Source organism: Desulforhopalus vacuolatus (assembly GCF_016918505.1).
In the GTDB taxonomy this organism is placed as follows: domain Bacteria; phylum Desulfobacterota; class Desulfobulbia; order Desulfobulbales; family Desulfocapsaceae; genus Desulforhopalus; species Desulforhopalus vacuolatus.
This window is the reverse complement of record NZ_JAFFPZ010000005.1, coordinates 115343-173013: the sequence shown is the minus strand read 5'-3', so window position 1 is coordinate 173013 and position 57671 is coordinate 115343. Positions and strand designations below refer to the sequence as shown.

The 57671-nt window shown below is 49.2% G+C and carries 46 protein-coding genes and 1 CRISPR repeat array (1 of these 47 cut by a window edge); of the genes, 28 read left to right on the top strand and 18 right to left on the bottom strand.

Features of this window, described 5'->3' with window-relative positions; genetic code table 11:
• Positions 1–339: 339 nt before the first annotated feature.
• Positions 340–1164: a formylglycine-generating enzyme family protein gene (locus tag JWG39_RS05255; RefSeq protein WP_205218329.1), complete on the bottom strand. Its 825-nt coding sequence runs from the start codon at positions 1162–1164 to the stop codon at positions 340–342.
• A gap of 1153 nt (positions 1165–2317) precedes the next feature.
• On the opposite strand from JWG39_RS05255, the gene JWG39_RS05250 reads away from it, so the two are divergent.
• The 9 genes from JWG39_RS05250 to rlmF all read left to right on the top strand — a co-directional run bounded on the left by JWG39_RS05250 (position 2318) and on the right by rlmF (position 13647).
• Positions 2318–3757, top strand: a complete 1440-nt coding sequence (locus tag JWG39_RS05250) for a catalase (protein WP_205218328.1) — start codon at positions 2318–2320, stop codon at positions 3755–3757.
• A gap of 256 nt (positions 3758–4013) precedes the next feature.
• Positions 4014–4964, top strand: a complete 951-nt coding sequence (gshB, locus tag JWG39_RS05245; protein WP_205218327.1) for a glutathione synthase — start codon at positions 4014–4016, stop codon at positions 4962–4964.
• Positions 4965–5432: 468 nt separating this feature from the next.
• On the top strand, positions 5433–5651 hold the full coding sequence (locus JWG39_RS05240) for a 4Fe-4S dicluster domain-containing protein (RefSeq protein ID WP_205218326.1): 219 nt from the start codon (positions 5433–5435) through the stop codon (positions 5649–5651).
• Positions 5648–6796, top strand: a complete 1149-nt coding sequence (locus JWG39_RS05235) for a 2-oxoacid:acceptor oxidoreductase subunit alpha (RefSeq protein ID WP_205218325.1) — start codon at positions 5648–5650, stop codon at positions 6794–6796. The genes JWG39_RS05240 and JWG39_RS05235 overlap by 4 nt, the downstream gene beginning before the upstream one ends.
• A gap of 3 nt (positions 6797–6799) precedes the next feature.
• On the top strand, positions 6800–7600 hold the full coding sequence (locus tag JWG39_RS05230) for a 2-oxoacid:ferredoxin oxidoreductase subunit beta (RefSeq protein ID WP_205218324.1): 801 nt from the start codon (positions 6800–6802) through the stop codon (positions 7598–7600).
• Between the two features lie 5 nt (positions 7601–7605).
• A complete protein-coding gene (locus tag JWG39_RS05225; RefSeq protein ID WP_205218323.1) occupies positions 7606–8157 on the top strand; it encodes a 2-oxoacid:acceptor oxidoreductase family protein in 552 nt (183 codons plus the stop codon).
• A gap of 178 nt (positions 8158–8335) precedes the next feature.
• Positions 8336–11473: an NAD-glutamate dehydrogenase domain-containing protein gene (locus JWG39_RS05220; protein ID WP_205218322.1), complete on the top strand. Its 3138-nt coding sequence runs from the start codon at positions 8336–8338 to the stop codon at positions 11471–11473.
• Between the two features lie 101 nt (positions 11474–11574).
• Positions 11575–11940, top strand: coding sequence for a DUF1294 domain-containing protein (locus tag JWG39_RS05215; RefSeq protein ID WP_205218321.1), 366 nt, complete (start codon positions 11575–11577; stop codon positions 11938–11940).
• Positions 11941–12654: 714 nt separating this feature from the next.
• Positions 12655–13647 carry a 23S rRNA (adenine(1618)-N(6))-methyltransferase RlmF gene (rlmF, locus tag JWG39_RS05210; protein WP_369130573.1) on the top strand — a complete coding sequence of 331 codons (993 nt, stop codon included), beginning with the start codon at positions 12655–12657 and terminating at the stop codon, positions 13645–13647.
• Between the two features lie 21 nt (positions 13648–13668).
• On the opposite strand, the gene JWG39_RS05205 is transcribed toward rlmF, so the two are convergent.
• The 5 genes from JWG39_RS05205 to JWG39_RS16720 all read right to left on the bottom strand — a co-directional run bounded on the left by JWG39_RS05205 (position 13669) and on the right by JWG39_RS16720 (position 19582).
• Complete coding sequence (locus JWG39_RS05205; RefSeq protein WP_205218319.1) at positions 13669–13893, bottom strand: hypothetical protein; 225 nt, start codon at positions 13891–13893, stop codon at positions 13669–13671.
• 692 nt (positions 13894–14585) lie between these two features.
• On the bottom strand, positions 14586–15065 hold the full coding sequence (locus tag JWG39_RS05200) for a YehS family protein (RefSeq protein ID WP_205218318.1): 480 nt from the start codon (positions 15063–15065) through the stop codon (positions 14586–14588).
• Positions 15066–15418: 353 nt separating this feature from the next.
• Positions 15419–17065, bottom strand: a complete 1647-nt coding sequence (locus JWG39_RS05195) for a hypothetical protein (RefSeq protein ID WP_205218317.1) — start codon at positions 17063–17065, stop codon at positions 15419–15421.
• Complete coding sequence (locus JWG39_RS05190; RefSeq protein WP_205218316.1) at positions 17052–19433, bottom strand: hypothetical protein; 2382 nt, start codon at positions 19431–19433, stop codon at positions 17052–17054. The genes JWG39_RS05195 and JWG39_RS05190 overlap by 14 nt, the downstream gene beginning before the upstream one ends.
• A gap of 23 nt (positions 19434–19456) precedes the next feature.
• Positions 19457–19582 (bottom strand): hypothetical protein, encoded by a 126-nt coding sequence (locus JWG39_RS16720; RefSeq protein WP_275888959.1) that lies wholly within the window; start codon positions 19580–19582, stop codon positions 19457–19459.
• A gap of 188 nt (positions 19583–19770) precedes the next feature.
• On the opposite strand from JWG39_RS16720, the gene JWG39_RS05185 reads away from it, so the two are divergent.
• The 5 genes from JWG39_RS05185 (at position 19771) to JWG39_RS05165 (ending at position 23553) form a co-directional block, all read left to right on the top strand.
• Positions 19771–20052 (top strand): hypothetical protein, encoded by a 282-nt coding sequence (locus tag JWG39_RS05185; RefSeq protein WP_205218315.1) that lies wholly within the window; start codon positions 19771–19773, stop codon positions 20050–20052.
• A 113-nt stretch (positions 20053–20165) separates the two neighbouring features.
• Positions 20166–20378 (top strand): 4Fe-4S dicluster domain-containing protein, encoded by a 213-nt coding sequence (locus JWG39_RS05180; protein ID WP_205218314.1) that lies wholly within the window; start codon positions 20166–20168, stop codon positions 20376–20378.
• 1 nt (position 20379) lies between these two features.
• Positions 20380–21138 carry a ferric reductase-like transmembrane domain-containing protein gene (locus JWG39_RS05175; RefSeq protein ID WP_205218313.1) on the top strand — a complete coding sequence of 253 codons (759 nt, stop codon included), beginning with the start codon at positions 20380–20382 and terminating at the stop codon, positions 21136–21138.
• On the top strand, positions 21128–22873 hold the full coding sequence (locus tag JWG39_RS05170) for an FAD-dependent oxidoreductase (protein WP_205218312.1): 1746 nt from the start codon (positions 21128–21130) through the stop codon (positions 22871–22873). Before JWG39_RS05175 ends, JWG39_RS05170 begins: the two co-directional genes overlap by 11 nt.
• Positions 22874–22887: 14 nt before the next feature.
• Positions 22888–23553, top strand: coding sequence for a lactate utilization protein (locus JWG39_RS05165; protein WP_205218311.1), 666 nt, complete (start codon positions 22888–22890; stop codon positions 23551–23553).
• Positions 23554–23574: 21 nt separating this feature from the next.
• Here JWG39_RS05165 and JWG39_RS05160 read toward each other — a convergent pair whose 3' ends face one another.
• Positions 23575–24942 carry a sigma 54-interacting transcriptional regulator gene (locus JWG39_RS05160; protein ID WP_205218310.1) on the bottom strand — a complete coding sequence of 456 codons (1368 nt, stop codon included), beginning with the start codon at positions 24940–24942 and terminating at the stop codon, positions 23575–23577.
• On the bottom strand, positions 24939–26201 hold the full coding sequence (locus tag JWG39_RS05155; RefSeq protein ID WP_205218309.1) for a sensor histidine kinase: 1263 nt from the start codon (positions 26199–26201) through the stop codon (positions 24939–24941). Before JWG39_RS05155 ends, JWG39_RS05160 begins: the two co-directional genes overlap by 4 nt.
• 284 nt (positions 26202–26485) lie before the next feature.
• Here JWG39_RS05155 and JWG39_RS05150 point away from each other — a divergent pair, with 284 nt between their 5' ends.
• The 7 genes from JWG39_RS05150 (at position 26486) to JWG39_RS05120 (ending at position 34450) form a co-directional block, all read left to right on the top strand.
• On the top strand, positions 26486–27136 hold the full coding sequence (locus tag JWG39_RS05150; RefSeq protein WP_205218308.1) for a hypothetical protein: 651 nt from the start codon (positions 26486–26488) through the stop codon (positions 27134–27136).
• A gap of 15 nt (positions 27137–27151) precedes the next feature.
• Entirely contained in the window at positions 27152–28810 is a 1659-nt protein-coding gene (locus JWG39_RS05145; RefSeq protein ID WP_205218307.1) for a sensor histidine kinase, read from the top strand.
• Positions 28811–28896: 86 nt separating this feature from the next.
• Complete coding sequence (locus JWG39_RS05140; RefSeq protein ID WP_240191996.1) at positions 28897–29334, top strand: response regulator; 438 nt, start codon at positions 28897–28899, stop codon at positions 29332–29334.
• A gap of 83 nt (positions 29335–29417) precedes the next feature.
• Entirely contained in the window at positions 29418–30683 is a 1266-nt protein-coding gene (locus JWG39_RS05135; RefSeq protein ID WP_205218306.1) for a sulfite exporter TauE/SafE family protein, read from the top strand.
• 2 nt (positions 30684–30685) lie between these two features.
• A complete protein-coding gene (locus JWG39_RS05130) occupies positions 30686–31384 on the top strand; it encodes a hypothetical protein (protein ID WP_205218305.1) in 699 nt (232 codons plus the stop codon).
• A 133-nt stretch (positions 31385–31517) separates the two neighbouring features.
• Entirely contained in the window at positions 31518–34070 is a 2553-nt protein-coding gene (locus tag JWG39_RS05125) for a PEP/pyruvate-binding domain-containing protein (protein WP_205218304.1), read from the top strand.
• Positions 34070–34450, top strand: a complete 381-nt coding sequence (locus JWG39_RS05120) for a response regulator (protein ID WP_205218303.1) — start codon at positions 34070–34072, stop codon at positions 34448–34450. Before JWG39_RS05125 ends, JWG39_RS05120 begins: the two co-directional genes overlap by 1 nt.
• A 421-nt stretch (positions 34451–34871) precedes the next feature.
• On the opposite strand, the gene JWG39_RS05115 is transcribed toward JWG39_RS05120, so the two are convergent.
• From JWG39_RS05115 to JWG39_RS05100, 4 genes are all read right to left on the bottom strand, one after another.
• Positions 34872–35621, bottom strand: coding sequence for a sulfite exporter TauE/SafE family protein (locus JWG39_RS05115; protein ID WP_205218302.1), 750 nt, complete (start codon positions 35619–35621; stop codon positions 34872–34874).
• Between the two features lie 134 nt (positions 35622–35755).
• The gene (locus JWG39_RS05110; protein WP_205218301.1) at positions 35756–36136 is read right to left on the bottom strand and encodes a rhodanese-like domain-containing protein; all 381 of its coding nucleotides are present in this window, start codon (positions 36134–36136) and stop codon (positions 35756–35758) included.
• A 282-nt stretch (positions 36137–36418) separates the two neighbouring features.
• On the bottom strand, positions 36419–36736 hold the full coding sequence (locus JWG39_RS05105; protein ID WP_205218300.1) for a metalloregulator ArsR/SmtB family transcription factor: 318 nt from the start codon (positions 36734–36736) through the stop codon (positions 36419–36421).
• A gap of 155 nt (positions 36737–36891) precedes the next feature.
• A complete protein-coding gene (locus tag JWG39_RS05100; RefSeq protein WP_205218299.1) occupies positions 36892–38814 on the bottom strand; it encodes a methyltransferase domain-containing protein in 1923 nt (640 codons plus the stop codon).
• A 769-nt stretch (positions 38815–39583) separates the two neighbouring features.
• Here JWG39_RS05100 and cas3 point away from each other — a divergent pair.
• From cas3 to cas2, 7 genes are all read left to right on the top strand, one after another.
• Positions 39584–41794, top strand: a complete 2211-nt coding sequence (gene cas3, locus JWG39_RS05095; RefSeq protein ID WP_205218298.1) for a CRISPR-associated helicase Cas3' — start codon at positions 39584–39586, stop codon at positions 41792–41794.
• 85 nt (positions 41795–41879) lie between these two features.
• Positions 41880–42545 carry a type I-C CRISPR-associated protein Cas5c gene (gene cas5c, locus JWG39_RS05090; protein ID WP_205218297.1) on the top strand — a complete coding sequence of 222 codons (666 nt, stop codon included), beginning with the start codon at positions 41880–41882 and terminating at the stop codon, positions 42543–42545.
• Positions 42542–44290 (top strand): type I-C CRISPR-associated protein Cas8c/Csd1, encoded by a 1749-nt coding sequence (cas8c, locus tag JWG39_RS05085; protein ID WP_205218296.1) that lies wholly within the window; start codon positions 42542–42544, stop codon positions 44288–44290. Before cas5c ends, cas8c begins: the two co-directional genes overlap by 4 nt.
• A gap of 2 nt (positions 44291–44292) precedes the next feature.
• Entirely contained in the window at positions 44293–45156 is an 864-nt protein-coding gene (gene cas7c, locus JWG39_RS05080; RefSeq protein ID WP_205218295.1) for a type I-C CRISPR-associated protein Cas7/Csd2, read from the top strand.
• 3 nt (positions 45157–45159) lie between these two features.
• Positions 45160–45789, top strand: a complete 630-nt coding sequence (gene cas4, locus JWG39_RS05075; RefSeq protein WP_205218294.1) for a CRISPR-associated protein Cas4 — start codon at positions 45160–45162, stop codon at positions 45787–45789.
• The gene (gene cas1c / locus JWG39_RS05070; RefSeq protein ID WP_205218293.1) at positions 45786–46814 is read left to right on the top strand and encodes a type I-C CRISPR-associated endonuclease Cas1c; all 1029 of its coding nucleotides are present in this window, start codon (positions 45786–45788) and stop codon (positions 46812–46814) included. Before cas4 ends, cas1c begins: the two co-directional genes overlap by 4 nt.
• A gap of 3 nt (positions 46815–46817) precedes the next feature.
• Entirely contained in the window at positions 46818–47108 is a 291-nt protein-coding gene (cas2, locus tag JWG39_RS05065) for a CRISPR-associated endonuclease Cas2 (protein ID WP_205218292.1), read from the top strand.
• Between the two features lie 180 nt (positions 47109–47288).
• A CRISPR array of direct repeats spans positions 47289–50395; the repeat unit is 32 nt; unit sequence GTCGCTCCCCATGCGGGAGCGTGGATTGAAAC.
• Positions 50396–50542: 147 nt separating this feature from the next.
• Here cas2 and pntB read toward each other — a convergent pair.
• From pntB to rarD, 6 genes are all read right to left on the bottom strand, one after another.
• Positions 50543–51946, bottom strand: a complete 1404-nt coding sequence (pntB, locus tag JWG39_RS05060) for a Re/Si-specific NAD(P)(+) transhydrogenase subunit beta (RefSeq protein ID WP_205218291.1) — start codon at positions 51944–51946, stop codon at positions 50543–50545.
• Positions 51947–51948: 2 nt separating this feature from the next.
• On the bottom strand, positions 51949–53496 hold the full coding sequence (locus JWG39_RS05055) for a Re/Si-specific NAD(P)(+) transhydrogenase subunit alpha (protein ID WP_205218290.1): 1548 nt from the start codon (positions 53494–53496) through the stop codon (positions 51949–51951).
• 303 nt (positions 53497–53799) lie between these two features.
• Entirely contained in the window at positions 53800–54477 is a 678-nt protein-coding gene (locus tag JWG39_RS05050; protein WP_205218289.1) for a response regulator, read from the bottom strand.
• 88 nt (positions 54478–54565) lie between these two features.
• On the bottom strand, positions 54566–56167 hold the full coding sequence (locus JWG39_RS05045) for an ATP-binding protein (protein ID WP_205218288.1): 1602 nt from the start codon (positions 56165–56167) through the stop codon (positions 54566–54568).
• A gap of 561 nt (positions 56168–56728) precedes the next feature.
• Entirely contained in the window at positions 56729–57520 is a 792-nt protein-coding gene (locus JWG39_RS05040) for a nitroreductase family protein (RefSeq protein ID WP_205218287.1), read from the bottom strand.
• Between the two features lie 125 nt (positions 57521–57645).
• Positions 57646–57671, bottom strand: partial view of an EamA family transporter RarD gene (gene rarD / locus JWG39_RS05035; protein ID WP_205218286.1) — the 3' end only. 901 nt of this gene lie beyond the right edge of the window; 26 of the gene's 927 nt are visible here — the last part of the coding sequence; its start codon lies off the right edge, out of view; it ends in the stop codon at positions 57646–57648.

Here is a 57671-nt window from a genome sequence, read left to right as displayed (position 1 = left end):
TATTTCCCTCTCGGGGAAACCTGCTTTTGAAGCTTTTACGTAAAGGCCATCAGTTATATTCGGTGTTCCGTATTCGGTTACGGTTGTACCGTACCTTTACGTTTACCGTCATCGTGTAGACAAGGCACGCCTTGTCTCTACAAAAAACATCACCATTGTGGGAGGAAAAGCCTGTCGTGCTCAGGCCCCAATCAGGTGGCTCTACAAAGACCTTTTTATTGCAGTGGAATTTTCTTTCGGCGGATTTGGGGCCGCACATCTCCGGGCTATGCGGGTTCGTCCCTCACACCCGCAATCCCTCCGATGGACAGCCCCAACTCCGCTTCCCAAACCAGCCCGTTAATGAACTGGGAAGACAAGCCGGAAGCCAAGGTTGCTGTAAGAGAAGTCTGGCGAGGAGCAGTAGCGAAGCGCCGCCCGCACGTACCCCGGGGAATTGAACCAGCCGCCGCCGCGAAACACGCGGAATGAACCTGAACCATTCCCCCAGGAAGAACCATATCTCGGTGCCCCATTATAACTATTATGCCAATCATCCTGACACCATTCCCAAACGTTGCCGGACATATCATAAAGTCCCAGACGGTTGGGGGCAAAGCTGCCCACCTTCGTTGTCTTCTCTCGAGACACTCCTGTGCGGCTGTAAGACTCTTTCCCCCATGCCCTCCCATCAAAATTTATCTCACGGGGATCGGCAATATCTTTACCATTGCCAAAACGCACCTTCTTTCCCCTTTCACGGGCGGCATACTCCCACTCCGCTTCTGTGGGCAGGCGATAGCGTTTCCCACTGCTCCTGTTTAATTTAGGAAGGAAATTTTCGGTGATATCGTCCCAGCTCACGTTCTCCACAGGATAATGATCACCATTTTTAAAGGAACTCGGATTACTCCCCATAATCTTTTGCCATTCCCCCTGGGTCACCTCATATTTCTCCATATAGAAATCATCGACACAGACTTCATGTACCGGCTTTTCATCAGAGTCTCCCTCTCCAAAGGTATCACCCATCTGGTAACATCCACCTTTCACCAGCACAAACTCCATGCCGGTAGTGGGATCAATCCACGTCGCGGAAATCTGAGCGGACACAGGTGAAATCAGCAAGAGTTGCATAAAGGCTGCAAGAGCCGTAACGGAAAAGAAGATGGATGAACGCGACATTTTTCTACTCCTGTAAAATTTAAAAAAATATTTCCCTCTCGGGGAAACCTGCTTTTGAAGCTTTTACGTAAAGGCCATCAGTTATATTCGGTGTTCCGTATTCGGTTACGGTTGCACCGTACCTTTACGTTTACCGTCATCGTGTAGACAAGGCATGCCTTGTCTCTACAAAAACATTACTGAAAGCACTGTTGTACCGATTTTCTACCGATAGTGATGGGTACCTTGAAACAGCTTGTATTTCGTTTATATTCGAGGCACAGGAGGAAATTTACCGCAGGCATACGAAAATCATAACAATCACATTTTTTACTGACCAGATAACGCGACTGCGTGGACATCTTTTTTGGCGATTACGAATAGATAAACAGGATGTAAGATTGATCTCATTGTAGAAATATCCGTTGTGCTGGAGACGCCCAAATTGGTCGTCTCTACAAAGACCTTTTGCTTTTTCCTGCCTCCCGTCTCCCGTCTCCACTTTTAATCTTTATTCTCAAAAGCTTTTCGCCCTTCTTCGCCTTTCTTCGCGTTCTTCGCGGTAAAAGAACTGTTTTACCGTCTTTCGCTTTTCCCTTTCTCCCGTCTCCCATCTCTTGCCTCCTGCCTTTGAATCCGCCAATACAAAATGTAAATGGTATTACATAGACCAAAGCTGCCCACTTCCTCCAAAAGGAAGTACCGTACCAACGGTAAGCCCCCCCGGTGCTCCCCGGTAGAACAATTCCTCATTAACAATGATTATTTTTTTAATAATCGTTATCATGTATATTCTATAATGGAAAGAGGCAGGGATAACACTCTGCCGCGACCATTCGTGCATCTCTTCATGGGCGAAATATAAATATTCGCAACTGAATGATTACCGTAATACCCAACCCTGAGTCTTGCCACCGCCTGCAGGACTCTTCATCTACTCACATCAGAACAGGAGGTCCCGAAGCTGGAATTCAAGAAGAGGGGAATCGTTACGACGGGCGCACGCCCTGGCCACACCCTCATGGCATCTGCACCAGATGTAGAAAAATCATTGCTTCACCAATGCTGAACAAAGCTGCAATCATTGAAGAAGTTTCTCAAGGGAACCTTGAAACAGTAACAGTCCGAAGATTTTAAGTATCCCAAACACGGTACAATCAAAGACGAGGACAAGATGACACAAAAGAAACGGCTTACAACAAACGCAGGGGCACCGGTAGTTGAGAATCAAAATGCACTTACTGCCGGACCACGGGGACCAATGATGCTGCAGGATCCCTGGTATCTTGAAAAGCTGGCTCACTTTGATCGTGAGGTTATTCCTGAGCGAAGAATGCACGCCAAAGGCTGGGGAGCCTATGGAACCTTTACAGTCACCCACGATATCACAAAATACAGCAGGGCAGATATCTTTTCAGAAGTTGGAAAAAAGACAGAACTTTTTGCCCGCTTTTCAACTGTTGCCGGTGAGCGGGGAGCCGCCGATGCAGAACGTGATATTCGAGGATTTGCCCTCAAATTTTACACGGGCCAGGGAAACTGGGACCTTGTGGGGAATAATACGCCCGTCTTTTTTCTGCGTGATCCCATGAAATTCCCGGACTTGAATCACGTTGTCAAACGTGATCCCCGTACCAATCTGCGCAGTGCGAAAAATAACTGGGATTACTGGACACTTCTTCCCGAGGCACTGCATCAGATAACAATCACTATGAGTGATCGGGGAATCCCGGCTTCATTTCGGCACATGGACGGCTTCGGCAGCCATACATTCAGCCTGATCAATGTGAAAAACGAGCGTTTCTGGGTGAAATTCCACTTCAAAACCTGCCAGGGAATCAAAAACCTGACGGACCAGGAGGCGGAAATGTTAGTTGGTAAAGATCGGGAGAGCCATGGGAGGGATCTTCTTGAAGCCATTGAGAAGAAGAACTTTCCAAAATGGATTATGCACATCCAGGTCGTTCCCGAAAAAGAAGCAGAGAATTTCCCTTTCAATCCCTTTGACCTGACAAAAGTATGGCCCCATGGCAAATATCCTCTTCTTGAGGTGGGTGAACTGGAGTTGAACCGTAACCCAGACAACTATTTTGCCGAGGTTGAGCAGGCCGCATTCAATCCGTCAAATATCGTTCCGGGGATTGGCTACTCACCGGACAAAATGCTCCAGGGACGACTCTTTTCCTACGGGGATGCACAACGCTATCGCCTTGGGGTCAACCACCACATCATACCGGTGAATACAGCACGCTGCCCCTTCCACTCTTACCACCGTGACGGTGCCATGCGGGTTGATGGCAATCATGGCTCGACACTTGGCTATGAACCAAACAGTGAGGGTGAATGGCAGCAACAGCCGGAGTTCAAAGAGCCCCCGCTGGATATCAAAGGCGCTATGGATTACTGGGATGCCCGAGAAGATAATGACGATTATTACAGTCAGCCGAGAATGCTTTTCCGCCTGATGAAGCCGGATCAGCAACAGGTCTTATTCGAAAATACCGCACGGGCGCTGGGCGATGCACCTGATGCGATCAAAAAACGCCATATCGAAAACTGCCGCAAGGCCGACCCTGCGTATGGAGAGGGTGTGGCAAAAGCTCTTGGCATGTAAAGACTCTCACGGGAAGCCTGCAAAAAGATACAGCCTTCCTGAAAATTGCTGTAAAACCATCAGAGAAATTTTGCGGTGGTTTTACAGCAGCAAGATATGAAATTCACCTCTGCGGAGAGATATCCTCTTCCGCAGCCCCGCCTTTCACAGTTTCGCAGCTGTACAACATATTTTCCCCTCCCCCCTTGCAGAAGTACAAGGCAATAAATATTACATTTAAAAACATTTATTAAAATACAATACAGGGAGAAAAAGCATGCAGCTTTCTATTGGTATTCTGATGGACGACATTACCACCCTCAAGACCTGGAAGGATTCGACCTTTGCCATGATGCTCGCCGCTCAGATGCACGGTCACCGCATCTTCTATTTTCAGCAGGGTGACCTCTTTGTTGAAGAGGGAGAGGCGCAGGTGACAGCACAACAGGTTACGGTGATTGACCAGCGCGAAGACTATGCCACCCTCAAGAGAAAAGAGACCTTCCCCCTCACCAATTTCCATGTCATCCTGATGCGCAAAGATCCGCCCTTTGACATGGAGTATATCTACAGCACCTATATCCTGGAGATGGCAGAACGCAAAGGAACCCTCGTTGTCAATCCACCGGAGAGTCTCAGACGGGTCAATGAAAAGTTTTTTATCAGCTACTTCCCCGAACTGACACCGAAGACTCTCATCACCCGAGATATGTCGAGAATACGAGCCTTTATCGATGCTGAAAAGCGGGCAGTGATCAAACCAATGGACGGCATGGGCGGCATGGGAATCTTCAAAATGGAAAAGGGGGGCAGCAACACTGGAGCAATCCTCGAATCCCTTGGCAACGGCAACCGGACCCTGATGGTGCAGGCCTTTCTGCCCAAAGTAAAACAGGGTGACAAACGCATTCTGCTGGTAGACGGAGAGGCACCGGCTCACGGCCTTGCGCGGATTCCTCAGGGTGGAGAGTTCCGCGCCAACCTCGCAGCTGGCGGCAAGGGCGTCACCCAGGCGCTGACTCGACGGGAGAAAGAGATCTGCGCGAAGGTAAAACCGATGATTCAGCAGCTCGGTCTGCTGCTGGTCGGTCTCGATGTTATTGACGGTCACATCACTGAGATCAACGTCACCAGCCCCACCTGCATGCGGGAAATTGCCGCCGACAGCGGCGAGGATATCGCCAACAGAGTGATTGAAGCGGTGGAACGCAAGGTAGCGGCCCGCTGAATATTTTGCAGCCAAAAAGGGAAGCCGTTTTGATTATTTGCTCATTGCAAACGTAACCTTTTGATATAATATCATATTTTCAGGAATCTCCATGTGCAGAAGAAAAGAATTTTGAGCATTTCATCAATGAATCTGCTTTTCCTCCGCCAGACACACTCCACCTGACTGCCTCACTTCTGAAAAATTTTTATCGTAAGAACAAAACGATGCCTGTACAAAGATTCAGGGGAGACAACAGCGCCCGTTTCGGCACGATAGTTGCTTACCCTGAGAACAGCAGTGATTTCACAGCTGCGCATTCCAGGAAGTTTCCCCACAAAGTCAGGCGAAAAGGTATTCGTCGGCCGGGAAACAAAAAAACAGGTTCATAACAAACCGCCCTCCGTCGGCTTCATTTCAGGGTGAAAAACTGACGACACAGCGGTTTCAAACGATCCTTTTGATGATTTGCACAAGAGGTTGCAAGGTATGGCGAAGAAAAAGCTCAAAGAGATTGCCATCAACCAGAACTGGTGCAAAGGCTGCGGTATTTGTGTGGCCTTCTGCCCGAAAAATGTTCTGGAACTTGATGAAGGGGGACACTCGACGGTCGTCCGGCCTGAGGACTGTATTCTCTGCAGGTTATGTGAAATGCGGTGCCCAGATCTGGCAATCAGGGTTATCGAAGAGGAGGAGGATGCACAATGACTAAAGAAATCAGATTTGTTCAAGGGAACGAGGCGTGTGTCGAGGGTGCCCTCTACGCCGGTTGCAGTTTCTTCGCCGGCTATCCCATTACCCCTTCTACTGAAATTGCCGAACTGCTCGCAGCACGTCTGCCGCAACACGGCGGTACATTCATTCAGATGGAAGATGAGATTGCCGCCATGAGTGCCATAATCGGAGCATCTCTTACGGGCAACAAAGTACTTACGGCCACCTCCGGCCCGGGCTTTTCACTGAAACAGGAAGCCATCGGCTACGCCTGTATGGCTGAAGTTCCATGCGTGGTCGCCAACGTACAGCGCGGCGGCCCGTCTACCGGAAACCCCACCCACGTTGCCCAGGGAGATATTAACCAGGCACGCTGGGGGACCCATGGTGACCACAGTATTATCGCCCTTACAGCCTCCAACCATCAGGACATCTTCAAGATGACCGTTGATGCCTTCAACCTCGCTGAAACCTATCGGACTCCCGTCATCCTGCTTTTCGACGAAGCCGTCGGTCATCTGCGGGCAAAACTGGAAATCCCGACAGAAGGCGAACTGGATGTCGTTGACCGCCTGCGTACCTCGTTGCCGGAAGGCGTAAACTACCACCCCTACCTCCCCCGCGAAGACGGCCGGCTGCCGATGTCCGATTTCGGCGATTCTCACCGTTACAATGTAACTGGACTTTTCCACGACATGTGGGGCTTCCCCACTGCAGACCCAACCTCTATAAATGATCTCCTGCATCATCTCGTAGACAAGATTGAGAACAACGTTGCTGATATCACCCGTTATAAAGAACATTTCATGGATGATGCTCAATATGTGCTGGTCTCCTACGGTTCTTCCGCCCGCTCGGCAATCCATCTTGCCACTGAGCGCCGTGCCCGCGGGGAGAGACTTGGCGTGCTGGAACTGCAGTCCATCTGGCCGTTTCCAAAAGAACTTATCCGAGAGAAATGCGATGGCGCCCGGGCAGTACTGGTCTGCGAAATGAATATGGGTCAGGTCGTAGAACATGTTCGCGCTGCCGTGAGAAAACCGAACCGTGTTTTTCTTGCCAACCGTGTCGATGGCAAGTTGATTACACCTTTGGATATCAAAAAATTCCTGCGCATGATTCAGGGAAGAGGAGCGTGACAAATGGCGGTTCAAGAATATATTCGTGAAAGATTTTTTCCTCAGATGTGGTGCGAGGGCTGTGGCCATGGCACCATTCTCAATTCACTGCTGCGGGCCATTGAAGATCTCGGAATTGCCAAAAGTGATATTGTAATGACCTCCGGAATCGGCTGCTCTGCGCGGATCTCCGGTTATGTTGACTTCCACTCCCTGCATACCATGCATGGACGTGCCCTGGCCTGTGCAACCGGCGTAAAAATGGCTAAACCAGCACTCAACGTCATTGTCCCCATGGGTGACGGAGACGCCCTTGCCATCGGCGGGAACCACTTCATCCACGCCTGCCGCCGGAATATCGACATAACCGCAATTGTAATGAACAACCGTATCTACGGCATGACCGGCGGTCAGTATTCACCACTCTCCGGAGTCGGCACCATGGCAACAACCGCACCGTACTCCTCCATCGACAACGCTTTTGACGTTGCCGAACTGGCAAAAGCAGCGGGAGCAACCTTTGTCGCCCGCACCACGACCTATCACGTGGCCGAAGCCGTCACCTACCTGAAGAAAGCCATTCAGCATAAAGGCTTTTCTGTAGTGGAAATAATGACTCAGTGCCCTACGTACTATGGTCGTAAGAATAAAAAGGGTGACGCAGTCGAAATGCTGAAATGGTTCAAAGAAAGCACCGCTAAACTTGGCTCCAAAGAACTGGAAAACAATCCTTCGCTCATCGCACGCGGCATCTTTGCAGATGAAGACAAGCCTGAATACTGCAGCGAATACAACAAAATCATTGAACGCGCGAGCAGGAGGTAATCATCATGGAAAGAACCAGAATAGTATTCAGCGGTTCCGGCGGACAGGGAGTTATCACCGCAGCCATTATTCTTGCAGAGGCAGCGGTCATTAAAGAGGGGATGGAGGCCGTCCAGTCTCAGAGCTACGGCGCTGCAGCACGGGGTGGTGCTACCCGAAGCGACATCATCCTTTCAGACGAACCAATCAATTATCCCGGTATTCTTCAGCCGGATATCCTTGTCTGTCTCACCCAGTCGGTCTACACGCAGTATGCCGGAATTATCCGTCCCGGAGGACTGCTGCTCACCGATCCCCGCTTCGTCAAACCAGCCAAAGAAGCAGATGCATACCAGGTCTGTGTTCCCATCTATGATATGGTGATGGAGAAGATCGGCAAGCCGATTGTCTTTAATATCTCCATGCTCGGGACCCTCTTCGGCATCCGGCCGCTGTTCAACCCGGACAGCCTGATGGAAGTCATCGCCGAACGAGTACCAAAGGGCTTTGTAGAACTCAACAAAAAAGCCTTTACACTCGGGCTTGAACTTGGCGAAAAATATCGTCAGAACTTCTGATCACGATTTTATTACACAGCGCCCGCCTGCGACTCTCGGGCGGGCGTTTTTTTTTTAGCTCAGCCTCCCTTTCTTCCATTGAAAGAATACGCATCACGTGTTTACTGTGACAGAATTATAGACTCTATACAGAAAAGTAGAAAAACCACCGCTTTCTCAACCATCTTAAGAGGACAGCATGACTACCCCCCCAGCAGTTTCCACCGTTCCTTCCCTTCCCGGCGCCGAGATTATCAAACGCGCCACCTGCGCAGAACTTGATCTATCGCTGCTCTATGAAGCAGTGATGGACATCACCAGCCAGGGAATGGTCACGACAAGCAGCGTTAATATGGCCGCCGGAATACTCCTCAAGGAACTCGGACTGCCAACCTACTTTTTTCGACATATCCATAAAGATTCCCTCGTGGAACTGCTCACGGCAATAGCCAGCGATATCCAGATTACCGAGAGAAAACCGGTGCTCCGCGGTCAGGTCGCACCCATTGATTTCAACACCTCTACCAGCACCAGCCTGAGCGTACGCATCGCCACCGCCAAGACACGTGATTCAATGGAGTTTTTCATCGAAAAACTGATTTCCGGCCACCGTCGGGAGTATTATTTCAGCCCGGATTCTGAATACTACACCTATATTATCAACCCTGGCACCATCGGCGACTTCCCTGCAGAAAATTTTGAACAAACTTCCTTCCTTTTTTCCCGCGAAGCAGAAGATGATGTTACACCTGCGACAACCCGCAAACGCTATGAAAAATTTCTACAGAGACAGACGAAGGAGGCTACTCCGCTGATTCAGTTTTTTAACCTGCCGGAAACTGACGAAACCCGGATCATGTTCAATTCCGACTTCGAGCGGCCACAGATTCCCTCGCTGCGCAAGATTCTTGAGGACCACGGATCCACCCTGGTTCGCGCCTACTGGGAGCCCTACTTCACCACCACCATCGATGCCTCCAGTTCAATCTGTTCACTTTATATCAGAGGCGAACTGAGCCGGGAGGAAGAAGAGATTATCACCCGCGCTCTGCGCAACTTTCTTTCCCTGCCCATTACTCCGCTCATCCAGCTCTATCTCAGCGACGACCTCTCTTTTGAGGAGATGATCTTCGCCACGAATGCCGTCGAGTTCACCCATCGTTTCATCTTTAAAGAAACGGAAAATGCCACAGATCGCCAGATCCTTGAAGAACTGGTGAACAAAGACCACCGCGATGCCTTTGCCCGACGCATCCATGAATCCAACCGTTCCACCTACAGTGCCTCTATAATCCGTCAGGTTGCCAGCCAAAATCCCGACCTGCTGCGGGATCTTTTCGGACTCTTCGACCGTCGCTTCAATCCGGCTTCAATCACCTCTTTGAGCGACGAGGAGATTGTGAAGATCAAAGCCGATTGGGAGAAAAAGATCGAAACCCGTTTCATCGATCAGGTGATCAGCGGAGACATCTTCCGTTTTATGTTCAAGATGATCACCTGCTGCCTGAAAACCAATTTCTACTGCGAGACAAAGCGCTCCTTCTCCTTCCGCTACAACAACGAGATTCTCGATCCGCTGGTTTTTGACAGCTTTGTCTACGGAATTTTTCTCATCAACGGCCACTACAGCTCCGGCACCCATCTCCGCGCGGGTGACATTGCCCGTGGCGGCCTGCGTCTGCTGCGCATTACCCCCTCTAACTTCTCCCGTGAGCTTGATGGAGCTCTGCTGCTCAACTACGCCCTTGGCGCCAAAGCTCAGCGCATCAAGCACAAAGATATCTGCGAATCCGGAGCCAAGGGAGTTGTGGTTCCCTATCCGCCTTATGCCCGCTGCAGCATGGACGCCCTGTTCGATTACACCGAAGGGATTCTCGACCTGATGCTCCTTGATGAACGCGAGGTCGTTGACTATTACGGCAAACCGGAGATGATTTTCTTTGGTCCCGACGAAGGAACCGCACCACTGATGGATCCCATCGCCGAACGTGCGAAAGAACGGGGTTACAAATATTGGCGAACTCTGACCACCGGCAAGAGCATTGGCATTCCCCACGACGTCTACGGCCTGCTTGAAGACGGTCGCACCTTCGGCCTCTTCCCCCATGAGAAGGAGGGTACCGAACTGCAGATTGACGGGAAATCCATTGTCCTCAGCAACAATATGGAAGATATCGCCAAAGAGATTGGTGACAGGGTCAACACCAGCGGCATGACAACCACGTCGGTCATGTCCTCTTTTCGCACTGTCATTAAATATGGCAAGGCAAAAGAAGAAGACCTCAACCTGGCCATAACCGGCGGCCCGGACGGTGACCTCGGTTCCAACGAAATCCTTAGCTACAAGGGGAAAATCTGCCTGATCATTGACGGAGGCTCCATCCTTTATGATCCCAGCGGACTCGACAGCAGAGAACTGCAGAAACTCGCGTTCTTCCGCAGCTCCAGCCCAAGGCTCAACAGTCTTGCCTTTCCAGTAGAAAAACTGAGCGCCGAAGGTTTCATGGTGCCTCTGCGGGACAAAAACATCACCCTGCCCGATGGCACTCTCGTGGAGGACGGTGCGGTGTTCCATCGCAACTTCCTCACCAGCCCGGCCAGCCGTAAATATATCGAGGCTGCAAACATTGAGGCCATGATTCCCTGTGGCGGATTCAAGGATACTATCAACCTCGGCAACATCGCCGCCTTCCTTGCAAATTTTGACGAACTTCGCTTTATCGTCGAAGGCGCCAATGTCTTCTTCTCCGACGGTGCCCGCCGACATATTCGCGCCGAGTCCAGTATCCTGCACATCAAAGATTCCAGCGCCAATAAGGGCGGCGTCTTCAGCTCCTCCATCGCTGAAGTACTCACCGCCTTCCTTCTCGGGAACGACTACGACAAAATGCTGCTCAACAATAAAGAGAACAGGTGGCATCTTGTACGGGATGTGATGACCCTCGTCGCCCGCTACTCCAGCCAGGAGGCATCCATGCTCCTCGCTCTCGGGGAGAAAGATCCCACGACTCCGCTCTCTGTCTTTTCAGTCAGCTCCAGCGAGTGCATCTTCGCCCTGCAGGATAAATTGGAAGAGAACATCAAGACGATCCTCAAGCAGAAGAATCTGGTGGAAGCAGCCCTTACTGACTATATTCCGCCGGTACTGATAGAGATGATCGGGATGAAAAACATCCTCAACACCCTCGACACCCCGGAACTGCGCACCTACCGCAACACCATTCTCACCAAAAAGCTGGCGGCCATGGCCTACTACAGATTTGCCGTGGACTGGGATACATTCCTCGCCAGATTTGACAAGGATATGATTACGGCGCTGGAAAGTGCTGTAAAGTAAAGGTTCCCTGCACGTGGCGTCGTGGCGGAGAATCCGCCACGACGCCACGTCGCTGTCACCTTTTTTCTGTTTAGGGAACCTTTAGCCTCTTCTTCTGAAAAATGACCTCAAACCGAACCCGCAGGCACATTGCCCTCACTGTCAGCCTCGCCTTCTTCCTTTTCCTCGGCGTACTCACCGTCACTCATCGCATCTCCACTCTGATACCAAAGCTTTACCTCGTTACCGGTCTCGTCACCTGTGCTCTCTACGCCTGGGACAAACACGCCGCTATCCGCAGTCAGCGACGCATCCCGGAGAAGACCCTGCATCTGGCGTCCCTCGCTGGCGGCTGGCCAATGGCCCTCACTGCTGCAGCGTATCTGCACCACAAAACACTGAAACAACCCTTTCGAAACATCTTTCGTCTCACAGTCTGCGGCAATTGCGCCCTGCTTGCCCTCTACCTCTATTTCACTGCCCCGTAAGACAATTTTTTACCGCGAAGAACACGAAGGAACACGAAGAAAGGCAAAAACCTTTGAGAATAAAGATTTTTTGAATTAAAGCGAGAAGGATGAAAAAAGGGAGGAAGGAGACGGGAGACGGGAGAAAGGGAAAAGACAAAAGGCGAAAAGATAAAGACCGGGCAGCCAGCAAAGAACGCGACTGCGTGGACATCTTTTTTTGGCGATGACGAATGGAGAATAATTCGTGTTTATCCGTGTCCATTCGTGGTTCCTTTTGCATTTTGTAACCACGAATGGACACGAATTTTCACGAACAGGGACAACACAGTAAACGAAAACGTTTGTATCCGAAGTTAAGCGGTACAGTGCACCAGGAGTATGAATCAACTTTGGGAGTTATCCGAAAGTCGGGGTTGAGCTTTTTACGCTTTCATATTCCGTGCTTTCCGTGTCTTCCGTGGTTTACCAAGAGCATGAGAACAGACCGAATTCAACCACAGGGGCATTCTCTTATGGTTTTTTCAGTAATAATTCGTGTTTATTCGTGTCCATTCGTGGTTCCTTTTGTCGTTCCGTCTTTTACAAGGGAACCTTGAAACAATCTCATACCACAATGGATGTCATCAAGTTTTGTTGCTCTGCTTTTTCCCGTCTCCCGTCTCCTTTCTCCCGTCTCCTGTCTCCTGTCTCTCGTCTTTGAATCCGCCAATACAAAATATAAATGGTATTACTATGAGTACACGGCATCAAAAGAAAAAGGACCACACCCGGTCTGAGCCCAAAGGTTTGCACCCAGGGAATCTCCACAGGCAGGGCTATGATTTCCCCTCTCTGGTGAAAAGTTATCCACCACTGGCCCGATATGTAAAAACAAACACTTATGGAAACCTTTCCATCGAATTCGCAGATCCACTGGCCGTAAAAGCCTTGAATACCGCGCTGTTAAAAAGATACTACAACATTATCGACTGGGATATTCCAGAAGGCGCCCTTTGTCCGCCCATCCCGGGCAGAGTCGACTACATCCATTACATAGCTGAATTACCAGGATTGGGTGAGAGTACCACGAAGCAGGTTGATACACGGCCTAAAACCCTGCTCGATACAGGTACTGGTGCAAATGGTATATATCCGCTCCTGGCCTGCCAGATATACGGCTGGCATTGTGTGGGCAGCGATATCAATACTCAATCGCTTGAGAACGCAGCCTTGATTATCGCGAAAAACCCCAGGCTGAGAGGCTGCTTCACTCTACGCAGACAACACGATAAAAATCATATTTTTGAAGGGATTATTCAAGCGGGAGAATTCTTTGATGTCAGCGTATGCAATCCACCTTTCCATGCTTCGCGAGAGGAAGCACTTAAAGTCAGCCAGCGTAAATTCAACAACCTTGCTCGTAATCGCGGTGAGCAGACAACCTCGCGCTGTAATAAAAATGACGCCCCCCACACATCAATACCCACTTCTCCCTCTCTCAATTTTGGCGGTCTGGAAGCAGAGCTCTGGTGTAAGGGTGGCGAACGACTGTTTCTGAAAAAATTAATAAAAGAAAGTCAATTGTTTTCAACTCAATGTCGCTGGTTTACCAGTCTGGTTTCGAAAATTGACAACGTAAAGCCTGCAAAAAAACTGCTTCATAAGCTTGGTGCGATTGATATAAGGGAAATAGAAATGACGCAGGGAAATAAAATTACACGAATATTGGCCTGGACATTTATTTAAAAAATGGGCAGCACTTCAGCCTCAGCTATTTTCTACAACTCTGTTGAGATCAGCCAGAAGGTCTGGAAGTTCGATGCCATATTTTTCCGCTACGACCTCAAGGGAATCGAAGAGAGAGTTGCAGCAGATACATTCACCAGCTTTGTCATCCCATTTTTTGAAGATCGCTTCAGTGGATTTAAACGTGTATACAATATCAAGAACGGTCATATTGGGTTGGATACTATTTTGTCTCTTCAGGTTCATTCCTTGATACCTCATCTCTAAATATATATTTTTTAATACCGCGAATCAAGGGCGGCCTTAAGCGCCTCCCTTGATTCGCGACGTTCTGTTTCACTTTTATTTGATTACAGCGGCAGTAACTTTGGTATCTCATCAAAATCGATAAGAAGTTTGACAGATCGAGCCTGACGAGGAATACGGATTATGTCCTTTGGAAGTAATACCATTTACATTTTGTATTGGCGAATTCAAAGGCAGAGACGGGAGACGGGAGAAAGGAGACGGGAAAAAGCAGAGCAACAAAAATTGATGATATCCATTGTGGTATGAGATTGTTTCAAGGTTCCCTTGTAAAAGACGGAACGACAAAAGATTTTTTTGCCAAAGGGATCCTCTAAACATGCGAAAAAGGACATTTTTTATAAAAGCGTAACTTCTTAAAGTTTTTTGCCTTTATTCGCATGATTAGAGCTTTTATTCGTTGGCAAAAAGTTTTTCGCTGTTCCGTCTTTTGCTTTTCCCTGTCTCCCGTCTCCCTTCTCCCGTCTCCCCTTTTTCATCCTTCCCGCTTTACATTTTAAAAATCTTTATTCTCAAATGCTTTTGCCTTTCTTCGTGTTCCTTCGTGTTCTTCGCGGTAAAAAAATTGTCTTACCGCTTTTTGTTTCCCACAGTTTTTTGAGAATTTAATCTGTAGCGAAGAAAATGGGCGATTATTCGATGTTCTCTTCAAGGACAGGACGATATCTAAGCTGCATACCTTTTAAAAAATTACGTAACATCTGATCTTGACAGACACGGTAATGCTTATGGCCTGGTCTCCGAAAAAATGCACTTAATTCGGGTTTACTCATGGCAAAATCAGCCAGGTACATAAGATCCAAGACATCTTCGGCTTTCAGGTTTAATGCGATCTTTAATTTCATGAAAATAATATTGTTAGTTAAGCGCTTCTCAGGCTCAGGTTGTGGCCCTTCTTTTTTGCCTCGTTTATGATTAATGAAGCCATTTAAGAAAAGCGCTAATTTAGTGTCACTACATTCCCGAAATGCAGGATCATCATCTTTTTTTAACCAATCGCTGATCAGCTCACGGGTTACCTGATAATCAGCTAAAGCAAATATCGCAATCATTTCAGAATCGTCAATATCGAAGATATAACGAATACGGCGTAAAACATCATTGTTTGTCATAATTATGTCCTGATCTAAATTGAATATGTGTCACAACTCCAGATCTTCCCGATTTACAATAACCCCTTGTTTCAATGCGTTACAAGCAAACCTGGAACAGCTGGATGTTGTGGTTACTTTGTGTCCTTAATGGTATTTCAGGGAACCCCTCAACAAAAAAAACTCTCCAGCCTCCACTTATGGGAACCTTGAATAATCAGTCTTTCGCCCATCTTCTTCGTTACAGCCAAAAATTTATCCTCGCAATATCAAACATATAGCTCCGGTAAATTTTCTCCTGTGCCTCGAATATGAACGAAATACAAGATTATTCAAGGGACCCTTATACAGAAATAATATCAAAAATACAATTCTTACTTCTCTGGCTTTATAATATTGGTCGAAGTCGGATTGGTTCTTGTCGTTTTTGTTTCTCTATATTCTGATACTTTTTTTAAAGCATTCTCTCGGATTTTTTTCTCTCTTAATCTTTTTTGTTCGGCTAACCTTGCTTTGCAAGAAGCTTCTCTTTTAACCAGGTATTTCTTACACCCTCCTTCTTCTAAAAAGGGAATCCTGTAATCATTTATAATACTTTTTTTCAGAAGTAAATTTGCCCGCTTCATTAATAATTCGGCTTTTCTGCTGTTAAAATTATTCTCAAGTCTTTCTCCTTCCATTATAAGTTCTCTCTCTAATTTTTTACGTCTTGCATCTATTGCATCACCGATTTTTAGCATGGTTTTTGTATAGAATTCATTGTATTCTTCCAAATACATATATTTAAGTTTGCTTATTTCATTATTTACTTCATTAATTTTTTCCCGAAGAGTAGAGTCTATATTCCTAAGTTGTTGAACATTCCAACTTTTACTTTTTTGAAACAATTCAAGTGCACCCCTATATATTTCATCCGTTTTTCTTGCTTTTATTTCATCCTCTACAAGTTTTTTATTGGCCATGGCATTATTGGCGAAGCTCAGAACATTTATGGTTTTTCCTAAAGTTGTGTTGAATACATTTGAGCCGACCTCAGAAACCATTGCATCGTTAAGTTTACCATAAACATACCATTTATCGGGGAGCCACTGAGCCAGGCCTTCCATAACTACTGCTACTGAGTATTTACTTTGATTCTCATTAAGAAACAAGTTTACAACTATGGATTCTTCACAAATATTGTCTGCATCTTCTGCCAATTTAGCGGCTTTTGCAGCAAGTCCTATTTTTAGCATACTTTGCATTTCTTGCAAACTTCTCTCTGACAGATGAGGTAAACAATTTTTACGATGCACTTGACTCCTCTCCTGCAAGTTTTTTATGATATCATTTCGTTCTTTTTGGCAAACATTAATATGCTCGCCGAAACGATCAAAGATATTTTTCCCATCTGCAGTATGATACTTTTTTGCACAGTCAGCCCAGATTACACCATCTTTGGGTAAATCAGAACAAACACATCCCCAATTTCCACCTTTGCATGGTGCTGTTGTATTACAATGTTTATCTGGTGCAGGGCTATATCCTAAACTTGTCCCAGCAAGACCCTGTGAGTGACACAAGCATTGAAAAAAATCATTTCCTAATTTAATCCCAAATTTATTGATTAAACTTTTAAATCTGTCATGTCCCAGTCCTACGATATAATCCATAGCTTTAACTCTATTATCTAACGAATCAAAAGCAGGCGAAATATCTTTCACCCCTAAAAATCTGGAACGAACCAAAGCTCTGGATAACCGGAGTCGCTCTTCAATCGCATGTTGTGCCTGTGACTTTGTAATGCCATATTTTTCATAATGCTTTATCTGCTCTTCCTGGATCTTACTTTGTTCCCACGTAGCAAGAAGATCTTTAAATGGCTTTTTTTCATAATCAAATACTTCTGATACAGTTTCTAAATCATAGTTAGATGGAACTTTATCGTTGACGTATATAACCCACATTCTTGAATACGCGTTTTGGCAAAAAATAAACAGAAAACCGAGAACAATATATATTATTATTTTACTTTTCATCATATTCCCCTTCAAGTATCGGTGCGTTTGGATAAGGAAGGTCACTGGCTAAATCTTTGATAAACTGCTCAGGATTAAAATCAGACGTGTCGATATAAAACCAACGATCTACTGTCTTCATTCCTTCGGGAGCCTGCCATTGACCGGATATCGATTTTAACATAAACGCTGTTTTAGTGTCAGCATAACGATAATCCAGGGCAACAACATAGATATATATATTTGATGGCGATGTATGAGCAATGCGTATAGCTTGCCCATTCCCTATTTGTGCCTGCAACCACTCTTTTTCAATTAATATTGTGAGTTTTCCATCCCACTCTGATGTTAACCATTCATCTGAGACCGTTCTCTGCCAATAATTTTTATTCCCGCCACAATTGAGACTAAAAATATTTTCAGAGTGTTTATTTTGAAAAAGTTGAACATAACAAGCTTCATAATATTTATTCCACTTGCTCCTGGTATGCGGTGTGATAACTACCTGGAAATTTTTAGTTGTTTTAGCATCAAACTCAGCAGTCACTTTATAAGATGTTGTATCTATCCTTTCATCTATAGTAATCAAGGGTTCAGTTGTATGAATATCACAACCGTCCAATGGTGTATCTGTGGGCACATCAAAAACAGAAAATCCCTTTTCATCTAAATGACAAGCAGTAACAGGTTCTTTGTAGATTTGCCATGGTGTAAACGTCCAATCCTGTACTTTAGAGCCGTCAAAAAAGGTTTTAACAGGCAAAGGTTCAACATTTTCAACTGCCTCGATTTGTGCTGCTGGTACAAGTTTATTTTTGTGTAAACTTATTTGTTTTAAAGCCATCTTTACAGCTTTATCTGGTAAGAGAGGAAAGCTATAGGCGTAAATCTTATACCCGGCATTGGCTTTAAGGAATTTCCAGTATTGCAAATGCTCCGGTAAATTATCACCCGAAAGATGAACCCCTTCTGGAGTCAATGCAAGCTTTACACGACTGGGTGCTTTTGCTGTTAATTTCTGTTCCCAAACAGGTGTATAAGAAGAATTCCAATTGCCAATTAAACCCAGATTTTCACTTACGTAAATTTGCAGCAGGGCCGTATCACAAGCTGAATCTTTTACCCATTTTACAATAAAATGATTGTCTCGATATGAAAGGGCAATCGCAAAACCTGTTGTTTCATCAGGCAAGAAGTCAAAAACAACTTCTCTTTCTGACCCTTCTCCAAATGCATCAAGCCAAATCAAGGGATGACTCGACTCAATACCCACATTGGCATACCCTGAATCCTCCGGCACATCTACCAACAATGCACCATCAGCCAATCTGACTGTTTTATCATAATCATCCCTGGATTCTTTATATCGAATCCATTGATGTCCCATTAATTTTCCATCAAACAATATTGTTTTTCCTGTGATGTTGGATAAAATTGAGGTATCTGTCTGTTTTATATATTTTACTTTTTCCAGACTGATCTTTTTAAGCATAAGTTTCGCAGGCAAATTTGATTCATTCGCATGGGTTAATGCACTTATTTTATAGCCATATTTATAAACATTTTCATTACCACTGATAATGGCTTGCAGTACGTTACTATCGTTTTTATCTGTCACTTCAACAATATTATCTGAACGAATGATAACATTCAGCCGGGCTATTTGCTCAATATTGACTATTGCTTTCATTTTTTCAGACTTTCTGATTATTAATGATAAAGTTACCGTTTTCCCATCTTTATTTTTGTTCGCCTGTAATCGAATGAAATGAGAACGCCATTCCAGATTTCCATCCCAATTTCCAGGAATAACAGCATATACGAAATCACTTGACTCTTTCACATCGATATCAAATGTTAATTTAATTGCCTCTGCTTTGTTTTTATCTGGGAATGTAAACAACTCATTCCTGGACCTGATCCCGGTTTTTCCCCAGGAGTTTCCTTCCGGGACATCAACAACCAGAGCGTTGTTCTTTATTTGAGCAAACTCTGAATAATTCCCCCCAGAAGCTGAGAGTTCAAGCCATTGATCTTCTAATTTTCCATCAAAAAGGATCTTTTTAACAGAGTGATCCAGTCGCTGTTCCAGGAACAGAACAATATTCTCCAGTTTTTTGTTTGGTTTGAGGCCCAGACTTTGCCGATATTTGAGTACAGCCCCTTGCACATCTCCCTTGAGCTGCAACTGTGTTCCTTCAAGCTGCAAGGTCCTGGCTGTAACATCCGGAGATGGCATGGACGGATTGGAATCAGACCAGCACGTTCCCGTGAGGAAGAAGCAGGACAAGAGCAGGACAAGCAATATTAACCCGGGAGGATTGAAATCTCTTTTCCCCTTCACGGTGACAATGCTCATAGATGTATAAAAGTATCGATGCAGTTTCTTCATTGTAATTTGCCCTCATTTTTTTCTCATTGCTCCCGGCGCACTGTTGGGTACCTTGAATAATCTGTCTTTTTCAACAGAACCGGTTCGGTGTCCCTGCACTCCAGTTTGACTGGTGGAGCACCTGTTTTATCAAAGTCGGGTTGTTTCATGATATACTCCTGCCAGGAAGGTCTCTTGGGCTGGAATGAGACCTTGACTTTATCAGATCATACTGATGTTTCGTATATTTTTTTCCAGCTGAATACTCTGAACATTCGAAAAATGACAACCTCTCCCCAAAATGCTTTCGCACCAAAAGAGAAAAAAAGGAATGCCGGGTTATGTAATCCAGGATAGAATGCCAAATTTCAGAAACAATGAGAATATGCAGAATATACTGAAAATTGCGGTTGTTGCGGGAATACTCCCCTTCATGACATCCTGTGCCACCCATACCGCTCTATCTGTTTCAGAGAACCTGAACGAAATGCCGCCCACCGCCGCCTTCACAGCCTGTGAGGGGCACAGGGAAGCTGATCTCGTCACCATCGACGGTCTCAGCGGTGCTGTCATCACCGCGACCTGTAAAATTATCGAAGGACGCCTTGTTGCGGTTCCCGAAGGCTGCAAGGCGGAATAAATAACATCAATAGCACAACAACTGCCCTGCTATCTCAATGATAACTCAGTGGACAGAATTTTTTTTCCCGCCCCCGTCCTGCCCTCAGAACCTTCAAAGTATTGTGGGGCCCCATGGCAATTAAAAAAATCTCCGGCTGTATCGGCTGCAGTGAGTGTGTCTTAAGCTGTCCGATGGATGTGTTGCGCATCGGCGACAACGGCAAGGCAGAAATCTGCTGGCCGGAAGAGTGTCAGATCTGCCATCTCTGCCGCATGTACTGCCCGGTAGATGCCATCACCATAGACCCGGAGAAGTCCATCCCGGTCATCATCTCGTGGGGATAAAATGTCTCAGACTCCTCCCGTATTTACCACCAGCGGTTTTTTCCTGCGTGCCATCGCCGTCTTCGCCGGTTTTCCGGTACTTTTTATGCTCATCAAAGGTGTTTTCAGTGGACGCAACGCCTACCTTGAAATTTTCTCGCTGATCACCGTCACCGCATGGTGCCTTGTCCCGGGACAGTTCTATTGGTTCCCCCGCAACCGTTTCCTGTCACTGCACCTGCGTGGCTGTATGCTCAGCAAATACCATATAGTTACAGGTACACTTCTTGTGCTGCTTCTCTGCAGCCATCCCTTTCTGCTGGTAGTGCCCAAACTGTTTGAATACGGTATCTCTCCCCGCGAAGCATTCTTCACCATGATTTCCACCCCGACTGCCGGAGTTCTTTCTGGAATTATCAGCTGGCTGCTGCTCGCAACCCTCGGCATTACCGCCTGGTTCAGGAATGTACTGCCACTGAAATACAAAGCATGGCGACGGATGCATGGTATCCTTGCATTTCTTGTGCTGATCTTCGGGCTGCACCACGTTTTTGTCCTTGGACGTCATATAACCCCCTTTATTACCGTAATCTTCACTCTTTTTGCCCTTGCGGCAGCTGTAATGATGTTGCGCCGCTGGTTTGATCTCATTCCCCACGCAAAACCCGTCAGGCTGCTCCCACCCCCGGCCGTCAGGCTGCTGCCACCACCGGAGAACATCGACAGGCTTGAAAAGCAGGAACATCGACCTGAAAAAGAGGAGGTAGAAAATGAGCTCTGAGATAAAGAGTACCCGTCGTCAATTTCTTGCGGGAGCCATTGGAATGACCGCCCTTGGAGGTCTCAGTTTCAGCGGAACAGCCCATGCCGAGGCTCAAGCCCGGGAGAACCACCCGCACATTGATCCCGACGCTCTCTTAACGAAAGAACATGTCACAGATGTACTGGTTATCGGCGGCGGCATGGCCGGTTTTTTTGCTGCAGTAAAGGCTTCTGACCAGGGCGCAAAAGTGATCCTCACCGCCAAGGGACGCCTCGGGGCCTCAGGCCAGACTCCATGGGCTCGGGATATCTTCGCCTACTATCCCACCCCCGAAGAAATGCCACTGAAGGATTGGATCAAGGCAATCAACACAGCCAGCCACCGCACCAGCAATCCCAAATTCACCCGCCAGCTCGCCAACCACAGCCTTGCCAGGGTCAATGACCTCAAGAAGTGGGGCTTCTTCGACTCAGCCCTCTACAGCAAATGCTTTCACCATCAACTCAAGAAACGGAAAGTAGAGATCTGTGAGCGAATCATGATCACTCACCTGATCAAAGAACGGGGGCGCGTTATCGGAGCGGGAGGTTTTACTCTTGATGACGGTACCATTCACTTTTTCTCCGCGAAAACGGTGGTGCTCGCCACCGGTGCCGGTGCCTTTAAACCCGCCGGAATGCCGGTTTGCGACCTGACCAGTGACGGTGCCATGATGGCCTGGCGTATCGGCGCACGGATTACCGGCAAGGAGTGGAATGACACCACCACCGGCCTGCTCAATGCCCCCGCCGCCACGTGGCAGCGCTGGCGCAAAGATCTTGCCCGCAAGCCGCAGGTATGCGGGACAGATGTGGAGGTCACAGGCGAGCTCGGGCTCAACTATGAGGTATGGAAAGAGGGGGCCATTCTCCCCGGTCTGCCGGACGCGGACAAAGAACACAAGGTCAAACACTTTCCCCGCGGACCAGCTGTTCATCCGGCCACCGGCAGGGATCCGGCAGAAACGAAACCCAACCAGAAACCTAAAGTACATCACGCTGTCCTCTCTCCCCCGTTCTTTGCGCAGGGTCCGCCCTCCGGAGGTGCCGGGGCGGGACTCGCCCCGCACAATTCTGAAGGACTTGCCCCGGTTGATCTCAATGGTCAGTCTACCATCTCCGGCCTCTATGCCGCTGGCGACGCCCTCGGGTCCTGTGTTACCGGAGCAATGGAGCTGCAGCAGGGAGCCTCCCTCTCCGCAGCAGCCGTGCAGGGTGCAATTGCCGGCACAGCGGCAGCGCGGGTTGCTCTTCGGCGGAAATCCCGGTTTGCCATCCCCCCGGACCAGAAGATTACCATCAGTGAAGAGATCCTCGCCCCATTGAAACGCGGCCGGGGCTTCAGCCCCCGCTGGGTCACTCAGACCCTGCAGGGGATTGTCATTCCTAATTTCATCCTCTATATCAAAAAAGAACGGATGCTGGAGGCAGCGCTCGCCTACGTGGAAGAGTTGCGCGACAATCACCAGCCACTGCTCATCGCCCGCAATATCCACGAACTGCGCCTCGCCCACGAAACAGGCAACATGATACTCAACGCCGAGATGAAGCTGCGTGCCTCCATCCTTCGCCGCGAGAGCCGCTGCACCCACTACCGCGTCGACTATCCACGGATCAATGAGCAGGACTGGGATTGCTGGATAAACATTTTTCAGACCGATGATGGCACCATGGGGCTGGAGATTCAGCCCTTCAACGAAGGACCGGCAACCTGAAACAGGAGATGGAGATGGAAAGAAGTGAAATCTGCGAGAGATACTGGGATATCAAGCTGGAGAAGGTAAAAAAGGCGCTGGAGCGGAACAACTTCACGGTCTTTATTGCCAGTAATGCAGAGGCTGCCGGTGCGCTGATCATGCAGAAAATCGTCCCGCAGATTGAGGGCCTCAAGAGTGCCGCTTTCGGTGACTCCATGACCCTGCGTGCCACCGGTGTACTCGAAGCAATGACACAACTGGACGGAGTAGAATTCATTGACCCTTTTCCCAAAGGTGCTCCCAGGGAAGAGAAAGTTGCACTGCGTCGCCGGGCCCTGCTCACCGACCTTTTTTTCACAGGCAGCAATGCCCTTACCGAGGACGGGAAACTGGTCAATCTCGATATGGACGGCAACCGTATCGGCGGCATCGCCTACGGCCCGCGCAATGTTATTCTAACCATCAGCCGCAACAAGATCGTTCCCGATGTGGAACGGGCAATGGCCCGGATTAAAGAGGTGGCCGCCCCGCTTAACGCCATCCGCCACGACTACATGAAAACCCCCTGCCAGAAAACCGGTGAATGCATGGACTGCAGAAGCCCTGACCGCATTTGCAATCAGTGGCTTATCACCGAAAAGTGCTACCCCGCCGGCCGCATCCGTGTCGTGCTGATAAACGAGGAAGCAGGGCTGTAACCCCGGAAGGGTACTCGTTTTTCACTCCCTGCGAAGCGCATCAAGATCAATCTCGTAACGATTCACCTTGTCATACAGTCCCTTGCGACTCAGACCAAGGAGTTTATGAACAGCCCCCACCTTGCCACCGTACGTTCGCAACACGGCGAGAAGATACTCCCGCTCCTTGAGGGCAACAAACTCCTTCAACGGCAGCCGCGGGGTATTACTCTTCTCCCACTCGCCCTCTATTGTCTCTTCCCCGAGGACACAGAATCGCCGCACCCGATTCCGCAGTTCCCGCACATTACCCGGCCAATCCTGCTCCATCAGCTCTGTAAGAAAATTCGGCGCAAAGGGCGCCATTTTTTCACCGCTCTCACGACAATACTCCTGGCGAAAGGACTCTATCAGCAGAGGGATATCCTCCCGCCGCGCCTTGAGTGGGGGCATCTCCAGCGAAAAGACATTGAGCCGGTAGAAGAGATCTTCGCGGAAACGTCCAGCCGCCACCTCCTCCTTCATGTCCTGGTTGACCGATGCCACCACCCGTGCCGCAAGCGGCCGCAGTTCATTACTGCCAAGCGGGCAGTAACTGCGCTCCTCAAGCGCCCGTAACAGCTTCCCCTGCAAAGCCACCTCAAGAGAACAGATTTCATCAAGGAAGATTGTCCCTCTGCCAGCCAGATCAAATTTTCCCTCCCGCGCCCTCTCCGCCCCGGTAAAAGCACCCTGCTCACAGCCAAATAACTCCGCTTCCACCATATCGCCGGGAATCGCGGCCATATTCACCCCTACAAAGGGCATCGCCGGCCGCCCGATCTGGTGCAGCGCCCGGGCCACCAGCTCCTTGCCGGTACCCGTCTCTCCGCAGATCAGCACCGGATCGTTCTGCTTCGCCATCCGCACGATCTGCCGATAGAGCCGCTGCATGCAGGCGTGCGCCCCAACCAGCCCGTGGAAGAAAGAACCGTTCCCCTGTTCGTCGGCAACATCGGCCAGCCGCGCCGCCAGCCTGCGGTTCTCCAGAACCAGCATCCGCTTTTCCACCCCCCGCTGAAGGGCGGTGAGCAAGACCTCATCATCCACCGGTTTCTCAAGAAAATCGTAGGCCCCGGCCCGGAGAGCTTTCACCGCCAGCGCCACATCTCCATGACCGGTGATAAGCAACAGCGGCAGCTCGGCATCTATCTCCGCCACCCGCCGCTGAAACTCCATGCCATCAAGATGGGGCATGCGGACATCACTGACCACCGCATGTACCGCAATATCATTCTCCAGGTGCTGCAACGCCTGCTGAGGATCACTCTCCAGCACTGCCTCCCAGCCATGCAGCATCAGCGTCTGCCCTATGGCCGAGAGCAGATAGCTGTCGTCGTCCACCACCAGAATTTTTATCTTCTCTGTCACTCCTCCCCCTCCTGAACCTTTTGAATCTCTTCTTCCGGCAGCCAGACAGCGAAGGTTGTCCCCCGTCCCACTGCGGTCTTCATCTTGACAAACCCTCCTGTACTGCGGACGATCCGCTCGACAATGGAGAGCCCCAGGCCCATACCCACCCCGACCTCACGGGTGGTAAAAAAGGGATCAAACACCTTCTCCTCAAGCTCCGACGGAATACCGCAGCCGTTGTCGATAATGGAGATCACCACCCACATCCGCTCCGCGAGGCTTGGCGGATCAATGCCGCAGAGGCGTTCCAGGCGGATAATCAGCTCAGGGAAATCGCTCTCCCCCATCGACTGCGCCGCGTTCTGAATAAGGTTAAGCAACACCTGTTCTAAACGGACCACCTGACCCTGGACGAAAAAGTCCCCTTCTTCCAGTTCCAGCTTTACCTTCACCCCGGAGAGTTCCAGCTGCGCCTCGATGAAGTTGAGGACATCAAGCAGGATAATATTCACCCGGCAATGAGTCATCTTATTCTGCGCCTTTCCGGCAAACCCCTTCATACTGTGGATGATGGAGGAAGCGAAGTTGATGCGATCGATGATAGTGGAGAGGTTCTCACTGAGGATATCCTTGTGACGCAGCGGGTCGGCCATCGCCTTCTGGCAGTTACGGGCAAGCAGCAGCATGGTGTTAAGCGGCTGGGTCAGTTCATGGCCGATTCCCGCCGCCATCTCGCCAAGGCTGGCCAGCCGCCCGGAGTGGATGAGCTGGTCCTGTACCTCGCGCATGCGATCCATTACCTCAAAAAACTCCCGCCGATCGCTGGCAACAAGCATGTGGACAGTCTTTCCCTTTTCAGCAGGGCAGGTGGTACCGCGGACAAGCACCGGCACCGGCCACCCCTGCCGGTTGCAAAAAAGAGTTTCCAGGTCACGAAAATCCCCCTCGGCAAAGTGTTTCCTGATAACCCGTGAGACCTCCGGATTGGCAATATCGCTCAGCTGCAGCCCCTCCTGATCCACATCCCAGCCGAGGACATCATAAAATTCCTTTCCCGCCCGCAGAATAGTGAAATCCTCTGCAAAGAGAATAAACAGGTCGGAGAGGCTGGACATGATACGGGAAATAAAAAAGTTCTTCGCCTCCACCTCTTCATGTTTTTTTAACATCCGGATAACGAGATCTTTCTTCTGCTTTTCAAAAATACGGACCAGCGGGTCAACCAGCATTTCATCTCCGGTCAACTGTGCCAGTTTATCTCTGTCTCGCGCTGTCATTATTTTACCTCCCGGTTTCAACCTCTTCCTTTGCCTTGTTACCTTTCGGTTACATTCTCCCGGTAAAGAGCTTTTCAGTTGTTACCTTTAGGTAATATCCCCTTTTTCACTATATTTCAATGAGATAGAATAACAGCATCGGAAATTTTGTTACCAAAACTTTACATGTTCCGGCGTCTCTTTATTCCACCTTTCAATGCTATCCCCTTGTTATCATCATCTTTTTTCGACAGTTCCTCCTCTGGCACAAACCTTGCTTTACAAAAGGAGAAGGAGGGTTGGATATGGACAATACTCTGAATCTTGTATTGGAGAGCGATATGCTGCAGGCCATCTATTTGAATAATTCGGAAGCAAAGCAGATCACCATCGACCAGATCGCGGGTTACTGCAGTCTCTCCCTCAATCGGGTGCGCTATCTCATATCCACCCGCAGACTCCCTGGAAATGTAGAGAAAAACTCAGTGCGGTTAATAGATTTTCTCGGCTTTCTGCTGCACAACCGGATGAGTATTCCAGAGAGGCTGCTGCCCCCGAGAACCTCCCGTATCCTTTTTCTCTACCCTGCCGAACTGCTACTTGACAGCGGCATGGCGAAACGGCTGCGCAGGAAGATGAACCGCATCTGTGAAGCAATCGCCAAAAGTTGTCACCTCGTGCTGGCCGACAGTATTCCTTTCGGTGTTCACGCCAGCCTCACTCTACTCAATTTCATGCCCCATATCGTAGTTTTCACTGTCCTTGAGCGTCCCGGTCGTCAACTGCTCGCCACGATGGACCGCGTTACTTCCCTCACGACGAGCAAGACAGTGCTGCTGCTTGACCAGAATACAGCAGCCAGGGAGATGTTGAAATCGTCAGTGGACCTTGTCACCGACGGGCGACCGCCGTTTGAAAATTTACAGCAGAAACTGGCACTGCTGCTCAACGGATAGGAAAAGGGAGATACAATGGAACGAATGAACGATTATTATGCCTCAGTCACCCGCCGCCTGCTGCTGGCCTTTTTCTGCCTGTGCCTGGTGCCGCTGCTCGCCGTCGGCTGGATAACAAAGAACTCCCTGCGGGATATCAACATCATTCGTCTGGAGGATAAGGCCACAGCCACGGTTACCGCCCAGGCCAAGGTTCTGTCTCAGGTCTTAAAGGACCACATCAACAATCTCGATATGCTCGTTAATTTTCTGCCGCCGAGTTTCTTTGAGCAGCAGGGCAACACGGAAAAACTCTTTCTCGCCATTGACAATCGGGGTGATATTGTCGACCTGCAAAGCATTGCCGCCGATGGTCGGCAATACGCCTACGTTGGTCCCTATCGCACCCAGGTGAAAGGCAAGAGCTACGCTGAAGCACCGTGGTTTCAGGAGACTCTGCTCAATGGCGTACACATCAGTAACGTCTTCACCGGCTATCGCGGCACACCCCACTTTGTGGTAGCCGTCACCAACCCGTTGAAGAGCTATGTACTGCGGGCAACCGTCAACTCATCATCATTCAACTCCCTGCTGCTTGCCGCGCAGATCAGCCCCCACAGTGACGCCTTCATCGTCAACCGCGCGGGAGAGTTTCAGACCCCCAGCCTGCGCGGCGAAGACACTCTTTCCGTCACAGCCCGCACCCTGATCAGCGCTGGTGGATCTGAGGCCCCCATTGTCACCGACGACGCAGTCTATATCGCACGCCCCCTCGCCGACGGCCGGTGGTTCTTCATTGTCACAGCAAATGTAGCAGATTCCATGTCTGTCTATATTCCTCTGTACCGACAGATTCTTATCGTCTTCACCATCCTCTTTATCCTCGCTCTCGCCGCCGCATTAGTGGTCTCCATCATGCTGGCACGCCATATCCGTCATGCAGATCAGGAGTACGCCGCCAACTCCATGCAGTTTGCCCAGATGGAGAAAATGGCAACCATCGGCCGTCTCGCGGCCGGAGTCGCCCATGAAATTAACAACCCTCTGCAAATGATCAGTTCGCAGTCAGGCTGGATTGCCGAGCTGTTACCTGAAGAGGATCCGGCAAAGGTTAAAAATCTTGGCGAATACAAAGAGTCAATAGAGAAAATCCGCTACCACGTCAAACGCGCCGGAACGATCACCCACCGCCTGCTTGGATATTCTAAAAAGATGGCCGCTCAGCAGGAAGAGGTACAGCTCAATGACCTGCTTAATGAGACAATCTCTTTTGTTGAGAAGGAAGCAGAAAGCCACGATATTTCCATCCACCGCAATTTCCTTCCTGATCTGCCGCTCACCATGACAGACGGGCCGCAGCTTCAGCAGGTATTTCTGAATTTGCTTAATAATGCTTTGGATGCCGCCGGTGAGAAAGGTGAAGTAGAAATATCCACGGCAGTATCCGGCAGCGATCTGGTGATCCGCTTTGCAGACAGCGGGGAGGGAATTGCCCGTGAGAATCTGAAACGGCTTTTCGATCCATTTTTCACCACGAAATTACCGAATAAGGGAACCGGACTGGGACTCTATATCAGTTATGACATTACCCGCAAACTGGGCGGTTCGCTTAAAGCAGAAAATAGAGAGAGTGGTGGTGCCCTCTTCACCGTACAACTGCCAATTGCGCGCCTTGGTGAGATAAAAAGGCACTGAGCAGATAATCCGGGAACGTCGCCCCGGGAAAGAACCGGTTTCCCGACGCACCCGTCTTCTAAAACCCGCAGTACAGAGAGGTCCTTATGACTGAAATGAAAAAATTCAACATTCTTGTTGTAGACGATGAACAGGAATTTCGTGAGATGACTGTTAAGCAGCTCCTGCATCGGGGAATGGAGGCTGAAGGAGCGGAAGATGGCAAGATCGGCCTTGAGATGGTGGAAGAAGGAAACTTCGACGTCGTGCTGCTTGACGTGAAAATGCCGGTAATGGACGGGATTAAGGCCCTGCGGAAGATGAAGCAGGCCAAACCACTGGTGGAGGTGGTACTGCTCACCGGTCATGCCTCGGTGGATTCGGGGATTGAAGGAATGAAGCTCGGGGCCTTTGATTATCTGATGAAACCAATGGAGTTTGACGAAGTGCTGGAAAAGCTCTGCGACGCTTTTGAGAAACGGAGGATACATCTTGACAAGATTGAGATGGCGCAGATGAAGAAACACATGTCTCTGCCAAGTTAAATAACCGGGGAACGACATGATGCCGTAATCCCCATAAATAATATCACGGGCAAAACGCTCGAATTTGATTTACAGGAGGTCTCATGAACTACTTCAGACAGCTCTACCAATTGATGCTGGCTGGTGCACAAGCCCAGGCCCGATGGGAACTGGAGATGTCAACCAACATCCTTCACAGTCGTAAACGCCGTTATTTCCTGCTGTTGCTCATCCTGCCGGTACTGCTCGGCGGAATCGCCGCCTTCGCAGGTGACTTGGAACTGCCGTCAGTGATCGGTGGCAAGTCAGCGTATATGCCGTCGCACTACACCACCTTTATCTTTGTCTGCGCCATTTTTGTCGGACTCGCTGCAGGGCTGATCACCGGCTGTATCGGTGCTGGTGGTGGCTTTATCATCGCCCCGGCCCTGATGAGTTTCGGCGTGAAAGGGATTCTCGCCGTCGGGACTGACCTCTTTCATATCTTTGCCAAGGCAATCATGGGCAGCGTGCTGCACAAAAAACTCGGCAATATCTGTGTCGGCCTTGCCCTCACCTTTCTCGTCGGTTCCATTACCGGCGCAACGGTAGGCGGGGTTCTCAACCGCTGGCTCTATGACTTCAACCCGGTGTTGAGCGACATGTTCATCACCTCGGTATATGTCATTATTCTCGGCTTCCTCGCTTTCTACGCAATGAAGGATTACCTCACCACCCGCAGCGGAATGAAAAAGTCGGGAAAAACAGATTCTCCTGAGTCCATTTCACCCATGGGAGCGAAACTGCAGGCGATCAACCTGCCGCCGATGCTCACCTTTGACAAAGGGATCACCCCTGGCGGACGGAAAATCTCTGCACTTTTCCTCGTTATCAGTGGTTTCATCGTTGGTATGGCAGCAGCAATCATGGGCGTGGGTGGTGGATTCCTTACCTTCCCGATCTTTGTCTATGGCCTCGGGGTTTCCTCAATGACCACCGTCGGCACCGATATCTTCCAGATAATCTTCACCGCCGGTTACGCAGCACTTACTCAGTATGCCCTCTACGGATTTGTCTTCTACACACTGGCACTTGGCATGCTGCTCGGTTCGCTGATTGGCGTGCAAATGGGTTCGCTGATCACCCGCGTAGTTCCCGGTTACCTGATCCGCGGTTTTTACGCTCTGGCAGTCACCGCTGGTTTTGTCAATCGTTTCTTCGCTCTGCCCTCCAAGCTCGACAGCATGGGCTACATTGATATCTCCAAATCAACGGGAACGATACTGAACAGCATTGGGAATACTCTTTTCTTTGTTACAATCGGGGCATTCACGGTCTGGGTACTTTATATATTTTTCACTCACCTTAACGAACTGCGCTCGGAGGATTAACCATGACAAACAATGAAGAAGCAAAATTAAAAAAACGCGGCATCATGATGCTGCTTGTCTTTCTCGTCATTCTTGGCGTACTTTTCAGCCCGATATTTCCAGGCAAACTGCACGGGCTGGACTACATCGACAACCTCTTCAACACGATTTCCAAGGGCTCTTCAGACTTCATTTCCCTTCAGATTGAAGAGAACAAGGCCTTCACCGAGTCCACTCTTGATCAGGAAATCAACATGCACACCGACGGACAGGCAGAACAGTTCGCCCATCAGCTCACTGCCAGTGGTCTTACAGCTTTCGCTTCCGGCACTACAGTAACACTGACCGGCAGCATGGCAGAAATGGTAGCTTCGAGTCTCGCCGACAGCCGGACGATGTTTGACAACAACGGCTCCGTGGTAGAAGAGAAATATGGTTTCTCCGGGCGTGAGGCACTGTATAACTGGTGGACAGGCTACGCAAAAATGGTCAACAACCTCAACAGTAAAAAGAAATTCAAAGAGGCCAAATTTCTTGGCAATCTCAAGAAAAGAGCACTGGAACCTGCGTATAACTACTACGGCATAGAAGCACGCTCGTGGAAAGCAAACATCATGATGATCAGCCTTGCTCTCGCCTTCTATGTCTTCTATACCGTCTGGTACGGATTTGGCATATTGTATCTTTTTGAAGGAATAGGCTTAAAGATCGGCGACCATTGAAGGGTTCCTTGAAACAGCTTGTATTTCGTTCATATTCAAGGTTTTCTGAAAATAAACAGGGGAGGGACGCTGAGCGTTCCCCCCTGTTTTTTCCGCAACACAGATTTCTCTGTGAAGAGAAAAAGGATACATAATGGCATTTTTCCCCTTAAACCTGAAAGAATTCTTCTTCTGTGAGAAGCCGGAACCTCTCAGCGGGGAAGAGTTACAGACCATTTTTCAGAATCGCTATCAGCTCTTCCGCCGTCTGCTCACCGCCAATAACAATGCGTTGCAGGCCATGGCCGAGCTGGAACGGATGTATTACGGCAGCTCCAGTTACCGTATGGCCGAGATAAACTCCAAAATCACCGCTATCCAGATAAACGTCTACAAGATGGTAAACAGCCTGCTGGAAATGGCTGAGGGGAAATATACCAGACTGGAGACGATCCTTGATCAGATCAGTCACAACCTTGAACTCATCCTCAATCAAAAGCCGGAGCGGCAACAGGGTCCCTTTATCATGCCACTCTCCGAGATCAGTTTTGAGGATCGGGAGCTGGTCGGGGAGAAGATGGCCCGGCTCGGCGAGGTGGGACGACTCGGACTGCCCATCCCGACAGGATTTGTTTTCACGGCGTCGGCCACCCGAAAGTTTCTGCACGCCGAACTGATCGACGAAATCAACCGGCAGCTGCAGATCATTGATCCCGAAAATCTTGAGGGTCTCTACGCGGGTTGTCACACCATGCAGGAACTGGTGCGCGATACCACCGTTCCGTCCTCCCTGATGGAGGAAATTTACGCTTCTTTTGATCGTTTTTTCAAGAAAGATCAGAAGATTGCAACCCGCTCAAGCGCCCTTGGAGAAGACAGTGCCGGGGTCTCCTTTGCCGGACTTTATGCAACGGTCCTTGACGTGGACCGCGAAGGACTGGCGGCGGGAATTCGGGAGGTGATTGCCTCCAAATACTGTCCCCGTGCCATTGCCTACCGGCGACGACGAGGCTACCGTCATGTGGATATTGAGATGTGTGTCGGCTGCGTCGCCATGGTAAATGCAGCGGTCAGCGGGGTTTTATACACCCGTAACCCCAATGCGACACAAGAAGAAAAAGGAGAAGAGATGCGCTGCAACGCCGTGGAGGGAATCGGCAGGGGCGTGGTGGAAGGCACCCGTGATGCCGATCTCTATATTCTACGGCATGAGCCTTTTTCCGTGATGGAGCGTCGACTCACAGGAGAACACCCGCTGCTCGGGGAGGCGCAGCTGGAGGAACTGGCGGCGGCTGGAAGAAAGCTGGAAAAACACTTTGCCACGCCGCAGGATGTGGAATGGAGTTTTGACCACGACGGTCACCTCTTCATCCTGCAGAGTCGGCCGCTGCAGATGCAGGAACACCATGAGGTTGTGGAAACGGGCAACAACCATCCCGTGGCCCCACTCTATCAAGGCGGTATAACCGCTTCCGACGGTGCCTGTTGCGGCAGAATTGTACGGGTAGACAAACCGGAGCAGGCGAAGGCCTTCCCGGCAGACGCCATCCTCTATGTGGAGTATCCTCTGCCTGAATGGGCACCACTGCTCAATCGCGCGGCGGGGATCTTCTCCTCTGGAGGGAATGAGGCCGGGCATCTTGCCACAGTCGCACGAGAGTTCGGGATTCCGGCGCTGTTCGGTTGCGGAGACGTATGCCAGAAGGTTGAAAAAATGCGTGCCACGGTGGAAGAATTCACCCTTGATTCCACTGCCCGCTGCATCTATCCGGGCAGAGACGAGATTGCACTGAGACGTCAGCATGTGATACCCTCTCCGATGACCAGTTCCCCCGTGCAGCTGATTCTTTCCAGGGCACTGCAGCTCATCACCCCCCTTAACCTCAACGATCCGGATTCAATTCGTTTCAAATCGACCTTCTGCGAGACCCTGCACGACATCACCCGTTTCTGCCACGAGAAGTCGGTTATGGTAATGTTCAACTTCGGCGGCAATTACCACTTTCCGCAGGCCGCAGCGAAACGTCTCACCGCCGATGTCCCGCTGGAGTGGTGGGTGATTAACCTTGCCGACGGCTTGCGGGAGGGATTGGACAAGAAGACAAAAACGGTTTCCATTGAAGATGTGGTCAGTGTGCCCATGCTGGCCATCTGGCGCGGGATTGCCGCCTTTCCATGGGCAGGACCGCCGCCGGTGAGCATGCGCGGGTTAGGTTCTATCATCTTCCAGTCCACCATGCGCCCGGAACTCTCTCCGGACGTGGCGGCAGCGAAGCTGAACTCCCGTAATTTTTTTCTCATTTCAAAATATTTCTGTAATCTTGGCGTGCGTCTCGGGTATCATTATGCCATGATTGAGGCGTGGCTGAGTGAACTGCGTACCGAGAGCTATCTCACCTTCCGCTTCAAGGGCGGCGCGGCGGATATGCACCGCAAATCGGTACGGGCGCGGCTGCTCGCGGACATCCTTGAACGCTGGGATTTCAGCGTTGAACTGCGCGGAGATGCACTGCTGGCAAGGATCAAGAAAATGCCCATAGATTTTCTGGAAGAGCGCCTGATGATTCTCGGTTACCTTAGTCTGCATGCCCGCCAGCTCGACATGGTAATGGATCGGGCGGAGACGGTTGAAAAGTATCGGCAGAAATTTCTGCGTGAAATTGATGAAATGCTGGCCAGAGAAAAAAATAAACCCGGGAACAAATAATGAAAAAGATTCTCCTCGTCGATGATGAACAGGATTTCCGTGAAATCAGTGGAAAATTTCTTGCCCATCGCGGGTTCGACACCCTGCAGGCAGACAGTTGCGCCACCGCTCTTGATCTGCTCGCACAAGAAGCGGATAACGTTGACGTTATTATCATGGACGTCTCCATGCCGGGCAAGGACGGCATCGCCTGTATGGCAGAGGTGAAGGCGACCTGGCCACAGCTTGAGGTGATCATCCTCACCGGTCACGCCTCTTTGAGCGTGAGCATCACAGGTATGAAAAAGGGTGCCTTTGACTACTGCATGAAACCGGTAGACTTTGATGAAATGCTGGAGAAGATTGCGCTGGCACGGGAAAAAGCGGCTCGGGGAGAATAAATTTTAAAAATCTTTATTCTCAAGGGTTTTTGCCAAAGGAACCACGAATGGACACGAATTATACCATTTACATTTTGTATTAGCGGATTCAAAGGCAGGGAGAAAGGAGACGGGAGACAGGGAAAAGCAAAAGACGGAACAGCGAAAAACTTTTTGCCAACGAATAAAAGCTCGAAACATGCGAATAAAGGCAAAAAAAATTTAAAAATTAAACAGAGAATTGCTGTTGTTCTATTTTTACTCTTTGCGTTCTTCGCGGTGAATTTTTTTGTCTTTTTAGAGCTTCTTTAAGAAGTTACATTTTTATAAAAAATACCCTTTTTCGCTGTTCCGTCTTTTCCCTGTCTCCAGTCTTTCCGCTTTCCTTCGTGTTCCTTCGCGTTCTTCGCGGTAAAAAAATGTTTTACCGTCTTTGTAAAAATCAAAAAAGGCTGAAGAGCATTTTTCCCGCCATTCCCAGAAGAATAACTCCAAGGAAAATTTTGATCGTTGCAGATCTGAGATGCCCGTGCATAACCTTTGTGCCCAGCATACCACCAAAATATGCGGCGCCAGAGGCACAGATCAGCACCTGCCACTGCACCGTTCCCATCAGAGCATAGGCTGTAAAGGCAATAAGTGAAGAAAAGGGAACCACAAAAGCCGTAATAGTCGCAACCTTTTTGGGATTGAAACCGAGGAAAATCAGCATTGGCGAAATCATCATTCCGCCTCCCACCCCCAGCAGACCTGAAAGAAATCCGGCCCCGGCCCCAACCAGAGCAGGTGCAACCACGGGCCGGTCTTCACGGTAGTTCTCCTCTCCGCCCTTCCGTCGATAGAGCAGCAGCATCAAACCTGAAAAGATGAGGAAAGCAACAAAGACCCACAGCACCACATTCCGGGAAACAAGTACGGAACACCACGCTCCCAGCGGAGCAAGGATCATGGAAGTGATAATGATCGGCAGGCCAAGGCGAAAATCGAGCAGCCCGTTCTTTATGTTGGAGTAACTCGCCGCGCCCATGGAAATGGTATTGATCATCAAGCCGGTGGGTTTGGCCGCATTGAGTGGCACTCCAAGCCAGTGCAGCACCGGGATAAGTGCCAGGGCAGACCCCACTCCGCCGAGGGCAAAGACAAAACTGAAAACGAAGGCCAGGCCCGTGGTGATAATTAACATCCAATCCATTTCATTCTCCGTGAATTCAAGGGATACATGCATACCCCCATTACTTTTCTGACATTCATCCCAGTGAATTTCTCAAATACTTCCGGGTTCCCCGTCACTTCTGGTTGGAAAACTGGGAGAAGCATGAAGGCTTTTCACGACAGAATTTTTGCCAGTGGACCAGGCTTGAGAACTGAAGCAATCTGCTCTGTGGAGGCGGTCAGGCACTTGACTTCTTCAAAACCATTAGCCAGAAGAAAGGTGTATACCACCGCACCACGGAAAATTGACGAACACAAAGGAACAATACATTTATCTTTTGGCAGCTCACCTTTACGGGCAGGCAGTTCATGCACAGGGATATTGGTCGCAAAGGGAAGGTTCAGATATTGGCATTCCTGCTCTGTGCGGACATCCAGAAAAAAGAAATGGTCGTTACCCAGTACTTTACGCATTGCATCGGCACTCATTGAATGTTCGCCAGCACCAAGGAAATCAAAATCCATCTCTGCCAATACTTCGTCTAAACTGTCCATAATCGTCTCCAATATTTAGTAATATATTTTAAAAGTGGCCAGGGGTAATACCAGGCCTGTCAGTAAGAACTTTTATAGAATTTTCAGTAACTTTTCAAAAACCCGTGAAAAAACGAAACACGCGAAAGCTTCTCATATAGAAAATGCCATTTTTCGCATGTTTCGTGTATTTAGCTGGTCAAAAAAATCTTTTGTCATTCGACTCTTCAGCACACAACGAATGTCATCAGGTTGTGTTGCCCTGCTTTTTCCTGCCTCCCGTCTCCCGTCTCCCTCCTCCTTTTACAGCAACTCAGACTGTGTCACAATTTGTGCCAGGATAACGGCATCAACACATTCCATAAATCTAAGAACACAGGGAATTTTCAATCGATAGTAAACCTGTTTTCCCCGCTTTTCACTCTCTACTATTCCCGCTTCTTTCAATACGGTAAGATGCTTTGAGATAGTAGAGAAATCGACATCAACAGCATCGACAAACTCACAGACACAGTGTTCTCCGTCAGAAAGTTGCCGGGCTATCCACAGTCTCGTGGGATGAGCAAGAGCCTTGAGGACTTTTGCCCTGGCTTCGTATTGCCTTTTCTCTTTCGGCGTCACAGCATACCTCCATTTCTTTTTTGGCAAAATAACCAAATGTTTTTCTGAAGTCAAGCCCCGACTGAAGGTCCCGGCCCGGAGCCACACACCGGAACCTTCAGCAGGACTCCTGTATTAACCTGTTAACTCAACAGGTTAATACAAAATTCCTGCATTTATTCCTCAACAGAAGGGTTGAGATCAGACATGCGGTTTTTACATGCTTCCAGTATATTCTTTAACATTTCACTGTAGGACATATCCTGCAATTGAGCCATCTTTGCCAGATGCCCGTCCCAGCACCAGCCGGGATTAGGATTCACTTCCAGAAGTCTTGGAGTCCCCTGTTCGTCCAGCCTCCAGTCAAAGCGGGCGTAATCATGACATCCCAGGCGATCAAACAACTTGAGACAACTCGCCCCAAGGAATCTCTCAACATCTTCTGACAGGTTTGCGGGAACAGATGTAATGTTCCAGTACGGAGAGCTGGGATCCCACTTTGCCTCATACCCGCATATTTTGGGTAATTCCGCTGGCAGCGCGGAATAATCTTCTTCAATAATGGGCAGTATCGTATATGAACCGGACGGGTTCCCAATAATACCAACACTTATATCCTTTCCGGTTAAGAACTCTTCCAGCAAAACCGGGATATTGTAGCCAAACTTTGCTCTGATTTCAATAATTGCACTTTCCAGCGCCTGGAGATCGTAACAAACATTTGTTTGTGTAATACCAAAACTGGAATCCCCACAGTTGGGTTTTACGATGACAGGAAAAGACAAGGTAAATTCCATAAACTGGACATCTTCCGGATTGAGCATATAGGCTTCAGGAACTGGAATATCCATTTCCCTGGCAATGCCCCGTACCAGTGATTTATCGTAACAATAGGCAAGACACTGGGGTGAACCACCTGAATAGTGGTATTCCATAAGTTCAAGGAGAGCGGCAACGTGCAACTCTTTTGTCGCGTCATTTTGAAACCCTTCATCGCAAAGATTAAAGACGAAACGGCATTTATTTTTCAGCCTTTCCAGATCCTTCATCAGGGTATCGTGCTGATTCAGATAAATAAATTCATATTCAGTCAGACCTGCCAGTGCCTCTTTGAGCAGATCAATTATATGATAATCATCCTCATCAAAACTTGCGTCGGGTTTAACCACATCCGTTTTCCCGGGATCCCCCAGTAAAACAAGAACGATATCTTTTTCTACGGAATGCACCCTGACAGGTGACCACTCCTTTTCAGCCACGGCAGTTACAATTATCCGCTCTGCCATCATGCCTAAATCTTGATTCCGTTTCGATTCAGACGATATTTTTGAATAGGTGCAAAAATCTTTAAATTCAGCCTGAATCAACAGGTCCTTAAGATCATTATTTGAGTAAAGACGCTCCGCATAAAATTGATCAGCAATAACACCTTTGGTTACATGGGTAATCACCTCTCTGGAGATCAGACGCTGGCCATCTTCAGAAAGAGACCTTTCCCGACAGACAAAATAGTTTTTGTCTATCCACTCCCAGCTGCGAGGTTCGAAATTCTCCCGCATGTTGTTGCCATCAGTGATATCTATCAACAACTTTCCACCAGGCTTCAAAACTCTTCTGACTTCCTCGAGTATTCTTGTATCATCTTTACTGGAATCAAAATAACCGAAGCTGTTACCGGCAATGAAAACGATATTAAATTCATCGGTTTGAAACGGCAGCTTCCGTGCATCACCTTCCTTGAAAATGACATTTGGGACATTTGAGCCCTTTGTTTTATTTATTTTCCTCGCACGATTTATCAGGTAATGGGATCTGTCCAGCCCCACGACATTATTATAGCCTCTTGTCGCAAGCTCCAGAGCGTGTCGTCCCTGTCCACAACACAGATCAAGGATTTTATCATTTGGGGAAGCATTGACCGCCTCAAGGAACGTATCGACTTCTTTAGTACTTATATCTTGATCTTCTACAACATCTCCGTCCGTGCGCAAATAATTTGCATTAAAAAGATGCCGCCACCAGTCAGCTTTTACATAGCTTTCCAGATTATCTACAGGCCCAAAAACTTCTATGATTTTCTTGTTTCCACTTTTAGACATCTACTTCCCCTCTTCCCTCAGATTTTTTTCACACAAAAAACGAAGGCAAAATACGAGTTAAACACAGCGCATTGTGGCAGGAATACAGGAAAAAATGATCACCATAATCCTGCAAACTATCGCCATTTTTCCAGTGCCCTTCTACGTCTTCCCCCGTCAAGTTGATCAATCAGATCCAACCCCAGAATCCTTCACATCTTTGACACGGCACAACGTCTCCTGCACTTTCTTTGCAAGGCCCTTGCACGTGTAACAGATGCAGAATTTAATTCTGCATCTGTTACCACTTTTCGTTACAAAAACCAACACAATAGCAAAGGGAAATTCATTGAATTATGACAGCTTATTATTCAGACAATAAAACTAATACATTTTCTGATCTTCAAGCTTTACCTGAGGGGAATAAATGTACACGAGTGTGGGAAAAGGACAAAGATACCGTTTATGGTCATCTCTGGACAAAAAGAAGGGATTTGTAGAGACAAGGCATGCCTTGTCTCACGGGGGTGGATAAGCTCAATACCGGAATCGACTACAGCGATTTTCTTGTGCAGTTTCTTCACATGACTGTGCATGGTTCTCGTTCTCAAACCACACAAACACCGCAGATATTAATGTTTTCTCGTAATATCTGCGGTGTTTTTTCCTCTCCGTTGTATATTCGAGGGTTGCCGCCGTTTGATTGCCCTCTTTTTATTGCGAAGGATTGCCAATAGAGTGTATTCGTCGCGGAGTTCCTTCCTTAAAAACACAAGAGCGGAGGTGAATCATGATATATTATGCCCACTCCACAGACAATCCCGACAAAAGTGACTGGCAATTACTCCAGGATCACCTTACCAATACGGCACACAACAGCGAACTTTTTGCCTCGCACTTCAATTCGGCTTCATGGGGAAAACTCCTCGGTTTGCTTCATGATGCAGGAAAAGCGACACTCGCGTTCCAACAAAGACTGGAAGGGAAGAACATAAGGGTAGATCACAGCTCTTTTGGTGCTCAAAAAGCCCAAGAACAAAACAATCGGTTTGGCTGGCTCCTGGCGTATGTCATAGCCGGGCACCACGGAGGGATGCCAAATGGGGGATTCCAACCAGGACAACTTCATTATCAACTCACACACACACCACCCGGGAAGGAAACTGAGCTGTTGCCTGAAGTAGAAGAAAAAATCGCCCTGCTCTTTCCTTTTCTTCCAAATTCTCCCGAAGAGATAGAAAGAGAGTGGGTTATGTTCAGCATTTCTTTTTTTACAAGAATGCTCTATTCCTGCCTCGTTGATGCAGATTTCCTTGATACCGAAGCTTTTTACAGCCCGGATCGGGCAATGTTACGCAAGACCTTTAATCAAAAAACTGACTTTGCAGCGCTGAAAACATCACTGCTGCAGTCTATCGACGAAAAAAAGACCAGCGCAACTCCGAGCACAGTAAATACCTGCCGACAGGAAGTATTGGCAGCCTGCCTGAAAGAATCCTCCGGCGCTCAAGGATTCTACAGCCTCACAGTTCCCACAGGCGGCGGAAAAACCCTCTCATCTCTTGCCTTTGCACTTTCTCACGCTCACAGTCACCAGCTCAACAGGGTCATATACACTATCCCCTTTACGTCGATCATCGAACAAAATGCAGAGGTCTTCCGTAAAGCCGTTGGCCCGGAGAATGTGCTTGAACACCACTCCAGTTATCAGGTGAAAGATAATGAAAACATCCTGGATAAATGGAGAAGTGCCACTGCTGAAAACTGGGACGCACCGATTGTTGTTACCACCAATGTTCAGTTCTTTAGGTCATTGTTCGCGCATAAACCCTCCAAATGTCGGAAATTGCACAACATCGTAAAAAGCGTCATCGTTATTGATGAAGCACAGGCAATCCCCACAGAATATCTGGAGCCATGCCTTGCAGCACTGAAAGAACTGGTACAGCGTTACCACTGCACCGTGGTCCTTTGTACTGCCACCCAGCCTGCCCTTGACGAAACCACCGGTGTGAAAATGAAAGTTACACTGCCGCAGCCGAAAGAGATTATCCCGAATCCGCAAATACTGTTCGATGTTCTGAAGCGGACCAGAATTGAATTTACAGGCACGTTGAATAATGAAGAACTGGCTGCCCGGATGATGAAGCATCGGCAGGTCCTCACCATTACAGCAACAAAAAAGCAGGCACAGGAGGTCTTTGCTCTTCTTGGAGAAAATGAAGGGAATTTTCATCTTTCAACCAACCTCTACCCCGCACACAGACAGAGGGTTCTCAAAAAGATACGAGAACGCGTGAAGGCAGGGCAACCATGCAAAATTGTTTCTACTAATCTGGTAGAAGCAGGAGTCGATATAGATTTACCTGTAGTGTATCGGGCGATGGCTGGTCTGGATTCGATTGCTCAGGCCGCAGGCCGCTGTAACAGAGAAGGAACTCTTGAATATGGGATGGTCTATGTTTATGAGCCAGAAGAGATGCCCTCCATGCCGTGGCTCGAACGAAGGATGATCCGCGCAGGTGAAGCATTACGTAAATTCCCGGATCAGGACTGCCTCCTGCCGGAACCTATGCGCTGTTACTTCGAACTTCTCTATGACGTAGACAATCTTGACAGCAAAGAGATTCTCAGTCGCCTGAATCCGCCCCCCGATTCTGATTTTATTTTTCCCTTTAAGGATATAGCCGAAGATTTTCGTCTGATTGAAGAAGATGGCTGCAACCTGATTATTCCTTCTCTTGCTGAAGATGAAGAAACTGTTGCAAAGCTTCTTCAAGAGCTGAGATACACCGAATTTCCACACACTGCGCGCCGCAAACTGCAACGGTATACCGTTGCAGTCCGTAGCAGAACCTTTGAGCAAATGAATATAAATGGTGCTGTTGAGATAATTCGAGAACAGTACCCCGTACTGTGCAATCACAGATTGTACTCTGAAAAATTGGGCCTCTACCTGGAAAATACAGAATTGTGGGACCCGCTGGCATTGATTACATAAACACTGCATTTTAAAAAACGTCTCTCTTTTGCAGTCAGACGAACATCTTTTTTTGCTGCATTCCCCATACCCACTGGAGGACACCATGCCCCATGGAATCAAAATCAGGGTGAAAGGCGATTATGCCCTTTTCTCCCGACCTGAAATGAAAGTAGAGCGAGTCTCCTACGATGTAATGACACCCTCTGCTGCCAGAGGAATTTTAGAAGCAATCCACTGGAAACCGGCCATAAGATATTACATTGACCAGATTCACGTCTTGAACCCCATAAAGTTTGACAATATCCGCCGGAATGAAGTGAAATCGAAGATTCCCTCCTTTAGACCTGAGACGGTAATGAGTGCTCAGAAGCAACTTTACTTCCTCGTTGATGACGGAGACAATCGGCAACAGAGAGCAACAACGCTCCTTCGCAACGTTGACTACATTATCGAAGCCCACTTTGAACTCACTGACAAAGCGGGGCCAGGCGACAACCCGGGAAAACATCTCGACATCTTTAATCGCAGACTCAAAAAAGGGCAGACATTCCAGCAGCCATATCTGGGCTGCAGGGAATTTCCAGCCCGGGTTGAACCTGTGGAAGAGGATATCCCAAAATCGTACTACAGAGGCGAAACCAGAGAGTTGGGTTATATGCTCCTCGACATCGATTTTGCCAACAACATGACTCCACTTTTTTTTAAAGCTGTTATGGAAAATGGAATCATCTCCCCTCCGCACCCGGATTCCGAGGAGGTGCATGCATGATTTTACAGACTTTAAACAGTTACTACCTGAGAAAGGCCGCTGAATCAGACAGCACAATACCAATGCCGGGAACAAGCGTGGAAAAGATTTCCTATGCCCTGATTTTGTCTGAACAGGGCGAACTCATTGATATTGAGCCCCTTCTTGTACCATCAGGCAAGAAACTGGTCCCTTTACTCCTCACTGTTCCAGCGGCAGTAAAGCGCTCCAGGGGAATCAGTTCCAATTTTCTGTGGGATACCACAACCTACGTGCTGGGAGTGGATGATAACGACAACCAGGAACGTACTGCCTCATGTCATCAGGCCTTTATAGACCTGATTGAAGAATTCTGTGATCTGAACGATCCCGAACTCAACGCCATCCATCTCTTCCTGAAAAAAGACTGGCAGTTTTTGAAAGAACGCGCAGACTGGGAAGAAATCTGTGGCACCAATATGGTCTTCAGGATGAGCGGGGTTCCCGGTTTTATCCACCAGCGTCCTGCGGCGTTGAACGCATGGGCCCTCTGTCGAACCAGGGATACAGATGAAACTCTGGGGCAATGTCTTATCAACGGCAAGGCGCACCAGCCTCTTGCCAGATTACACTCTTCAATCAAAGGTGTAAGAGGGGCACAGTCTTCAGGTGCCTCACTGGTCGCTTTTAATCAAAAATCTTTTGAATCATATGGGAAGACACAGTCGTACAACGCCCCGGTAAGCCAGCAGGTGGTATTCTGTTACACCACTGCACTCAATTTCCTGCTCCGAAAAGAAAGTAGACAAAAAATTATCATCGGCGACACCACTGTCGTTTTCTGGGCTGCAAAACAAACTCCGGCAGAAGACTTCTTTGCTGATATTCTTGCGCCTCCGGTGAAGTCTAAAAAAACAGGCACAGATCAAACCGAGGATGACCAGAAGACATCCTTATTGCTGCATGATTTATTTGAGGCTGTTCGTGACGGGAAAGCACCTGAAAATATTATGCCACAACTCGACTCTGCAGTTGAGTTCTATATCCTCGGTCTTTCTCCAAATGCAGCCCGGCTCTCCATTCGATTCTGGGAAGTAAACACTCTTGGATCATTGTTTGAAAAAATTGGGCTGCATTTTAGACAGATGCAGATTGTCCGCCAGTTTGACAACGACATGGAGTTTCCACCTCTCTGGCTCCTGTTAGCCAAAATCGCAGTACTCGGGAAAGGAGAAAACGTCTCACCTGTTCTTGCTGGAGGGATGACCAAAGCGCTGCTCGGAGGGGAAAAGGTCCGCTACCCGCACACATTGCTGACTGCAGTATTGGGCAGAATCAGAGCTGAGCAGAAAGTTGACTATTATCGGGCTGCACTCTTAAAAGCCTATCTTATTCGCAACATACAAATGGAGGTATCCATGTCCCTTGATCCCAAAAGAACAGAGACAGCGTATCTGCTCGGCAGGCTCTTTGCCGTGCTGGAAAAAGCTCAAAATGACGCCATTCCAGGCAGCAACTCTACAATAAAAGACCGTTATTTTGCTGCGGCTCCAGCTACTCCAGCACGGATTTTTCCTTTACTACTGAAAAACTCTGCCAATCACCTCGCGAAACTGCGCAAGGACCCGGAAAAAAAAGGCTGGGGTGTCAACCTGGAAAAACAGATCCAGCAGATTATCAATAATATCAACGAGTTCCCCGCCACTCTCTCCCCTGAGAAGCAGGGACTTTTTATGATCGGTTATTATCATCAGATGCAAGATTTCTATACTAAAAAGGAGATTTGACTATGACTGCCATAACCAGCCGCTACGAATTTACCCTGCTCTTCGACGTTCAAAACGGCAATCCCAACGGTGATCCCGATGCCGGGAATACTCCGAGAATCGACCCGGAAACCGGCAATGGTCTTGTCACCGATGTCTGCCTGAAACGGAAAATCCGAAATCATGTAGCTCTTGCCAGAGAAGGAGCAGAACGGTTTAGAATTTATGTACAGGAAAAAGCTGTCCTCAACCTGCAACATACCCTGGCCTACCAGGCTCTTGATTTGAAACCGGAGAAGAAAAAGCTCCCTAAAAAGATTGAAGATGCACACAAGGTAACAGCATGGATGTGTAACAATTTCTTTGATGTTCGAGCTTTCGGCGCGGTTATGACCACAGAGGTAAACTGCGGACAGGTGCGCGGTCCGGTTCAACTTGCCTTTGCTCAAAGTGTTGAACCGATTTTTGCTCAGGAAATCAGTATTACCCGCATGGCTGTAACCAATGAAAAAGACCTGGAAAAAGAACGTACCATGGGACGTAAATACATCGTCCCCTACGGTCTCTACGTCGCTCATGGTTTTATTTCTGCCCCTCTGGCCGAAAAGACAGGTTTTTCTGAAGAAGATCTGTCACTGCTCTGGGACGCATTAATCAACATGTTTGAACACGACCGCTCGGCAGCCCGCGGACTGATGAGCAGCCAGAAGCTCTTTGTTTTCAAACACGAAAATCGGATGGGCAACGCCCCCGCCCATAAACTTTTTGACCTTATACAGATTAAGCGCACTGAAGAGAGCGCAAACCATCCGGCCCGCTCATTTAAAGACTATGAGGTTACTGTCGGCACCATGCCCGAAGGGGTGACACTCGAAGAAAAGCTCTAACCCATGTACTCAGAAGATGATCTCGTAATGATTTCTGCCCTTCAACATTACCTTTTCTGCCCGAGACAATGTGCGCTAATACATATTGAACAGCAGTGGACGGAGAATATTTACACCGCTGAAGGACAGGCAATGCACGAGCGGGTACATTCTGTCGGCAAGGAATCGCGGCGACAGATCAAAGTAGAATTTGATCTGCCACTGCGTTCCCTGCAACTTGGCCTTGTCGGACGAGGTGACATTGTCGAATTTCACCTGCAGGATGATGGAAGCTGGCAGCCCTTTCCCGTAGAGTACAAGCGAGGACGCCCCAAAAAGGATAATTGTGACAAGGTGCAGCTTTGTGCGCAGGGAATATCTCTCGAAGAAATGCTCGCTGTAGAAGTTCCTTCAGGCGCGCTGTACTACGGTAAAAAAAAGCGGAGGGTTGAAATTCCCTTTACTCCAGAGCTGCGACAGGAGACTAAAGAAACCGCAAACAAAGTACACCAGTTGCTCAGCTCCGGAATCACTCCACCGCCAAGTTATGATGATCGCTGTGAAAATTGTTCCCTTTTTGCTGAGTGCCTGCCAGAAACCGTTCGAAAAAAGGGCAAAGTCGCCCGTTATATGCAAACCATCCTTCGCCTATGAAAAAGCACCTTAACACCCTCTTTGTTACCACTCAGGGAGCCTATCTCGCCAAAGATGGCGAAACGGTCGCCGTGCGCATCGACGGTGAAACAAAACTCCGTGTTCCTGTTCATACACTGGAAAGTGTGGTCTGTTTTGGCAATGTCGGCTGCAGCCCTTTTCTCCTCGGGTTCTGTGGTGAACGAAACGTGACAATCTCCTTTCTCACAGAATACGGCCGTTTTTTGGCAAGGGTCGTCGGCCCCGTCTCTGGGAATGTCCTGCTTCGCCGGGAGCAATACCGTAAAGCTGATGATGAAACCTTCTCAGCAGAAATCAGTTGTGCGTTTATCACCGGGAAAATTGTGAACTGCCGAAGTGTCCTCCGCCGCGCCATCCGAGATCATAAAGAAAAACTTGACGCCGACGCACTGGAAAGTGCCAGCAACCACCTCACGGCATCGCTCAACGCCCTCCAGGGGAATTTGAATTTAGAGCAGGTGCGAGGTGTCGAAGGGGATGCTGCTCATGTTTATTTTGAGGTCTTCGACCATCTCCTCACCCACAAGAAGACCGATTTCTTTTTCCATCAACGCAGCAGACGGCCACCACTGGACAGAATGAACTGCCTGCTCTCTTTCCTCTACACCCTGCTGATGCACGACATCCGTTCCGCCCTCGAATGCACCGGACTGGACCCCGCAGTTGGTTTTCTTCATCGTGATCGCCCGGGGAGGCCGGGCCTGGCCCTTGATATGATGGAGGAGTTCCGCCCTCTTGCTGACCGTCTGGCGTTGTCAATGGTCAACCTCGGACAGCTGCAGGGAAAAGACTTCACCCTCAGTGAAACGAACGCAGTACGCATGAAAGATACTCCCCGCAAAAATCTCCTTGTCGCATGGCAAACCCGCAAACAAGACGTAATAGAACATCCTTTCTTGAAGAAAAAAATGCCGGTGGGACTGCTTTTTCATACCCAGGCACTCCTCTTGGCCCGTTTTTTCAGAGGTGATCTGGACGGATACCCACCCATGATATGGAGATAAATCATGATGGTTCTGGTAAGTTATGACGTAAAGACGAGTGATCCCGGAGGAGCGAGGCGACTGAGACGGGTGGCAAGGGTCTGCACCAATCACGGACAAAGAGTTCAATTTTCTGTTTTCGAATGTCTTGTGGACCCCGCACAATGGGTATCTCTACGAAAAAAGCTGATTGCAGAAATAAATGAATCTACTGACAGTCTGCGCTTCTATTTTCTGGGAGCAAATTGGAGAAAGCGGGTAGAACACATCGGAGCAAAAGAGGGTATTGACCAGGAAGGAGCATTAATTATTTAAGACTTAGAAGAGTTGCGCGAATCTTTCACATACAGAAAAACCCGGGAGGTTCGCAGGCATTGTTTTTAAACACTTTTTTAGATTTTTATTGAACTTTGGCAAAAGCGTGATTCTCAATTTTCCGGGAATCGCAAAATCGGAGAAATTAACTCAATCTTTTCGCAATGTTACAGATTGACAGTCGCTCCCCATGCGGGAGCGTGGATTGAAACAATCAAAACTTTTGCTGCATCCCTCACCCCATCGTCGCTCCCCATGCGGGAGCGTGGATTGAAACTTTCCTGTATCCGACATACCAACACAGGTCGTCAGTCGCTCCCCATGCGGGAGCGTGGATTGAAACACAAAAGAGGCCACAGCATCACTTCGAAGATACTGGTCGCTCCCCATGCGGGAGCGTGGATTGAAACTGTAAATTCTTCATCGTATATTGGACAAAAACTGGTCGCTCCCCATGCGGGAGCGTGGATTGAAACACGGCCGGTGGGAAGGCATCAAGTATTTTCACCGAGGGTCGCTCCCCATGCGGGAGCGTGGATTGAAACACGGGTAGCTTGTTGGTGACATAATACTCTCGTTGTCGCTCCCCATGCGGGAGCGTGGATTGAAACATCGACCGCATTGACTCAGGACAAAAGACCTCTTCAGTCGCTCCCCATGCGGGAGCGTGGATTGAAACACGTTGTCCTCCGTTTATTTTGATATAAAAACAACGTCGCTCCCCATGCGGGAGCGTGGATTGAAACGCTTGTGGTAACCGAGCCCGCTTTTTTTATCGCAGTCGCTCCCCATGCGGGAGCGTGGATTGAAACAACAATGACGTAGCCCTCTGGTGTCTCAATATAATGGTCGCTCCCCATGCGGGAGCGTGGATTGAAACCCAGAATATCAGGTCGATCACAAGAATGGAATAAGTCGCTCCCCATGCGGGAGCGTGGATTGAAACAGGTCCTAATCAGAGCAGTCTGGTACAGCTCAACGTCGCTCCCCATGCGGGAGCGTGGATTGAAACCAATAAATTTTCCGCCTGTTGCAGTGGAAATTTGTCGCTCCCCATGCGGGAGCGTGGATTGAAACTCTTGCTGGCTTGCATGATAAGATCTGCATCGGTATCGAGCGTCGCTCCCCATGCGGGAGCGTGGATTGAAACTCTTGCCATTTATAACTGTCACCCATAACCCGCTGTCGCTCCCCATGCGGGAGCGTGGATTGAAACGCAAGCACATCAATACACTGCTGAAAGAGGGTAGTCGCTCCCCATGCGGGAGCGTGGATTGAAACCTTAATCTAGCGTTGGATCCGATAAAGGCGTCAATGTCGCTCCCCATGCGGGAGCGTGGATTGAAACGAGAACGATCCCATTTCCCCCAACAATGTATAATGCGTCGCTCCCCATGCGGGAGCGTGGATTGAAACAACGACACGCCGCGAAATTTTCTTCTATTCAATGTCGCTCCCCATGCGGGAGCGTGGATTGAAACCCAAGACCGTGTCTGCATCTCCCCGAGTACAAAGACCGTCGCTCCCCATGCGGGAGCGTGGATTGAAACCCCATCTCCGACATCATATCGAGAAGATCTTCAAAGTCGCTCCCCATGCGGGAGCGTGGATTGAAACTCGGATATCCTTCAAAATACTTCCGGAGCTCCGTCGTCGCTCCCCATGCGGGAGCGTGGATTGAAACCCTGTTGGTTCGGATGCTGCTGCAATGACTTATCCGTCGCTCCCCATGCGGGAGCGTGGATTGAAACACCACAAGTTTCGCGGTTGCAGCAGCAGCATAAAGTCGCTCCCCATGCGGGAGCGTGGATTGAAACCCCCAAACGACCTCATGCGTGGCTACCGAAAAACATGGTCGCTCCCCATGCGGGAGCGTGGATTGAAACAGGTTGCTCACGAGTTTTGCGGTTTGATCCCGAGGTCGCTCCCCATGCGGGAGCGTGGATTGAAACAAGTGTGGTTCGCGGTGTCGGAATGCGAATCGCACTCGGTCGCTCCCCATGCGGGAGCGTGGATTGAAACAAGTTGGCTGTTTCCTTCACCGACAAGGAAAACGGGTCGCTCCCCATGCGGGAGCGTGGATTGAAACACGTCTTCCTCCTTCTGTTTTTTGTTGGTAATCTGGTCGCTCCCCATGCGGGAGCGTGGATTGAAACTCAACGATTACAGGCCCTTATAGACAGAAAAAACAGTCGCTCCCCATGCGGGAGCGTGGATTGAAACCCCGGTCTCCTCCCCGCAATCGACATAGCCCCCGAGTCGCTCCCCATGCGGGAGCGTGGATTGAAACACAACAGACGCCTCAAGCGCAGAAGAAACACGTGGTCGCTCCCCATGCGGGAGCGTGGATTGAAACACGTGCTCTGATTGAAGGCATGGCGCAGAGCTTGGTCGCTCCCCATGCGGGAGCGTGGATTGAAACACCATTCGTCGCCGTCCGCCTGCCCGCCTCTGGTCGCTCCCCATGCGGGAGCGTGGATTGAAACTCACGTGTATATGTCAACGAAACCAGCGTGACAGGTCGCTCCCCATGCGGGAGCGTGGATTGAAACAACGGTGAGAGTGAGGCTGAGGCGTAACCCGCCATGTCGCTCCCCATGCGGGAGCGTGGATTGAAACGATCAGGATATTAGTGGGTTGAATATTGTTAATGTCGTCGCTCCCCATGCGGGAGCGTGGATTGAAACCCCAGTCACAGCAATGGTCAGACTCGCCGACGAGGTCGCTCCCCATGCGGGAGCGTGGATTGAAACCGTGATCTTCAGCACTGATTGGCTCATGGCGGGGGTCGCTCCCCATGCGGGAGCGTGGATTGAAACACGCCTGAGTATGGTTGCGCTTTTTGCAGAATCACACATGTCGCTCCCCATGCGGGAGCGTGGATTGAAACACGCACCACTGACAGAGCCCTGCGTTGTCTTTGTCGTCGCTCCCCATGCGGGAGCGTGGATTGAAACCCACTGCGCTCTGACATCTTTTGAACCCTGCTGCGTCGCTCCCCATGCGGGAGCGTGGATTGAAACTCAGTGAAACCCGCAGCCTCCGGGCCACCAGCCGTCGCTCCCCATGCGGGAGCGTGGATTGAAACAAGCGCCTTGTCACCGGTGAAGCCCATAACCAAGAGGTCGCTCCCCATGCGGGAGCGTGGATTGAAACTCTTGATGGAGACTCTGAAGAGGTCGGGCCTTGGTCGCTCCCCATGCGGGAGCGTGGATTGAAACCTGCTGCGGAGTTGCGCATGACGGCGAGAAAAGCGTCGCTCCCCATGCGGGAGCGTGGATTGAAATGAATAAACAAACAATGTGTATCAGCACACACTGCCTCGGGCAAAAAAAATCTCTCCTCACGCGAAAGCGTGAAGAGAGACGTTTGTTGTAGAGACAGAACATCTCCTGTCTCTACAATCTCTAACCCAATTTTTTTACCAATTCGGATTACAGTGCTTTATCGATACTCTCGACAGATTTTTTTGCGTCTCCAAACAGCATCCACGCATTGTCTTTGAAAAAGAGAGGATTCTGCACACCGGCATAGCCGGTACGCATGGAGCGCTTGAAAATGATGACTTGCCTTGCCTTCCAGACCTCAAGAACAGGCATGCCGGCAATCGGGCTGTGCGGGTCTTCCAGGGCTGCAGGGTTGACGGTATCGTTTGCACCAATAACAAGGACAACATCGGTGTCGCCAAAATCGTCATTGATCTCGTCCATTTCCAGGACGATATCATACGGAACCTTTGCTTCAGCCAGAAGAACATTCATGTGGCCGGGAAGCCGCCCTGCCACAGGATGGATACCAAAGCGCACCTTCGTGCCGTTTTTCTTCAGTTTTCGGACAATTTCTGCAACCGTATATTGAGCCTGGGCGACAGCCATGCCGTATCCAGGGGTAATAATGACGGATTCTGCATCTTTCAACTTCTCAGCAACATCTTCTGCCGAGATTTCCTTATGCTCTCCCATATCACCAGCGTCTTCTGAGGCGCTGCTGCCGTCAGTACCAAAACCTCCTGCAATCACGCTGATGAACGAACGGTTCATCGCCTTGCACATAATATAGGAAAGGATAGCACCCGAGGAGCCGACCAGAGCACCTGTGATGATGAGCAGATCATTGTCGAGCATAAAGCCTGCCGCTGCTGCCGCCCAGCCAGAATAGGAGTTCAGCATTGAGATAACTACCGGCATGTCCGCGCCGCCAATGGAAGCAACAAGATGCCAGCCGCACAACAGGGCGATGATTGTCATGAGGAGAAGCGGCCAGAAGACACCACCCTGCTGGAGAAAAACCGCCAAAAGAACACTCGAGACAATAATGGCAAGGAGGTTGAGTTTGTTTTTATAGGGCAGTACCAGAGGTTTCGATGAAAACAACCCCTGCAGCTTTCCAAAAGCGACGATTGATCCGGTAAGAGTCACCGCACCAATAAAAGAGCCGATAAAAACTTCTACAAGATGAACGGTGACCATCCCCTGGGCCATCGCCGCTTTTTCAACAGGAGCAAGAGCCTGATAACCGAAATAACTGTTGAAACCGACCAGCACCGCTGACAGGCCGACAAAACTGTGCAGGAGCGCAATAAGCTGTGGCATCTGCGTAATTTCTACCTTCAGCGCTATAACGAGACCGATGACGGCACCGATTGCCATGGCGATAAGGATAAAGGAGAGACCGCCTTCATTGGGGCCGAAAATAGTCGCAATCAGCGCTATTGCCATACCGATAATACCGTAGATATTACCCCTTCTGGCTGTTTTCTGAGTAGACAGACCGGCCAATGCCATAATGAACAGCAGTCCGGCGATAATATAGATACCTGTAACAAATCCCTGTGACATTATTACTCCTCCAGCCTGAACATCTTCAGCATGCGATGCGTTACAAAAAAGCCACCGAAGATATTTATTGAGCTAATCAGAACAGCTATAAACGCAAGCGATCGTATAAGCAGACCTTGATGCCCGATCTGCAGCAACGCACCGACGATGATAATACCAGATATGGCATTGGTGACACTCATCAAGGGGGTATGCAATGCATGGGTGACATTCCAGATCACGTAATATCCAAGGACACAGGAGAGCGCAAATATAATGAAATGCCCTAAAAATTCAGTCGGCGCGAAGGCTCCAAGGCTGGCAATAGCGCATGCACCAATGGCAATAAACAACATTTGCAGCCACGGTTTTGAGGGCTTCTTCTTTTCTTCCTCCGGCTGCGCAATCGGTTTTGCCGGTGCCGGTTGTTTGGAACTGACCTGAACAGCTGGCGGTGGATAGGTTATTTCGCTCCCCTTTACCACCGTAACGCCACGAATTATGACATCATCGAAATCAACAGCGAGGGTGCCGTCTTTTTCTTTACAGAGCAATTTCAGCAGGTTGACAAGATTGGTACCAAACAACTGGCTGGCCTGCCCCGCCATCCGGGAAGGCAGATCCGTATAACCGATAATGGTAACACCACTTTTGACCACAACCTTGCCCGGCTCGGTCATGGTACAGTTCCCGCCATTTGGCGCTGCAAGGTCGACAATAACGCTGCCCGGCCGAAGCGATTCAACCATGTCGTCAAGAATCAGTTTGGGAGCAGGTCTGCCCGGAATAAGGGCCGTGGTGATAATGATATCCACTTCTCTGGCCTGTTCCCGGAAGAGTTCCATTTCCGCCGCAATATATTCTTTAGACATGACCCGGGCGTATCCATCACCAATCCCGGCCTCTTCCTCCATGGTGACTTCCAAAAATTCAGCCCCCATGGAATTGATCTGTTCCTTGACTTCAGGGCGGGTGTCAAATGCGCGCACTTGAGCACCAAGACTTCCGGCGGCACCAATTGCGGCAAGACCGGCCACCCCGGCACCAATAATCATGACCTTTGCCGGCGGCACCTTGCCTGCCGCTGTAATTTGACCTGCGAAAAAGCGGCCAAAGTGGTGCGCGGCCTCTATAACAGCGCGATAACCTGCGATATTGGCCATCGAACTGAGGACATCCATGGATTGCGACCGTGAGATGCGGGGAACCATATCCATGGCCATGGTGGTAATGCCCTTTGCAGCCAGGCGACTGAGCATTTCCTCATTTTGCGCCGGGCTTATCAGACTGATGAAGGTGGTCCCCTCCCTGAGAAGCTCTATTTCATCTTCCTGATCAGTTGTAATCGGGCCGTTGATTTTTAAAACAAGATCACTCTGCCATGCCACCTCTTTTTCAACGAGTTCTGCACCTGCTTCGAGATAGGCTTCATCGCTAAAATTTGCATTCAGGCCAGCGCCTTTTTCGACAGCTACGGTAAAACCCAGTTTCTTCAACTGGGCAACAGTCCGGGGAGTGGCGGCAATCCGTTTCTCTCCTGCAACCTGTTCTTTTGGTATTCCAATCTGCATATTTCCTCCGCGTATTCATTATCCTCGTAAAGTCTCTGGATCTGAGATATCCAGGGTGCGAGTGCAATCTTCTGCTATTGTAAAACATTTCGATGTAATCAACTACATTCCGTCAGATACCCTTATTACTGAAATTCAACTGCGCTTCTATTTTCTGGGATCGAATTGGAGAAAGCGGGAAGAATACATTGGTGCAAAAGAGGGTATTGACCTTTTACAGAAGCATCAAAACGAGCGTTGTAGAAACAAGGTACGCCTTGTCCCTACAACGCTCTCTCCCAGATGGGGCACACGGATTAAAACTCAGGTAGTTACCTCAAACTTGTACCCGACACCGTAGACAGATCGGATAAGTTCAATGCCGGGATCAACCGCAGCGATTTTCTTGCGCAGTTTTTTTACATGACTGTCGATGGTACGGTCGCAGACAATGCGCTGGTCCGTGTAGATATGTTCCATGAGCTGGTCGCGGGAGAAAATGCGGCCGGGGGAGTCAGCAAGGATCTTCAGAAGTTGAAATTCCACTGCTGTCAGCTCCAGAGGTTTGCCGCGCAAAATAACAAGATGCTTCTCTATCTCAAAGCGAACCATTCTGTTCTCTTCATCCTGCGGGCTGCTCTGCGCCCGCCGCAGCACAGCTTTTACCCGCGCCACAACCTCCCGTGGACTAAAGGGTTTGCAGATGTAGTCATCAGCACCATATTCCAGCCCGAGCAGTCGGTCTATTTCCTCCACCCGTGCTGTTACGATAATGATCGGTACACGTGAGAACTCTCGTATTTCCCGGCAGATACTGATACCGTCCTTACCAGGCAGCATCAAGTCAAGGAGAATCAGCGCGGGTCGGTTTTCTCTCACCCACGTCACAACTCCCGTCCCTTCACTGAGAATCTCACTCTCATATCCAGCCTGCGCCAGATAATCGCGGTGCAGCTCAGCGAGGCGCTCTTCATCTTCCACTATCAATATTATTTCAGACATTCTGTCACATCCTCCAGTTACTTTTATCGGTAGAGTTACATGCTCTGCCTCATGGTGCCGCGGCAGCCGGAGTCCCCTGCGGGAATCCTCAATTAATCGGCAGTTCAATCTTCATTTCCAGCCCGCCGAGAGGGGAATGACCAGCGGTGATGACCCCCTCGTGCGCCTTGACAATATTACGGCAGATACTCAACCCGAGGCCGCTGCCGTGGCGTCCCTCGAAGGTCATGCCTTTCTGAGTGCGGGAAGCATCCTCCCGAAAGAGACGCTCAAAGAGACGCGGCAGGTTCTCGTCCTTCACACCGGGGGCGGAATCCTGAAACAGGATCGTTATGAGTTCCTTTTCCAGATACCCCGATATTTTAAGATGACCGGGGCTCTGTGTATAGCGGCGGCTGTTTTCCAGCAGATTGGAAAAGAGCTGGTGTAGACGGCCGGGGTCGGCAAGCATCCTCGGTGATTTCCCGTTTACTTTTGGCAGGTTAAGCTCCAGTGTCAACCCCATGGACTCAAAACGGCCGATGAAACCCTCCACCACTTCAGTAAGGATACCAAAAGGATCGCATTCTGCCTTGCGATACGTCATTGCACCGAGATCCGACATCGATACTTCGTGCAGATCCCGGACGAGGCGCTCAATATGCATCACCTCGCCGTGAAGGATATCAAGTGCCCTGGCGTCGCACAGATGGATACCGTCCTGGATACTTTCAATCTCTGCACAAAGTACGGCAAGCGGAGTACGCAGTTCATGAGAAATGTCGGCCACCCACTGCTGGCGATCCTCTTCATTCCGTTCCAGGGTGGCGGCAAGGGCGTTGAAATCAAGAGAGAGCTGCCCCAGTTCATCACAATTTTTCACCGAAATGCGGGTGGTAAATTTGCCATTCATCAGGCAGCGCGTGGCGTCAGCCAGTTCACGAATCGGCCGCACAATATACCCGGTCAGCGGCAGGGCAACGAGAACGGCAAAAACAAAGCCAATAAGGGCAATAACCCCAAAAATAATTTCCTGATGTTGAAAAAAGATAATATCCCGCGACAGAGAAATCTGCGGAATGGGCAGCATGGCAAGATAGCCGACGGGCTTTCCGTCGACCAGCACCGGCTGCATCTCAGAATATTTGGTCCAGATCTTCGTGGGGGGGGGAGGAGGCCGGAGATGTTTCCGTCCCTTCCCCATAGCAGAATCCGGGGGTAGAGGTACGGGAAATTCATCCTCTCCGCGCAGCACCTGCAAGTGCAGGCGTTTGGCGACATCGGGCCCGGCTCCCCCTACCAGCCACTTGTGATTGGAATCAAAGAGCATAACCCGCGGCCAGACACTGCGCGGCTCGAAGAACACAGGAACGCTCTGGATGCAGAAGTCATCACTGAGTTTTTTTTTGTCTGGCATGACAAATTTTTCTTTGTCATGCCGATCAAAAGGGAAAACACTGTTGGTAACGTAGCTGTTGAGAGAGAACCAGAGGGCAAGATTATTTCTAATGAAATTCCAGTTTCCCTGCTTCTCATAAAGCTGGCTGATCTCCTGCGAGAGGCGCGAGAGCTGTCTCCCTTCCAGCCGCTCAATATGTTTATGAAAATTACGGTCGAAACTCCAGTGCAACATAAAGACAAAACCGATAAAGAGCACGGCATTGCCGACCAATAGAATAAAAAAAATTTTATGCCGAATTTTCAAGTTCATATTTTTAACTCCGCTAAAAGTAAGAATACATTTTAGCAAAAAAAAAGAAACTAATTACGAATTTTTCGAGGAATTCTCGTGTTATACCAATCCGATTAAGTTGTGACCTCACTAAATGCCATTTTCACTTTCTATTGGCGAATTCAAAGGCAGGGGGATGGGAGACAGGAGACGGGAGACAGGGAAAAGCAAAAGACGGAACAGCGAAAAACTTTTTGCCAAAGGAAAGCTCTAATCATGCGAATAAAGGCAAAAAACTTTAAGAAGTTACGCTTTTATAAAAAATGCCCTTTTTCGCATCATTAGACCATTTCTATTAAGTTATGCTTTTTTTTTACATCCTGTTTATCCATTCGTAATCACAAAAAAAGATGTCCACGCAGTCGCGTTCTCTGGTCAATACAAAATGTAAAAGGTATAAGATACACTTGTGAAAGACGGCACAGCGAAAAGATTTTTTGCCAAAGGAATACTCCAAGTATATGAAAAAGGGCTTTTTTCCTGTCTCCCTTCTCCCTTCTCCTGTCTCCCTTTTCCTTTCTCCTTGAAAATGAAATGCTCTTAGAGCCAGCGTACCACCGGTGCCTGCCGTTCCGGCAGCCTTCTATAAATCATTTTAGGATAGCCAAGTCCCAGCGCGGCCCGGGGCAGCATCCCCTCGGGAAGCCCAAGGAACTCCTGTAAGGGGGCATAGTTCTGCGCGGCAGTCATGAAATAGCCAAGCCAGAAAGAGCCAATACCGAGGGTGGCAGCGGCGAGCTCCATCGAGGTAACGGCGATAACACAATCCTCACAGGGTTTAAGAGCATCGGATCCGGCACAGGCCATCGCCAGCAGCGGAGCCTCCCGCAGAATAATGTCCTCACCCGCGTCCCATGCCTCCGTCACCATCGCCTGCGCCTCTCCAAATCCACGCAGCCACTCCACCGTCAACTCGGCAAGACGATGAATCTTCGCCGCATCATCCACCAGCAGCCACTCCACCGGCATCTTATTTTTCGCCGTCGGGGCCCGTTTTACCATCTCCAGCAGCTCCGCTGCCTTCTCCCGGTCAATAGCCTTACTGTGGAAGACCCGTACCGAACGACGGTTATCGAGCAGCGCTTTCATCATCTGCGGCTCAACCACCGGATAGCGGACAGCCGCCTCAAGAGTCGAGGGATCGACCCCGTCAAGGGTCACTGCCGCCGAGGGACAAACCGCCACGCAGTGTCCACAGCGCATGCAATACTGCTCCCGCTCCGCATCAAGATATGGCACGCCATTCTTCCCCTCCACAAGGCAGTTGAAGGGGCACTCAATCACACAGAGCTGATCTCTACGACATTTGAACGAATCAATTTCTATTAACATTTTTGTCTCCTTGAAAATTTTACTGAGGGGAACCTTGAATATTCCCTTTCTCCCGTCTCCTTTCTCCCGTCTCCCTTTTCCCGTTCCCCTGTCTTTGAATCCGCCAATACAAAATGTAAATGGTATCAGTTCAGCTTCTTTCCCATTCGGC

Coding starts and splice junctions, on each gene's coding strand:
- JWG39_RS05255 (WP_205218329.1), bottom strand. CDS start 1,164: ATGTCGCGTTCATCCATCTTCTTTTCCGTTACGGCTCTTGCAGCCTTT.
- JWG39_RS05250 (WP_205218328.1), top strand. CDS start 2,318: ATGACACAAAAGAAACGGCTTACAACAAACGCAGGGGCACCGGTAGTT.
- gshB (WP_205218327.1), top strand. CDS start 4,014: ATGCAGCTTTCTATTGGTATTCTGATGGACGACATTACCACCCTCAAG.
- JWG39_RS05240 (WP_205218326.1), top strand. CDS start 5,433: ATGGCGAAGAAAAAGCTCAAAGAGATTGCCATCAACCAGAACTGGTGC.
- JWG39_RS05235 (WP_205218325.1), top strand. CDS start 5,648: ATGACTAAAGAAATCAGATTTGTTCAAGGGAACGAGGCGTGTGTCGAG.
- JWG39_RS05230 (WP_205218324.1), top strand. CDS start 6,800: ATGGCGGTTCAAGAATATATTCGTGAAAGATTTTTTCCTCAGATGTGG.
- JWG39_RS05225 (WP_205218323.1), top strand. CDS start 7,606: ATGGAAAGAACCAGAATAGTATTCAGCGGTTCCGGCGGACAGGGAGTT.
- JWG39_RS05220 (WP_205218322.1), top strand. CDS start 8,336: ATGACTACCCCCCCAGCAGTTTCCACCGTTCCTTCCCTTCCCGGCGCC.
- JWG39_RS05215 (WP_205218321.1), top strand. CDS start 11,575: ATGACCTCAAACCGAACCCGCAGGCACATTGCCCTCACTGTCAGCCTC.
- rlmF (WP_369130573.1), top strand. CDS start 12,655: ATGAGTACACGGCATCAAAAGAAAAAGGACCACACCCGGTCTGAGCCC.
- JWG39_RS05205 (WP_205218319.1), bottom strand. CDS start 13,893: ATGAACCTGAAGAGACAAAATAGTATCCAACCCAATATGACCGTTCTT.
- JWG39_RS05200 (WP_205218318.1), bottom strand. CDS start 15,065: ATGACAAACAATGATGTTTTACGCCGTATTCGTTATATCTTCGATATT.
- JWG39_RS05195 (WP_205218317.1), bottom strand. CDS start 17,065: ATGATGAAAAGTAAAATAATAATATATATTGTTCTCGGTTTTCTGTTT.
- JWG39_RS05190 (WP_205218316.1), bottom strand. CDS start 19,433: ATGAAGAAACTGCATCGATACTTTTATACATCTATGAGCATTGTCACC.
- JWG39_RS16720 (WP_275888959.1), bottom strand. CDS start 19,582: ATGAAACAACCCGACTTTGATAAAACAGGTGCTCCACCAGTCAAACTG.
- JWG39_RS05185 (WP_205218315.1), top strand. CDS start 19,771: ATGCCAAATTTCAGAAACAATGAGAATATGCAGAATATACTGAAAATT.
- JWG39_RS05180 (WP_205218314.1), top strand. CDS start 20,166: ATGGCAATTAAAAAAATCTCCGGCTGTATCGGCTGCAGTGAGTGTGTC.
- JWG39_RS05175 (WP_205218313.1), top strand. CDS start 20,380: ATGTCTCAGACTCCTCCCGTATTTACCACCAGCGGTTTTTTCCTGCGT.
- JWG39_RS05170 (WP_205218312.1), top strand. CDS start 21,128: ATGAGCTCTGAGATAAAGAGTACCCGTCGTCAATTTCTTGCGGGAGCC.
- JWG39_RS05165 (WP_205218311.1), top strand. CDS start 22,888: ATGGAAAGAAGTGAAATCTGCGAGAGATACTGGGATATCAAGCTGGAG.
- JWG39_RS05155 (WP_205218309.1), bottom strand. CDS start 26,201: ATGACAGCGCGAGACAGAGATAAACTGGCACAGTTGACCGGAGATGAA.
- JWG39_RS05150 (WP_205218308.1), top strand. CDS start 26,486: ATGGACAATACTCTGAATCTTGTATTGGAGAGCGATATGCTGCAGGCC.
- JWG39_RS05145 (WP_205218307.1), top strand. CDS start 27,152: ATGGAACGAATGAACGATTATTATGCCTCAGTCACCCGCCGCCTGCTG.
- JWG39_RS05140 (WP_240191996.1), top strand. CDS start 28,897: ATGACTGAAATGAAAAAATTCAACATTCTTGTTGTAGACGATGAACAG.
- JWG39_RS05135 (WP_205218306.1), top strand. CDS start 29,418: ATGAACTACTTCAGACAGCTCTACCAATTGATGCTGGCTGGTGCACAA.
- JWG39_RS05130 (WP_205218305.1), top strand. CDS start 30,686: ATGACAAACAATGAAGAAGCAAAATTAAAAAAACGCGGCATCATGATG.
- JWG39_RS05125 (WP_205218304.1), top strand. CDS start 31,518: ATGGCATTTTTCCCCTTAAACCTGAAAGAATTCTTCTTCTGTGAGAAG.
- JWG39_RS05120 (WP_205218303.1), top strand. CDS start 34,070: ATGAAAAAGATTCTCCTCGTCGATGATGAACAGGATTTCCGTGAAATC.
- JWG39_RS05115 (WP_205218302.1), bottom strand. CDS start 35,621: ATGGATTGGATGTTAATTATCACCACGGGCCTGGCCTTCGTTTTCAGT.
- JWG39_RS05110 (WP_205218301.1), bottom strand. CDS start 36,136: ATGGACAGTTTAGACGAAGTATTGGCAGAGATGGATTTTGATTTCCTT.
- JWG39_RS05100 (WP_205218299.1), bottom strand. CDS start 38,814: ATGTCTAAAAGTGGAAACAAGAAAATCATAGAAGTTTTTGGGCCTGTA.
- cas3 (WP_205218298.1), top strand. CDS start 39,584: ATGATATATTATGCCCACTCCACAGACAATCCCGACAAAAGTGACTGG.
- cas5c (WP_205218297.1), top strand. CDS start 41,880: ATGCCCCATGGAATCAAAATCAGGGTGAAAGGCGATTATGCCCTTTTC.
- cas8c (WP_205218296.1), top strand. CDS start 42,542: ATGATTTTACAGACTTTAAACAGTTACTACCTGAGAAAGGCCGCTGAA.
- cas7c (WP_205218295.1), top strand. CDS start 44,293: ATGACTGCCATAACCAGCCGCTACGAATTTACCCTGCTCTTCGACGTT.
- cas4 (WP_205218294.1), top strand. CDS start 45,160: ATGTACTCAGAAGATGATCTCGTAATGATTTCTGCCCTTCAACATTAC.
- cas1c (WP_205218293.1), top strand. CDS start 45,786: ATGAAAAAGCACCTTAACACCCTCTTTGTTACCACTCAGGGAGCCTAT.
- cas2 (WP_205218292.1), top strand. CDS start 46,818: ATGATGGTTCTGGTAAGTTATGACGTAAAGACGAGTGATCCCGGAGGA.
- pntB (WP_205218291.1), bottom strand. CDS start 51,946: ATGTCACAGGGATTTGTTACAGGTATCTATATTATCGCCGGACTGCTG.
- JWG39_RS05055 (WP_205218290.1), bottom strand. CDS start 53,496: ATGCAGATTGGAATACCAAAAGAACAGGTTGCAGGAGAGAAACGGATT.
- JWG39_RS05050 (WP_205218289.1), bottom strand. CDS start 54,477: ATGTCTGAAATAATATTGATAGTGGAAGATGAAGAGCGCCTCGCTGAG.
- JWG39_RS05045 (WP_205218288.1), bottom strand. CDS start 56,167: ATGAACTTGAAAATTCGGCATAAAATTTTTTTTATTCTATTGGTCGGC.
- JWG39_RS05040 (WP_205218287.1), bottom strand. CDS start 57,520: ATGTTAATAGAAATTGATTCGTTCAAATGTCGTAGAGATCAGCTCTGT.